This is a genomic window from Croceibacterium salegens (assembly GCF_009827435.1).
In the GTDB taxonomy this organism is placed as follows: Bacteria; Pseudomonadota; Alphaproteobacteria; order Sphingomonadales; family Sphingomonadaceae; genus Croceibacterium_B; species Croceibacterium_B salegens.
Genome location: NZ_WTYM01000048.1, coordinates 1 through 43,240, shown reverse-complemented (window position 1 = coordinate 43,240; position 43,240 = coordinate 1). Strand labels below are relative to the sequence as shown.

The window sequence follows — 43,240 nt, the reverse complement described above, 5'->3', positions numbered from 1 at the left end:
GGGGCGACGATCTTGCCGGTCTGGCCGACCTGGTAGTCGTTGGGGACATAGCCCGCATCGACCGCCGCGCGGCTCGCCCCGACCGCCGCGCCGAGCTTGTCGGCAAGCGGGATGATGACCTGCTGGAAGGTCTCGGCGTCCTTGAGCGCGCGGCCGCCTGAGACGATCACCTTGGCGCTGGTCAGCTCGGGCCGCTCGCTGGCGGCGACTTCGGCGCCGACGAAGCTGGAGAGACCGGCGTCGCCCGGGCCGGAGACGTTCTCGATACTTGCCGAGCCGCCTTCCGCGGCGGCCTTGTCGAAGGCGGTGCCGCGGACGGTGATGACCAGCTTGGCATCGCTCGATTCGACCGTGGCGATGGCGTTGCCGGCGTAGATCGGGCGCACGAAGGTCTTGTCGCCCTCGATGCCGATGATGTCGGAGACCTGCATCACGTCGAGCATGGCCGCGACGCGCGGGGCGATGTTCTTGCCGGTCGTGGTGGCGGGGGAGAGGAAGGCGTCATGGCCGTCCATCAAGCCGGCGACGAGCGGCGCGACGTTCTCGGCCAGCTGGTGCTCGTAGGCGGCATCGTCGGCGAGCAGGACCTTGCCGACACCGGCGATCTTGCTCGCGGCATCGGCCACGGCCTTGCAGCCGCTGCCCGCGACCAGCAGATCGACATCGCCGAGCTTGGCCGCGGCGGTGACGGTCGCGAGCGTCGCGTCCTTGAGGTGCTGGTTGTCGTGTTCGACGTAAACGAGGGTCTTCATCAGGCGACTCCCAGGGCTTTGAGCTTGGCGACCAGTTCGTCGACGTTGGCGACCTTCACGCCGGCCTGGCGCACGGGCGGTTCGGAGACCTTGGTCACCTTGAGGCGCGGGGTGGTGTCGACGCCGTAGTCGGCCGGGCTCTTGGTCGCGAGCGGCTTGGACTTGGCCTTCATGATGTTGGGCAGCGAGGCGTAGCGCGGCTCGTTGAGGCGCAGGTCGGTGGTCACCACCGCCGGCAGCTTCAGGCTCTCGGTTTCGAGCCCGCCATCGACCTCGCGGGTCACGGTGACGCTGTCGCCCGAGACCTCGACCTTGCTGGCGAAGGTGCCCTGCGGCCGCCCCATCAGCGCGGCGAGCATCTGGCCGGTCTGGTTGGAATCGTCGTCGATCGCCTGCTTGCCGAGCATGACGATGCCCGGCGCTTCCTCGTCGGCGATGGCCTTGAGGATCTTGGCCACGGCGAGCGGCTCGACTTGGTCATCGGTCTGCACCAGGATCGCCCGGTCGGCGCCCATGGCGAGCGCGGTGCGCAGCGTTTCCTGCGCCTTGGCCGGGCCGATCGAAACCGCGATGATTTCCTCGGCCGCGCCCTTTTCCTTGAGGCGGATGGCTTCCTCGACCGCGATCTCGTCGAACGGGTTCATGCTCATCTTGACGTTGGCGAGATCGACCCCGCTGCCGTCCGCCTTCACGCGGGGCCGCACGTTGTAATCGATCACCCGTTTCACGGGCACGAGGATCTTCATGGCTGCTCCTTCTCAGGCTCTCATTCGAGTTCGAGGATGACCTGGTCGACCGCCAGGCTGTCCCCTTCCGACGCGCGAAGGGCGGATACCGTTCCGGCCTTCTCCGCGCGCAGGATGTTTTCCATCTTCATCGCCTCGACCGTCGCCAGCGGCTGGCCTGGCTCCACGCCGTCGCCCTCTGCCACATGCAGCGAAACGAGCAAGCCCGGCATTGGGCAGATGAGGAATTTCGACAGGTCGGGCGGGACTTTTTCGAGCATGTGCGCGGCGAGCGGGGCAATCGACGCGGGCAGCACCAGCGCCTTGTGCGTCGCGCCGTGGGTGGTGATGGTCCAGCGCTGGCCCTCGCGCCCGACGATCAGCCCGAGCTTTGCGTTGCCGCCGGTGGCCGTCGCGGTCGTGTCGCCCGGATGCCAGTCGCAGTGACCTTCGATGCGGTGGCCGTCGACCATCGCATGACCGTCGCCGAGCGTGACGGCGAAGTCGGCGCCTCCCATCTTCACGACCCAGTCGATCGGAGGCGGCGGTGCGCCGTCGATCTTGCCGCTGGTCTTTGCGGCGCGGGCGCGGGTGGAGAATTCGATCCCGGCCGCGACGGCGGCCAGCACGCGCATGGTCTCCTCGCTCGCCGGGGCGCCGTGGAAGCCCTCGGGATACTCCTCGGCGATGAACCCGGTGGTCAACTCGCCCTTGAGGAAGCGCGGGTGCTGCATGATCGCGCTGAGGAAATCGACGTTGTGGCCCAGCCCCTCGATGCGGAAGTGGTCGAGCGCCTCGACCTGCAATGCGGCAGCCTCTTCGCGGGTCGGAGCCCAGGTCACCAGCTTGGCGATCATCGGATCGTAGAACATCGACACCTCGCCGCCCTCGGCAACGCCGTCGTCGACGCGGATGTAGGCGCTGCCGTCGGTTTCGCCGGGGGACTGGTGGAATTTCGCAGCTGGCGGATCGTACCGCACCAGCCGCCCAGTGCTGGGCAGGAAGCCGCGATAGGGGTCCTCGGCATAGACGCGGTTCTCGATCGCCCAGCCGTTTATGCCGATGTCCTTTTGCGCGAAGCCGAGTTTCTCTCCGGCGGCGACGCGAATCATCTGCTCGACGAGGTCGATGCCGGTGATCGCCTCGGTCACCGGGTGCTCGACCTGCAGCCGGGTGTTCATTTCGAGGAAGTAGAAGCTCTCTCCCGTAGGATCTGCACCGCTTACGATCAGTTCGACCGTGCCCGCCGAGTGGTAGCCGACGGCCTCGGCCAGCGCGACGCACTGCTCGCCCATCGCCTTGCGCATTTTTGGCGTGACGAACGGGGAGGGCGCTTCCTCGACCACCTTCTGGTGGCGGCGCTGGATGCTGCATTCGCGCTCGTTGAGGTAGAGCACGGTGCCGTGCTTGTCGCCGAGCACCTGGATCTCGATGTGGCGCGGGTCCTCGATGAACTTCTCGATGAACACGCGGTCGTCGCCGAAGGAGTTGAGCCCCTCGCGCTTGACGCTCTCGAACCCCTCGCGGACGTCCTTTTCGGAGTACGCCAGCCGCATGCCCTTGCCGCCACCGCCGGCGCTGGCCTTCATCATCACCGGATAACCGATTTGGTTCGATATCTCGACTGCATGGTCCGTATCGGCAATCTCGCCGACATGGCCCGGGACCACGTTGACCCCGGCGGCCTTGGCCAGCTTCTTGGATTCGATCTTGTCGCCCATTGCCGCGATGGCGCTCGCCGGCGGACCGATGAAGGCGATGCCCTCGGCCTCCAGCGCCTCGACGAAGCTCGCCCGCTCGGACAGGAAGCCGTAGCCCGGATGCACCGCCTCGGCCCCGGTTGCCTTGCACGCGGCGATGATCTTCTCCGGCACGAGATAGCTCTCCGCCGCCGCCGCCGGGCCGATGTGCACCGCCTCGTCGGCCAGCTTCACGAACGGGCTGCGCGCATCGGCATCGGAATAGACCGCGACCGTAGCAATACCCATCCGCCGCGCGGTGCGGATGACGCGGCAGGCGATTTCCCCGCGGTTGGCGATGAGGATTTTGGCAAACATCAGGCGTTGGGCTCCAGTGTCTCGCGGAGTTCCGAAATCCGCCGCTCGGTCAGCTTCTTGAGGCAACTGTTCTGGAGGAGCGGCCAGATCGTCCCGGATTGCTCACGCGGGCCGTTCTCGTAGAGGCATTGCGCATCGCGGAAGGCGAGCCACTTGCGTTGCGAGTCTAGCAGGCGATTGAACTCGCCGCCCGGGAAGTTGTGATCCTTCGACCAATCGTCAGCTCTCTTCGCTTTGGCACTGACCTGATCCCAGGTCTGGTTGAGCGCCAAGTCTGCCGCCTCGTAGTCGCGATACGAACAGACGTTCATCACCATCTGCGTCGCTTGCTCGCCGCAATCGATTTCGGATCTTGCCGTGGCGGCGGCACTTTCTGCCGCCTCGACGGCTTGCCTGGCAGCCTCATCCGCAGATGTCGAAGCAGTCGCCTGAGCAAGGACGAGCAATATCGCTGTGTTCCAGATCATCCGGCGATCCCTTCGGAAAGAATGATGCGGGAGGTCGCGGAGCGGTGGCGGATTGCCGCGACGGGTCGGTATTCGTCGGATTCGAGGAAGGCGCGCGCCGCGGCGGCATCGGGGAATTCGAGCAGGATCACGCGGCCCTTCGGATCGCAACCCTCGATCGCATCGGCAGCGCCGCCACGGACGAGATAGCGCCCGCCGAATTTCGCGATCAGCGGAGCGGCAGCGGCCTTGTAGCCTTCGTAATCGGCCGCATCGTGCACGTCGATTTCGGCGATGAGGTAGGCCTTGGGGGATTCGCTCACGTTCAAGGCTCCACAGTCCCAATGGAGTCATGCCGGACTTGTTCCGGCATAGTGCTTCCTTCCAGCGCTGCGCTCAAAACAAAGCCCTGCCCCGGAACAAGTCCGGGGTGACGACGTGGGGTGGGGGTCACTCCGCCGCCTCCCGCTCGCCACCCGCCGGAGGCATATTGTGCCCCAGCAGCCGCAGCAGGTCCGCCGCACACTCGACCACGTTCGAACCCGGTCCATAAATCCCCTGCACCCCGGCGCGCTTGAGGAAGTCGTAGTCCTGCGGCGGGATCACGCCGCCGGCGACGACCTTGATATCGGCGCGGCCGGCATCGCGCAGGTGCTGGATCAGCTCGGGGATCAGCGTCTTGTGCCCGGCGGCGAGCGAGCTGGCGCCGACCGCGTCGACGTTCTCGGCCAGCGCCATCCGCGCGGTTTCCGCGGGGGTCTGGAACAGCGGGCCGGGGATCACGTCGAAGCCCATGTCGGCGAAGGCGCTGGCGATGACGTTGGCGCCGCGGTCGTGCCCGTCCTGGCCCATCTTGGCGACCATGACCCGGGGCGCGCGCCCCAGCCGGTTGCCGACCGCCGCAACGCCCTCGACCACCGCGGCATAGCGCGGATCGCCGGCATAGGCCTCGCCATAGACGCCTTTCACCGGCGTGGGCACGGTGTCGTAGCGGCCGAAGGCGCCTTCCATCGCCGCGGTAATCTCGCCGAGCGTCGCGTTCTGGCGCGCACATTCGACCGCCAGCGCCAGCAGGTTGGTCTCGGGCGGCTTGTTCTTGAGCTCCGCAAGCGCTGCGAGCGCAGAGGGCGGTAGCGGCACACCGCGATCGTCGCGTCCCGCGGCCGCCGGGTCCTTCGCGGCGGAAGGTTCGGGCGGGTTGGCGGCGAGGTCGGCGAGCGCCGCAAGCGCCGCCTGGCACGCCTCCTCGTCGCGGCTGGCGCGCGCCTTTCGGATGCGCGCGATCTGGCCGTCGCGGACCGCGTGGTTGTCGATGTCGAGCGTGTCGATCGGCGCGTGCTCGCTCGCCGGGTACCTGTTGACGCCGATGATCACGTCCTCGCCGCGGTCGACGCGCGCCTGCCGCGCCGTCGCGGCTTCCTCGATGCGCTGCTTGGGCATGCCGCTGGCGACCGCCGCGGTCATACCGCCCAGCTTGTCGACCTCAGCGATGAGCAGCCTCGCCTCCTCGACCAGCTTCGCGGTCAGCGCCTCGACGTAGTACGAGCCGCCGAGCGGATCGACGACGTTGGTGATCCCGGTCTCGGCCTGCAGCACCAGCTGGGTGTTGCGGGCGATGCGGGCGGAAAAGTCGGTCGGCAGCGCCAGCGCCTCGTCGAGCGCGTTGGTGTGCAGCGACTGCGTGCCGCCGAGCACCGCCGCCAGCGCCTCCACCGTGGTGCGGATGACGTTGTTGTAGGGGTCCTGCTCCTGCAGGCTCACACCGCTCGTCTGGCAGTGGGTGCGCAGCATCTTGGAGCGTTCCTTCTTCGCCCCGAGCCCTTCCATCACTTCCCACCACAGCGTGCGCGCGGCGCGCAGCTTGGCGACTTCCATGAAGAAGTTCATGCCGATGCCGAAGAAGAACGACAGCCGCCCGGCGAAGGCATCGATGTCGAGCCCGCGCGCCATCGCCTGCTGCACATATTCCTTGCCGTCGGCGATGGTGTAGGCGAGCTCCTGCACCGCCGTCGCCCCGGCCTCGTGCATGTGATAGCCGCTGATCGAGATCGAGTTGAACTTCGGCATCCTGGCCGAGGTGTAGGCAATGATGTCCGAGACGATCCGCATGCTCGGCGCGGGGGGATAGATGTAGGTGTTGCGGACCATGAACTCCTTTAGGATGTCGTTCTGGATGGTCCCCGACAGCGCCTCCTGCGCCACGCCCTGCTTTTCCGCGGCGACGATGTAGAACGCCATCACCGGGATCACCGCGCCGTTCATCGTCATGCTGACGCTCATCCGGTCGAGCGGGATCTGGTCGAACAGGATCTGCATGTCCTCGACCGTGTCGATCGCCACGCCCGCCTTGCCGACGTCGCCGACCACGCGCGGATGGTCGCTGTCGTAGCCGCGGTGGGTGGCGAGGTCGAAGGCGACCGACAGGCCCTTTTGCCCGGCGGCGAGGTTGCGGCGGTAGAAGGCGTTCGATTCCTCGGCGGTGGAGAACCCGGCGTACTGGCGGATCGTCCACGGGCGCCCGGCGTACATGCTCGCCTTCACGCCGCGGGTGAACGGGGCGAAGCCGGGGAGGCCGGGACCGGCGATCGGCGCATCGTTGGCGGTATAGAGCGGCTCGATGGCAAAGCCCTCGGGCACGTGCCAGCTCAGGTCGCGGCCCTTGACCTCGTGCTCGGCCAGCTCGCGCCAGTTTTCCTTGGTGTACTTGTCAGCCATGCGCCTTGGGGGTTTCCATGATCTCGGTGAGGATGCCGTTCATGTCTTTCGGATGCACGAAGAAGATCGGGGTTCCGTGCGCGCCGATCCGCGTCGGGCCGAGGATGCGCTTGTCCATCGCTTCGAATTCGCTGCGCGCCGTATCGATATCGGGCACCTCGAAGCACAGGTGGTGCTGGCCGCCGAGCGGGTTCTTGGCGAGAAAACCGGCGACCGGGCTTTCCTCCGAGAGGGGCGAGAGGAGTTCGACCTGCGTGCCCCACGAACCATCAAGGCCCGGAGTGTCGACGAAGCACACCTTCACGCCCTGCTCGGGCATGTCGAACGGCTCGGTGATGACCTCGGCGCCCATGGTGTCGCGATAAAACGAAATCGCCGCGTCCATGTCGGGCACCGCCACGCCGACGTGATTGAGGCGGCCGAGTTTCATGTCCTCGCTGGTCCTTCCCAAGTGGTTTCGCGCGCAACTAGTCGAACGGCGCTTTCAGGACAAGTCAGACACCCTTCCGCTGCGCGCTTCAAGCCTTGCGCGGGCTCACGGCCATGTTGTCGATCAGCCGCGTGCCCCCGATCCGGGCGGCGACGAGCAGGCGGGCGGGACGTTCGCCGAGTTCGGAGAGCAGCGCGAGGCTGTCGGCATCGGCCAGTTCGGCATAGTCGACGCTGGCGAAACCGGCCTGCAGCAGGTGTGCTTCGAGTGCGGCTAGGGTGGGAGCAACGGCGCTCCCGGCCTCGATGGCGGCGATCGCCTCGCGCATCGCCTGCGGCAGGGCGGCAGCGCGGGCGCGGTCCTCGGCCGAGAGGTATCGATTGCGGCTGGAGAGGGCGAGGCCGTCCGCCTCGCGCACCGTCGCCAGCCCGTAAATCGCTTCGGCACGCGGCAGAGTCAGGTCGAGGTCACGCGCCATGCGGCGGATAACGGCGAGCTGCTGCCAGTCCTTCTCGCCGAACACAGCGAGGTCGGGCCGGACCTGGTTGAACAGCTTGGCGACCACGGTCGCGACGCCCTCGAAGTGGCCAGGGCGCGAGGCGCCGCACAGGCCTTCGCTGACGCCCGCAACCGACACAGTGGTGGCAAAGCCGTCGGGGTACACCTCGGAAACCGGCGGTGCCCACATCAGGTCGACGCTCTCGACCTCGAGCAGGCGCGAATCCTCGGCGAGCTGGCGCGGATAGGCGTCGAGATCCTCGCCCACACCGAACTGGGTCGGGTTGACGAAGATCGACACGACCACCGATGCGGCCCGCGATTTCGCCTCGCGGACCAGCGCGAGGTGGCCTTCGTGCAGCGCGCCCATCGTCGGGACCAGCGCGACCGGCCCGCGCTCGCGCAGCCTGTCCACAGCTTCCCTGAGCGAATTCAGCGCTACGACGGTTTCCACGCGCGTATTCCTTGGATTATGACTATGATTCGACCAGCGGTCCTAGCGGCCGCGCCGAACATGAGGAAGCCCGCCTAACCGTGTCCACAGTGCCTCCCTACCGGATAGTCTTCGCCAACGAGAAGGGCGGCACGGGTAAATCGACCACCGCGGTGCACGTGGCGATCGCGCTGGCCTATCAAGGCGCGCGGGTGGCGACGATCGACCTCGACTTCCGCCAGCGCACCATGGCGCGCTATTTCGAGAACCGTGCCGAGACCGAGCACCGCCGCGGCATCGACCTGCCGGGCGCGCTCTACACCACCTATTCGATGCCCGGCATCCAGGGGCTCGAGGCGCTGTGCACCCGGATCGGCGAGGGTGCGGATTTCCTGATCTTCGACACCCCGGGCCGCGACGATCCGCTGGCCCGCCACGTCGCGGCGAGCGCCAACACGCTGGTCACGCCGATGAACGACAGCTTCGTCGACTTCGACCTCATCGGGCAGGTCGATCCCGAGACTTTCAAGGTTCGTCGCCTGTCGTTCTATGCCGAGCTGATTTTCGAGGCGCGCAAGGCGCGGGCGATGAAGGAACGGCGCTCGATGGACTGGGTCGTGGTGCGCAACCGCGTCCACCACGTCGAGGCGCGCAACCAGCAGCGCATCGACATCGCGCTGGCCGAACTGAGCAAGCGGGTCGGCTTTCGTGTCGCGCGGGGGCTGAGCGAACGCGTGATCTACCGCGAGTTGTTCCCCTCGGGCCTGACGCTGCTCGACAAGGGCCATCTCGGCGAACTCGGCACCAGCCACCTGATCGCCCGGCAGGAACTGCGCGAACTCCTCGCCAACCTGCACCTGCCCGGCATAGCGCCCGACGCCGAGGCGGCCTGAGCAATGACCCGGCTCGTCGTCTTCGCGGTCCTCGCCGTGGTGGTGTGGAAGATGGCGACCGGTCGCTGGCCCTGGCAACCCAACGTCTCGACCCGGGCACAGGCGCTGTTCCGGGCGCGCAAGCTTCTCGGCGTGCGAGCCGACGCTCACAGAGGTGACATAATCGAAGCGCACAAGCGCCTGATCGCCATAGTCCACCCCGATCGTGGCGGCACCAACGACCAGGTTCACGAGGCCAACGCGGCGCGCGACCTGCTCCTCGACGAACTGCCCGATCCAGTTACGGAGACCAGATGAGCTACAAGTTTCACCCAACCGTGCTCAGGGAATACGATATCCGCGGAATCATCGGCGAAACTCTAGGGCCCGACGATGCGCGAGCCATAGGGCGCAGCTTCGCCACCCTGCTGCGTGAGGCCGGCGGCAAGACCGTGGCGGTGGGCTATGACGGGCGCGTCAGCTCGCCGATGCTCGAACATGCGCTGATCGAAGGCCTCACCGCGAGCGGCTGCGATGTCGTGCGGGTCGGCATGGGCGCCACGCCGATGCTCTACTTCGCCGAAGCCTCACTGAAGCAGGTGGATGGCGGCATTCAGATAACTGGCAGCCACAATCCCGCCAATTACAATGGCTTCAAGATGGTATTTCAGGGGCGGCCGTTCTTCGGGCAGGACATCCAGAAGATCGGGTTGCTCGCCGCGGAAGGTGCCTGGCTCGACGGCACGGGCGAGGTCAGCTCGCACGAGATCCTCGAGGACTATATCGATAGCCTGCTGGCCGGCCTCGACGGAATCGATCCCGCCAAGCTGGCCGCGATCCGCGTCGGCTGGGACGCCGGCAACGGCGCTGCCGGTCCCGCGCTCGAGGCGCTCGTCGCGCGCCTGCCGGGGGAACACTTCTGCCTCTACACCGAGGTCGACGGCAATTTTCCCAATCATCATCCCGATCCCACTGTCGAGGCCAACCTGGAGGACCTGCGTTCACTCGTCGCCGAGAAGAACCTCGACTTCGGAATTGCTTTCGACGGCGACGGTGACCGCATCGGCGCGATCGACGGCGAAGGCCGCATTATCTGGGGCGATCAGCTGCTGATGATCTATGCGGAAGACCTCCTAGGTAGACTTCCGGGGTCAACCGTAATCGCCGACGTGAAGGCCAGCCGCGCGCTGTTCGACCGCGTCGCCGAGCTCGGCGGAAAGCCGCTGATGTGGAACACCGGCCACAGCCTGATTAAGTCCAAAATGAAGGAAACTCATGCGCCGTTGGCCGGCGAAATGAGCGGCCACGTGTTCTTCGCCGACACTTACTACGGCTTCGACGATGCGCTCTACGCCGCGATTCGACTGATCGCTGCCTCGGCCCGGCTGGGCAAGTCGGTGACCGAGCTGCGCGGCGCGATGCCCAACCTCCTCAACACCCCGGAAATGCGTTTCCAGGTCGACGAGAGCCGCAAATTCGCCGCCGTCGAAGAGGTCAAGGCAAGGCTCACCGGTTCGGACGCACCCGCAGGCATCGAGGTCAACGCCACCGATGGCGTCCGCGTGACCAACAGCGACGGCTGGTGGCTGCTGCGCGCCTCGAACACCCAGGACGTCCTCGTCGCCCGCGCCGAAAGCGAGAGCGAGGCCGGGCTCGAACGCCTGATGCACCAGATCGACGAACAGCTCGCGGCCTCGGGCCTGCAGCGCGGGCCGCAGGCCGGCCACTGAGGAATCCGCGCTGAAAGGGCGTTCGAAAGACTGGCCCTGGTCCGAGCTCGGCATCCGCGAGACAGCGGATCGGGATGAGATCCAGGTCGCCTATGCCGCGCGGCTGGCGAAAATCGACCTGTCGACCCCGATTTCGGTTTTCACGCAGCTCAGCGAGGCACGTGAGAAGGCCCTGTTTCTCGCCGCCCAGAAGCAGCGCGAACGCGGGGCCGGGTTGCAAAGCACCGCCGCGTTACCTGCCGCTCCCAGCCCCGTGCCGGAAAGCCGGACGCAGCCACCTCAAAGTCCCGAACCGGCTTTCGAACCGTCCAATGCGACGGAGCCCGATTTCGAGGTTCCAGACGAACCGGACTTCACCGCGACATGGCCGGACGAACCGGCGGAACAGGCCAGCGGATACGAACCGGTTCCTTCGGCTGATCAATTCGAGTCCTGGACCGGTGCAATCAAGAACTTCCGCCTCGCGATCGGGATCGCATTTTTCGCCATCTATCTCGTAATCTCGGTGTTCAGGTTCCTCTCCGGTACGGAATCCGGCCGCAATGGTCCGGATGGAGAAGTCCACCAGGTCGTACGTCTCGAACCCTCCGGGTACCAGAGTCCGGCAACGCTTCCGGCGTCGGAGGAAATCGACCCGATAGTCAGCGCCCTGTTCGGGGATGGTTACGACTTCGACTGGCTGCTTTCCAAGGACCGCAATTTCGCCCGGGCACTGGTGCGGGAAGCGTTTTACGACAGGGAACCTGGTCACGCCGTGACCAATGCACGCGCGTACCTGCGCATTTCGATCGTGCGGACGCGAAGCCGCCTCGATCCCAAACTCTCGCTCGATGCGGCCCGGCTCTACCGCACCTGGCTGCAGGTCGCGCAGAATGAGGGAAACAGCGCCTGCCGTGACGTGACCGGGGTCAGCTTCTTCGACGGCATTCCCCACCTCGATGAAGCCCAGCTCGCGCGCGAACAGGCCTTCGCGCGCCGCTGGGTGGAAGCGACCGGACAATTGCCCCAGCATTGGTTGCCGGGCGACGCGCCCAGGCCCGCCTTGCCGCGCGAGACGATGGAACAGGCAGAGGCGGCCACCGGCTTCAACCGGGAGGAGATGATCGCGGCGCTCGGCAGCGAAACCGATGCGCGGCGCTGCCCGGCGACCATTGCCTTGCTCGATGCCCTGCTTGAGCGGCCAGAGGATGCGACGCCGGCTGTACTCGCTTCGCTCTGAGCCCGGAGAACACGCCTAACGTGGAGTGAGCTGAGGTCGAGACCTCGCGCCGGCAGGTCAGCCGAATTCGATCATCCGCGCCAGTGAGGCAGGTCGAAGCACCTCGATGTCTCGATAGCCGCGCCTGATGTGGCCTGCCGCTTCGAGGTTGGCGAGCGTCTCGCTTAGGCGCGAGCGCGAGAGGTTGGAGTTTTCCGCCAGCTCGTTGTGCGTCACCGGGATGGTGCGCGGCTGTGCGTCGATGTGCTCGAACGGCCGATAGCCGCCGAGCCGCAGGAGTACCGCGATGCAGCGCACTTCGGGATCGCGCAGAAGCAGGTCCACCGCGCTGCAGGTCGCCACGTCGAACCAGTAGCTCGTCAGGTTGGAAAGCGGTTTCCACCATTCGGGGTTCTTTGCGACGAGGACGTGCAGGTCCTGCAAGCGAAACTCCACGACTTGCGAATCCAGTCGCGCCTTGGTCGACACCGCGTAACCGACCCCGGTGGTGAACGGTCGCGTTCCTAGGAAGTACCCGGGATACGCAAAATGCAGCGCGCTCAGTGGAGAGCAGGCGAAGGCGATATCGATCTCGATGCAGCCTTGCAGGATACCGAAAATGCCGCCGGTTTCCTCGGACATGTAAAGGGGCGTTCCAGCCGACAGGTCCTTCGTCACACCGATCTCGTGCAGCGCTGCAGCGAAGGCATCGGGCTGGTCGGAGAGCCAACTTTGCGGATGCAACAGCGACGGTGTCGTCATGATGACGGCATGCGTATCAGGTCGTTCGAGGGGGTCCCATCGGGTATTTGCCCGATTGTCCGCCACCGAACAAACTTCCGTGACCGTACGTGTTACACTCCGTGTGCGTACAGACCTTGGCCCAACGCCGGGTACTGACATCAAGTTCGAAGGGCCCCAACCCCTTCGGGTCGCGCCTGCGGGGGTAAAAAATGGGACGCCCCCGCAGGCAATTCCCTTCCAGACAATTTCCGTAGCACTTGCCAGCGGTTGGTACTTGATCGCGCGGCGCGAGGGCGGCACTGCTGGTGCCCCCTTGGCGGCTCGCCCGGTCAGGACTCCGCGTGCTGGAAACCTCGATCCCTCCCGAAATAGCGAAGTGGTTCGCCGACCGCGGCTGGCGCGTGCGACGGCACCAGGCGGAGATGCTCGCGGCAAGCGATGCCGCCAAGCATGCCATGCTCGTCGCCGATACGGGCGCCGGCAAGACGCTCGCCGGATTCCTGCCGACCCTGGCCGATTTCTGCCCATCGCGTGGGCCTCCACCGGACGACGGCCTGCACACGCTCTACGTCTCGCCGCTGAAGGCGCTGGCGCACGACGTGCAGCGCAACCTCGTCGCGCCAGTTGAGGAAATGGGCCTGCCGATCCGCATCGAGACGCGCAGCGGCGATACGCCATCGGACCGCAAGAAGCGCCAGCGCGCGCGCCCGCCGCATATCCTGCTGACGACACCGGAAAGCCTGTCGCTGCTGCTCAGCTATCCCGACAGCTTCGAACTGTTCCGGGGCCTGAGGCGCGTGGTGATTGACGAGGTCCACGCCTTCGCCACCGGCAAGCGCGGCGACCTGCTGGCGCTGGCGCTGAGCCGGTTGCAGGCGATCGCGCCCGGCATGCTGCGCGCCGCGCTCTCGGCCACGGTCGCCAGCCCTGAAGCGTTTCGCGAGTGGCTCGCGCCATGGGGCGACATCGACAGCGTGGCGCTGGTCGAAGGCGAACCCGGCGCGCCCGCCGAAGTCGAGATCCTGCTGCCGTTCGAACAGCGCGTGCCGTGGGGCGGCCATGCGGCAACCTGGGCGATCCCCCAACTTTACGAGGAAATCCGCCGCAACCGCACGACGCTTATCTTCACCAACACCCGCTTCCTCGCCGAATACATCTTCCAGTGCCTGGGGGACGCCAACGACGACACGCTCCCGATCGGCATCCATCACGGCTCGCTGTCGAAAGAGGCGCGACGCAAGGTCGAGGGCGCGATGGCGCGCGGCGAGCTGCGCGCGCTGGTCGCCACCGCCAGCCTCGACCTGGGGGTCGACTGGGGCGACATCGACTGCGTGGTGCAGATGGGCGCGCCGAAGGGCTCCAGCCGCCTGCTGCAACGCATTGGCCGCGCCAATCACCGGCTCGACTGCCCAAGCCGGGCAATCCTCGTTCCCGGCAACCGCTTCGAGTTCCTCGAGGCGACGGCGGCCAAGGACGCGGTCGACCAGGGGCAGCGCGACGGCGAGGACTTCCGGCCCGGCGGGCTCGATGTCCTTGCCCAGCACGTCATGGCCTGCGCATGCGCCGCGCCGTTCGGCGAGGCGGCGCTTCTCGCCGAAGTCCGTTCGAGCCTCGCCTATGCATGGATCGACGAGGAGGTATGGCGACGGGTGCTGCACTTCGTCGCCACTGGCGGCTACGCGCTCGAGGCCTACGACAAGTTCCGGCGCATCGTCCGCGATCCCGATGGGACCTGGCGGCTGGCGCATCCCGAATTCGCCCAGCGCCACCGCATGAACGCCGGGATCATCGTCGATTCCGAAATGGTCGATGTGCGGTTCCGCAACGGCCGTTCGCTCGGCAAGGTCGAGGAGGGCTTCGCCGCCACCCTGAGCAACGGGGACACTTTCCGCTTTGCCGGGTTGGATCTGCAGGTCGAGGGATTGAAGGATCTCGACCTGATCGTGCGTGCGGCCAAGTCTTCGGGGTCGATACCCAGCTACACCGGTCTCCGCTTGCCGCTGTCGACGCACCTTGCCGACCGCGTGCGGGGCATGATGGTCGACAGGGCGGGCTGGGCACGCTTCCCCGACGATGTGCGCGAGTGGCTCGAAGTGCAGGATTGGCGCTCGCAATTGCCGGGGCCGGACAACCTGCTGGTCGAGAGCTTTCCCCACGCGAAGCGCGAGTACACCGTCTACTACACTTTCACCGGGTGGAACGCGAACCAGTCGCTCGGCATGCTCATCACCAAGCGGATGGAGGAACGTGGGCTGATGCCCGGTGGTTTCGTCGCCAACGACTATTCGCTGGCCGTCTGGGGACTAAGGCCGGTCGAGGACCCGGCGCCGCTGCTCTCGCCCGATATCCTTGCCCACGAGTTCGTCGACTGGGTGCAGGATTCGCACCTCTTGCGCCGCGCCTTTCGCGAGGTCGCGGTGATTTCCGGGCTGGTCGAGCGCCAGCATCCGGGCAAGCGCAAGAGCGGGAAGCAGGTCACCTTTTCGACCGACTTGATCTACGACGTCTTGCGCAAGTACGAGCCCGACCATGTCCTGATCCAGGCCGCATGGGCCGACGCCCGGATGAAGATGACCGACATCGGACGGTTGGGGGACCTGCTCGACAGTGCAATCGAGCGCTTGATTCACGTAAAGTTGGACCGGGTCAGCCCCCTCGCGGTGCCGGTCCTGGTGATGATCGGCCGAGAGAGCCTGCCGCAAGGATCTGTCGACGAGGAACTGCTGTTCGAGGCCGAGACGCTGGCCGGAGTGGCGATGCGGGTCGAGGACCCCCCCGACTACTTGTCCGACGACGAGATCGAGGGCTGAAGCCAGCAGGCCATGCCGATCGACTTCGGCGCCACCGGGCGGAAGCCGTAGTGGGAGTAGAGGTGCCGGGCATCGCCGTCGGCGACCAGGCTGACGTAGGCGGGCGCCGCGATTTGCGCCGCGAGGGCTTCGAGCAACGCGTGCATGATCGCCTTGCCCAGTCCCCGGCCCTGGTGCGCAGGCAGCACGGCGATGTCGACAACCTGGAAAATAGCCCACCGTCGCCGATCACCCGGCCCATTCCGATTGCGTCGCCATCATGCCGGATCACGACGCCCAGGAAGGTTCCGGGCAATCCTGCTTCTGTCGCCGCGAGGGTGAACGGGCTCAGCCCGGCTTCGCTTCGCAAGCGCATGTGATCAGGCGCCGAAAGCACCGCGAATGTCAGCGAATATCCGGGTGGCATGTCGATCACGTGGCGGTGCTAACCGCCCGCGTTCGCCTCGCCAATCCCGTTCAGTCGTGGCGGCCGAACGTGCGGTATTGTTCGTTGCCGACAAATCCGACGTTGGTGACGCCGCTGGCCTTCACAACGTTGAGCACGTCTGCGGAGAGGCTGTAGCTTGCTTCGGGTTCGGGGGCGAACTCGAGTTGGGGCTCGGGCGCTTGCCAGCTCGCCTCGCGCAGCGTGGCCACCAATTCGCCGCCGGTTACCTTATCGCCGTTCCACGACACGCTGTCATCGGCGCCGATCGTCAGCAGGTTTCGCACCGGTTTCACTTCTTTCGGCACGGCGCCCGGCCGGGGCAGCGGATATTCGAGCGTGTTTGTCTTGGGTGGCAGCGTGATGGCAAGGACCACGAGAAGAACGAGCATCACGTCGATCAACGGTGTCGTGTTGATGTCGCCGAGGGGCTGGTCTCTGTGGAGCTGGGCAAAGGCCATGGCTTCTCTCCATGATGTAATATCATATTATAACACGAAGAATGCCCCTGAACAATGGACAAAAAAAGGAGGGGCGGATCGCTCCGCCCCTCCTTCTTGCTTGGGTGTGGAAGGAATTATTCCTTGCCGAAAGCGCGGTACTTCTCGTTCCCGACGAAGCCGAACTTCGTAACGCCCGAACCCTTGATGATGTTCAGCACCTGGGCCGAAAGATCGTAGCTCGCCTCGGCCTCCGGCTCAAACTGCAGTTCCGGTTCGACCGGCATCTGCATCGAGGTCTGCAGGTTCGACGCAAGACCGCCCGCCGAGATCGGCGCGCCGTTCCAGAGGATCTCGTTGGCCGGCGTCAGCACCAGCTTGTTGACCACGGGATCGACCGGCGGAGGCGTCTCGTTCGGTGAGGGTGAGGGCAGGTCGATATTGACCGAGTTGGTCACCGGGGGAAGCGTGAAGATCAGCATGATGAGGAGAACGAGCATGACGTCGATCAGCGGCGTCGTGTTCATTTCCATCATCGGCTGGCCGTCGTCCCTGCCGCCTGACATTGCCATTGCGTTATACTCCTGATTGGGTCGCGGTCCGGCTCAGCCGACCGGACGCGGGTTGGAGATAAATCCAACCGTCGGGTAGCCAGCAGCCTGGACGTTGAAGATCGTGCCGGCAATGCAGCGCCACGGCGTGTTGACGTCAGCCCGGATGACCACCTGCGGGATCTTTTCCGGATCCGCCATGATCGCCTCGACGCCGCCTTCGCGCTGGACGATACCGTCAAGCCGCTCGAAAGCCTTGTCGTAGAGCTCGGTCGAATCGACCGGCGTGACGTTGTTGAAGAACACGCGGCACTGACCACTCCGGGACGCACCGGAAAACTCCGACTGCGACAGCGTCGGCGTGCGGCCTTCGGCGTCGGTCGTGCTGACGGTGATGAGGAGGTTCTCCGCCTTGTCCTTCGTTTCGGCCGCCTCGAAGACCGGAATCTTCAGCTTCTCGATCGTCTGCAAGGCCACCGGGACGGTGATCAGGAAGATGATCAGAAGCACCAGCATCACGTCCACCAGCGGCGTCGTGTTGATGTCGGACATCGGCCGTTCTTCGCCGCCTCCGCCAACTGCTATCGCCATTTTCTCGTCCTATCTCAAAACATCTTGAAGCGGTTTCGCGGGGCGGGAGGCGGCGAGCCGAACCCGCCCCGGCGAAATTGCTTAGGCCTTGGCAGCCGGAGCCGCAGGCTTCGCCGCCGTCGAGGTCTTCGTGACGACCGCCGGCTTCACCGCACCACGCGAGGTGAGGTTGGCGAGGATGTCGGTCGAGAAGCCCGAGAGCAGCTCCGAGATGCGCTTGTTGCGCGCCTGCAGCCAGTTGTAGGCAAGCACGGCCGGAACGGCGACGAGCAGGCCGATGGCGGTCATGATCAGCGCTTCACCGACCGGACCGGCGACTTTGTCGATCGAGCCCGAACCGGAGATCGCGATACCGATCATGGCGCGGTAAATACCGATAACCGTACCGAGCAGGCCGACGAACGGCGCAGTCGCACCGACGGTGGCGAGGAACGGCAGGCCGCCGGCGAGGCGGGAATTGATCGAGGCTTCCGAACGCGCGAGCGAGCCGTGCATCCAGTCGTGGGCTTCGAGCGAATCGGTCATCTTGCTGTGCTGAGCTTCGGCAGCCAGCGCATCATCGACAACCTGGCGCCATGCGCTGTTCTTCTCGAGCTTGCTGGCGCCTTCGCTCAGCGTGTTGGCACGCCAGAAGTTGGCGCGGACGTTCTTGTACTGGCGCATGATCTTGCTCTGCTCAAGCAGCTTGGTGATCATGATGTAGAACGAACCGACCGACATGATGACGAGCACGGCGAGAATCGAATAGGCAATTGCACCGCCCTGTTCCAGGGCTTCCTTGAAACCAAAGGCGGCTGCCGGCGCTTCCGTCGAGGCAGCAGCAAGGAGATCAATAAGCATCGGGTAGTCCTCTCTTAGAGAAAATTCGGAAATTGAATTAGTTGGTCAACCGGTAGGTAATTCGCGTGTTATAGCGTCCAGTGGTCGGATTGCCGGCATCGTCCAGCGCAGGGTCGAAGCGCGCATAACGCTCCATACCGGTGCACGCGGCTTCATCGAGAATGCTCGAACCGCTCGATCCCGTGACGCTGCACGATGAAACGCGTCCGTTGGCATCGACTACGACCGCAACACCGACCGTACCTTCGGTACCTTCGCGCTGGGCGCGCGACGGATAGTTTTCCTGGATTCGGCGAGCCCAACCGCTCTGGCCCTTCGGGCTGGCGCCACGCGCCTGCGAAGGTGCGGGCGGCGGAGCCGGCGGCGGCACGACGCGGGCGACCGGTGCGGGCGGCGGAATGACCGTCTGCACCTGGATCGGCGGTGGGGCCACCGCGATGTTGATCGGTGGCGGCGGAGCAACCGGGGGCGGCGGCTTCACCTGATCCGGCGGCGGCGGCGGGGGCTCTTCCTCCGGCGGCGGCGGTTCAGTCACGTCCACCGTCGTCACGCGCTCGACCAGTTTCTTCGCAGCCGAGTATGCGAGGCCGGTCACAAGAGCATAACCGACTGCGAGGTGGATCAGGGCAACTATCACAATCGCAATCATGCGACTGCTGCTCATTTGTTGGTCAGCGTAAGCCATCCAGTCCCTTCACTCCGTATACAATTACCGGGTCAACGCCCGGCAAGCCCGCCGTATCCTGTCGGACTTTCATCCTCACAGGCACGTCGAGCCTATGTCAAACTTAGAGGCCGTCGTGCGATCCGCCGTTACGGTTCACTAACGATATCGGCCCGGGCACCGCGGGTTATTGCTTTTCTAGCGGTCCCCATCCGGCGGATGCCTTAGCGGCGAAGAAACGCGTGGGCAATCGGTTTATCGGTTAACCGCGGATTCACTCGGCAACCCTCCCAAGATGGGACTTCGGGAGCAAGACACCCGGCGCTACGTTGTCGGCCCATGGAGACCTTTAGGATGCTAAGTGATTCGCTACCCCGCCGGACCGGAATCGTTGCGGGGCCCCTGGCGCTGCTCGCCGCCGGTCTTTCCGGGAGCCTCCCGGCCGCCGCGGCGCAGGAGTCCGTTGCCGCGCCGGCGCAGCAACTGACTTATGCCGACCTGGCCAGCCTGGTCGACGCCTCCGCGGTTGTCGCCCGGGTCAGGGTGGCGGACCAGGTGGCCGTCGAGCCCGAGCGCTCTCCCGGCCTCGCCCCCGGCAAGGTGCGGCTATACCTCGAAACCGGCACCGAGGCCCTGCTCAAGGCGCCCGAAGCGCAGGGCGAGTCGCTCAAGTACCTCGTCGATGTGCCGCTTGGCGCCAAGGGCAAGGTTCCCAAGCTCAAGAAACTCTCGTTCATCGTCTTTGCGCAGGCCGTCCCGAGCCGGCCGGGCGAATTGCAACTGGTCGCGCCCGACGCGCAGCTTCCGGCCGATCCCACGACCGAAGCCCGCGTGCGCGCGGTCATCGCCGAACTCAGCGCGCCCGACGCCCCGCCGCGAATCACCGGGGTGCGCGACGCGATGTCGGTGGCAGGAAACCTCGCCGGCGAATCGGAGACCCAGCTGTTCCTCGACACGGCCAACGGCACTCCGGTGTCGCTGACGGTAGTGCGTCGGCCGGGCATGGCCCCGGCCTGGGGCGTGTCGTGGACCGAGATCGTCGACCAGGCAGCGCGCCCGCCGGAGCGCGGCACCGCCGCGTGGTACCGGCTCGCCTGCTTCCTGCCGCGTGAGCTGCCCGACAAGGCCTACCTGCAGCGCGACAACGCCTCGCGCGCGCAGGCGCGAGCTGACTATACACTGGTAATCGACCAGCTCGGGCAGTGCTCCCGCACGCGGTAACGGACAGGCGGTAGGCCGGGATTGTTGTAGCAGTCGCAACGGTGCCCTAGCCAAGCGCGCGGCTTGGCCTTAACGCGCGCCCGGAATTTCAAATGGGGACCGCCATGGCCGCACCGCTTCGCATCGCTCTCGCCGGACTCGGCACCGTCGGCGCCGGTCTCGTCCGGCTGATCGAATCGAACGGCGCGCTGATTGCCAGCCGCGCCGGGCGCCCGGTCGAGATCGTCGCGGTCTCTGCGCGCGACCGTTCGAAGAATCGCGGCGTCGACATCTCGGGCTACGCCTGGGAGGACGACATGACCGCGCTCGCCGCGCGCAGCGATGTCGATGTCGTGGTCGAGCTGGTTGGCGGGTCCGACGGTCCAGCGCTGGCGACCGCGCGCCATGCGCTGAAGGGCGGCAAGGCGCTGGTCACTGCTAACAAGGCGATGATCGCCCACCACGGCCTCGAACTGGCCGAGCTGGCCGAGGCGAACGGCGTGGCGCTGCGCTTCGAGGCGGCGGTGGCGGGCGGCATCCCGGTCATCAAGGGGCTGCGCGAGGGCGCGGCGGCCAACCGCATCGAGCGCATCTACGGCATCCTCAACGGCACCTGCAACTACATCCTCTCGACGATGGAGCAGACCGGGCGCGACTTCGGCGAGGTGCTGAAGGAAGCGCAGGAACTCGGCTATGCCGAGGCCGACCCGACCTTCGACGTCGAAGGCGTCGATGCGGCGCACAAGCTAGCCATCCTCGCCGCGCTGGCGTTCGGCGCGAAGATCGACTTCGCCGCGGTCGACGTCGGCGGGATCGGCCGGGTCCGCGCTGCCGACATCGCCCAGGCTGAGGCGCTCGGCTACCGCATCCGCCTGATCGGCATGGCCGACGTCGATGATCAGGGGAACCTGTTCCAGCGCGTCCAGCCCTGCCTCGTGCCGCACAACAACCCGCTCGCCGCGGTCGACGGGCCGACCAACGCGGTGGTGGCCGAGGGCAACTTCTCCGGCCGCCTGCTGTTCCAGGGCGCCGGTGCCGGCGACGGACCGACCGCCAGCGCGGTCGCCGCCGACCTTGTCGACATCGCGCGCGGCGATACCGGTGCGCCGTTCTCGGTCCCGGCTGCCGAGTTGGCGGCCTTCGCCCCGGCCGACGCGGGGCACCGCACCGGACGCACCTACCTGCGCTTCGTGGTTGCCGACCGCCCCGGCGTGCTGGCGGAAATTGCCGCGGCGATGCGCGATGGCGGGGTCTCGATCGAGAGCCTGATCCAGCAGGGCCGGCCCGAAGAGGGCGGCGAAGTGCTGGTGGCGATGGTCACGCACGAGGGCCCCGAAGCCAACGTCGCCAAGGCGCTGGCGCTGCTCGAAGGCTCGGCCAGCCTCGCCGAGGCACCTCTGGTCATGCGCCTGCTCGGATAAGGATCAGCGCTCGGCCTTGAGGCCGCGCGCGACGAGGTCGGCGTCCGATCCTTCGGGCGCTTCGGGAATCTCTTCGAGATCGATGATCAGCGGATTGCGCGGCGTGGCGCCGACTTTCATGCAGACGGTTTCCTCATCGCACTTCGGCAGTGTCGAGACGTCCGGCGCGCGCGGAATTTCGTCCTTCACCACGCCGCGGTCGGTGTCCGACGGCACGCGGTACTTGTCGGGATCGACGACCTCGCGGCACACGACGATCTCGTTTCCCTGCGCTTCGGGGCAGGCTTCGCGCTCCGGCTTCTCGACTTCGTAGGTCTTCCTGGCCCGTTCGATCAGGCTTTCGGCGGATGGCGGGAGAGTGAAGGTCGAAACGGCGGCGGCTACCCAGAGCATGCTCGACATCCAATTGCCTCTTGCCTAAGCGCGGGGCCATCCTTCCGCGGAAGACAGGACTAGCCATGAAAACTGCCGCCGTCTCCCCCAGTCACGTGCTCGACCGGGTCCTGGTCTTGGAAATGGTCCGGGTGACCGAAGCGGCGGCCGTCGCGGCCAGCCGGCTGATCGGGCGGGGCGACGAGAAGGCGGCCGACGCCGCCGCGGTCGAAGCCATGCGCAAGGCTTTCGACGAGCTCTACATCGACGGCACCGTGGTGATCGGCGAGGGCGAGCGCGACGAGGCGCCGATGCTGTTCATCGGCGAAAAGGTCGGCGGCGCGCCAGGCAAGGGCCCGAAGATCGACATCGCGCTCGACCCGCTCGAAGGCACCACGATCTGCGCCAAGGCCGGACCGAACTCGCTCGCCGTGCTGGCGGCGGCCGAAGAAGGCTGCCTGCTCAACGCGCCCGACGTCTACATGGAAAAGCTCGCCGTGGGCCCCGGCTATCCCAAGGGTGTGATCGACCTCGCCAAGACGCCGACCGAAAACGTCGCCGCCGTCGCCGCGGCCAAGGGCGTCAAGCCCAGCGAGATCATCGTCTGCGTGCTCGACCGCCCGCGCCATGCCGACCTGATCGCCGAACTGCGCAAGATCGGCTGCGGCATCGTGCTGATCGGCGACGGCGACGTCGCCGGGGTGATTGCCACAACCGACCCCGACACCACGGTCGACATGTACATGGGCAGCGGCGGCGCGCCCGAAGGCGTCCTGGCGGCAGCCGCGCTGCGCTGCGTCGGCGGACAGTTCAACGGCAAGCTGCTGTTCCGCAACGACGACGAACGAGCCCGCGCTCACAAGTGGGGCATCGAGGACCTCGACCGCATCTACCAGCTCGAAGACCTCGCCAAGGGCGACTGCATCTTCGCCGCCACCGGGGTGACCGACGGCTCGCTGCTCGAAGGCGTCAAGCACCGCCGCGGCGGGTTGATGACCACCGAAAGCGTCGTCATGCGCGCCAGCAGCGGCACCGTCCGCTGGATCAAGGGCGAACACCGCGAGCACTGACGGGCAAAACCCGGTCCCATCGGTTGCAATAACATGACGGTCGGCTTAGCGGGCGGCAGGCGATTCTGCGCATGTTGAGAGGAGCGCGCCCCCGATGAAACTCATGGCCGGCAATTCCAACCTCCCGCTCGCCCGGGCGATCGCCGGTTACCTCGAGGTTCCGCTGACCGATGCCAGCGTGCGGCGCTTTGCCGACGAGGAAATCTTCGTCGAGATCCACGAGAACGTGCGCGGCGAGGACCTCTTCATCCTGCAGTCGACCAGCTATCCGGCGAACGACAACCTGATGGAGCTGCTGATCGCGATCGACGCGTGCAAGCGCGCCTCGGCCAAGCGCATCACCGCGGTGATTCCCTACTTCGGTTACGCCCGGCAGGACCGGAAGCCCGGTCCGCGCACGCCGATCTCGGCCAAGCTCGTCGCCAACCTGATCACCGAAGCCGGGGCCGACCGCGTCCTCTCGGTCGACCTGCACGCCGGGCAGATCCAGGGCTTCTTCGATATCCCGACCGACAACCTCTACGCCGCGCCGACGATGGCTGCCGACATCCAGGCCCGTTACGACGGCGACCTGATGGTCGTGTCGCCCGACGTCGGCGGCGTGGTCCGCGCCCGCGCGCTGGCCAAGCGACTCGACAACGCCCCGCTGGCCATCGTCGACAAGCGCCGCGAACGCCCGGGCGAGAGCGAGGTGATGAACATCATCGGCGACGTTTCGGGCCGCAACTGCATCCTCATCGACGACATCGTCGATTCGGGCGGCACGCTGTGCAACGCGGCGCAGGCACTGCTCGATGCCGGGGCCAAGTCGGTCGCCGCCTACATCACCCACGGCGTGCTCTCGGGCGGCGCGGTGGCGCGGGTCGACAAGTCGGCGCTCAAGGAACTGGTCATCACCGATTCGATCCTGCCGACCGACGCGGCGAAGGATTCGACCCGCATCCGCATCCTGCCGATCGCCCCGCTGATCGGGGAGGCCGTGCGCCGCATCGCCGACGAGAGTTCGGTCTCGAGCCTGTTCGACTGATGGCCGGGTCTTCGCTTCGTCATTGCGAGGAGCGAAGCGACGAAGCAATCCAGGGCCGTATCGCGCGACGCTCTGGATTGCCGCGGCGACTGCGTCGCCTCGCAATGACGATGGTCTTGCCAGTCATCGCCTCCGCCTGCGCCACGACGCCGACAGCAATTCCCGTCTACGCCTCGCCGCAGGGTATCAACCAGGTGCTCGAGGGGCCGATTGAATCCGCTCCCGGCCATTCGCTGGTCGTCGGCGATCTCAACATGCCCGCAGGGGCTGAGATTCCGCGGCACTACCATTACGGCGAGGAATTCATCTACGTCCTAGGCGGCTCGGCCACCCTGTCGCGCGCCGGGATGCCCGACGTCGAGCTGCACCCGGGCGACAGCCTGCGCATCGCGCCCGGCGTGGTCCACTGGGGCAAGGCCGGGCCGGAGGGCGTGCGGGCCTTGTCGAGCTGGGTCAAGGACGACGCCAAGCCGCTGCGCGAGCCGGTCAGGGAATAGGCCCTCCACCAGTGAAGATCCTGCTGGTCGGCGCGAGCGGCTTCATCGGCAGCGCCATCGCGCACGCGCTGCTCGCCGACGGCCACGACATACGCGCAGTGGGGCGCGACCTTGCCTATGGGCGACGCATTCTCCCCGCGGCGCATTGGCTCTCCTGCGACCTCCGAAGCATGACCCAAGCCGCAGACTGGATGCCGCTCCTCGAAGGCATCGAGGTGGCGATCAACGCCAGCGGGGCGCTGCAGGGCGGGCTGCGGGATGACCTCGTGGCAGCGCAGGACCGCGCGATCCGCGCGCTGGCGGAAGCCTGCGTGGCTGCTGGAACGGCGCACCTGGTCCAGATCTCCGCCGCAAGTGCCGACGAGCAGGACAGCGAGTTCATGCAGACCAAGGCCCGGGCCGATGCGGCGGTCGCCGCGGCTGGCGTGCCCTGCACGGTGCTGCGTCCCGGGTTGGTCATCGGGCGCAACTGCTTCGGTGGCAGCGAGCTCCTGCGCTCGGCTGCCGCCATGCCGCTGGCGCGAATCGAATTGCCGGCTGCGGGACAGGTCCAGTGCGTCGCGCTGGCCGATGTGATCGAGGCCGTGCGCCGGGTCATCGCCGATCCTCAGGGCGCGCTCGGGCGGTTCGACCTGGTCGAGCGGGAGGGGCGGTCGCTGGGCGAGGTGATCGCTTGTCATCGCCGCTGGCTGGGGTTCGGCCCGGCGCGCCTTACGCTGAACCTCCCGCTCGCGCTGCTCAGGCCGGCGACGCTGGCCGCCGACGCACTGGGCTGGCTCGGCTGGCGCTCGCCATTGCGCAGCAATTCGATTGCCGCGCTGGTTTTCGGCGTGCGCGGCGATGCCTCGCAGGCGGCTGCCCTGCTTGGCCGTGAGCCGCTTTCGCTGCCTGCCGCGCTCGACGCGCTCGGCGGGGCGGGCAAGGCGGACCGCTGGCATGCCCGCTTGGCCTTGCTCTATCCGCTCGCGCTGGCGGCGCTCTTCGTCCTCTGGCTGGCCGGGGGAGCAACAGGGCTCGCGCGGACCGATGCGGCGGCGAGCTTGCTCGTCGCAGGTGGCTTTTCGGAGAGACTGGCTCGCGCGTTCGTGCTGCTCGGATCGTTCGCCGACCTGGCGATCGCGGCGGCCCTGCTATTCAGGCCCACGCTCCGCATCGGGCTTGGCACGGGTGCTGCCCTGGCGCTTGCTTATGGGCTCGGTGCGGCCTTGGTGCGGCCCGACCTGTGGCTCGATCCACTGGGAGCTTTCGTAAAGATTCTGCCGATAGTGGTGCTTTCGCTGATGTGTCTCGCAATGGGTGAGGAACGCTGATGAATTGGTATGACCTTGCGCGTTGGCTGCACGTGATCGGGGCCTGCGTGCTGTTCGGCACGGGCGTCGGTATCGCCTTCTTCATGGTCATGGCGCACCGCACCGGCCGGGCGCGGCAGGTGGCTCACGTGGCCTCGACCGTGGTCACGGCGGACTTCGTGTTCACTGTCACCGCTGTCGTTGCCCAGCCGCTCACGGGCCTTTGGCTCGCCTCGCTCACCGGCCTGCCGCTCGACACGCCATGGCTGGTCGCGGCGATCCTGCTCTATCTGCTGACCGGCGCGTTCTGGCTTCCCGTCATCTGGATACAGATCAAAATGAGGAACCTCGCCCGCAAGGCGGCGAACGACGATGCCATGTTGCCGGGGGCCTATCACAGCCTCTACTCGATCTGGTTCGCCTGCGGCATTCCCGCATTTCTCTCGGTCCTGGCGATTTTCTGGCTTATGCTTGCCAAGCCGGCGCTCTGGTAATTGCCGACGATTCCACTAACTCGTCGGGCCATGAACCTCTCCTCCGAAATCGCCCTTGCCCGCCGCCTTGCCGATGCCGCTGGGGACGCCATCCGGCCGCTGTTTCGGGGCGAGTGGTCGCACGAGCAGAAGGCCGACCGTTCGTTCGTGACCCAGGCCGACCAGGCCGCCGAGGCGGCGATGCGCAAGCTCATCGAGGAAGCCTTTCCGGGCGACGGGATCATCGGCGAGGAATACGGCAACCGCAATCCGGGCGCGGGACGGCAGTGGGTGCTCGACCCGATCGACGGGACCACGAGCTTCATCGCCGGACGTCCGATCTTCGGCACGCTGATCGCGCTGCTGCAGGACGGCTGGCCGGTGCTCGGTGTGATCGACCAGCCGATTCTCAAGGAGCGTTGGCTCGGCGTCACAGGGGAGGGCACCACGCTCAACGGCGCGCCGGTGCGTGCGGCGCTCTGTCCGGAGCTGTCGACCGCCGTGCTGGCGACGACCACGCCGCACCAGTTCTCGGGCGAGCAGGTCGAACCGTTCATGCAGCTTTCCGGCGCGGTAGCCGAGCGCAAGATCATCTGGGGCGGGGACTGCTACAACTATGCTCTGCTCGCTTCGGGCCATGTCGATGTGGTCTGCGAGGCCGGGCTCAAGCTCCACGACTTTGCCGCGCTGGTCCCGGTGGTCGAAGGGGCCGGGGGAACGATGTGCGACTGGCACGGCGAGCCGCTCAACGCCGAATCCGAAGGCCTGGTGCTGGCGCTCGGCGACCCGGCGCGGCTCGAGGACGTGCTCGAGGCGATGGCCGGGCACGGGCACGATCACGCGCACTGAGGCTTGCATTCCACGGCGCATCGCTCTAGTGGCGCGCGCTTCACCGACACGTGATTCACAGCCTGCCTGGCCAAAAGGGCTGCCAGGGCCGGTTCGGACGTGTCTCTGACAAGGAGATGAAAATGCCCAAGCTGAAGACCAAGAGCGGTGTGAAGAAGCGCTTCAAGATCACCGCCAACGGCAAGGTCAAGCATGGTGTCGCCGGCAAGCGCCACCGCCTGATCAGCCACAATGCGAAGTACATCCGCCAGAACCGCGGGACCACCGTGATCGCCGACGCCGATGCGAAGACGATCAAGAAGTGGGCCCCCTACGGCCTCGACTGAGCCGGTTTAGAGACAGGAGTATTTCGACATGTCACGCATCAAGCGGGGTGTAACCACCCACAAGAAGCACAAGCGGATCCTGGACGCGGCCAAGGGCTATCGCGGCCGCCGCAAGAACACCATCCGCGTCGCCCGCCAGGCGGTCGAGAAGGCCGGGCAGTACGCCTACCGCGACCGCAAGGTCAAAAAGCGCAACTTCCGCGCGCTGTGGATCCAGCGGATCAACGCCGCGGTCCGCGCCGAAGGCCTGAGCTACTCGCAGTTCATGCACGGCGTGAAGCTTGCCGGCATCGAGCTCGACCGCAAGGTCATGGCCGACCTGGCGATGAACGAAGGCGCCGCCTTTGGCACCATCGTCAAGCAGGCGAAGGCAGCGCTCCCGGCCTAACTGTTTCTTGCCGGTCCCGGAACGTTCCGGGCCTGGCCGTGGTTTTGAGAGGGCGCGGTCGGCGAGAGCCGACCGCGCCCTTTCTCTTGCCCGGCTTGCGTGCAAGTCTTGTGTCAACGTTGTCTCAATGGCGGAGCCATGTCCGACAGATAGTCGCAGAAAATAGCGAGGGTGAATGAAAGAATAACGACGTTGGCGGAAAGACTTGCCTTCGCTGGACATTTGCTGTTGCTTGTCATCGATTTGCGGGATTGACCGGCATAATCTTGGGTAGTGTGTTCGGTGACGGAAGATTGCAGGGTAGAAGTGCGATTTTATCAGCCGCCACCGGCGCTGCGTCGCTTCTTTACAACCTTCTACTACATTGATCTTGTCGTTGCCGGAGGCGGGCTCGTACAGGATTACCTGCATCCCGAGTGGGCCAACCTGCGGTTCCATTCCGGGGGTCTTCCCACAGCGAAATCGCTCAACGGCACCTCGGTTTCGGGCTCCAATTTCACCGCCTCGGGTCCGAGTGCGCATGCCGTGCATTTCCGGATAACCAGCTCGCGGATGTGGGGCATCGGGCTGTTGCCGCTCGGCTGGGCGAAATATGTCGGCGTGCCGGCGCACGAACTCGCCAATGTCGTAGCTGACGGACATGAGCATCCCGCATTCGAGCCGTTTGCCTCGCTGGCCCAGACCGTGTTCGGCCCCGAGCCCGACGAGCAGGGTGAGCTCGAGCGGATCACGCAGTGGTTTCTCGATCAGCCCTCCGATCCGGTCCCGGGCGAGGATTTCATCCTGGCCATCCACAAGGCGCTGATCGATCCCGATATAGCGACTGTCGCCGCGCTGGTCGAAAGCCTGGACGTCGGCCAGCGCACGCTCGAACGCATGTGCCTGCGCGTGTTCGGCTTCGCGCCGAAGATACTCCTGCGCCGCCAGCGGTTCATGCGCAGCCTTTCGCAGTACATGCTCGATCCATCGCTGAAATGGATCGGTGCGATGGACTCGGCCTATCACGACCAGGCCCAATTCGTGCGCGAATTCAATGATTTCATGGGAATGGGGCCCGGTGTCTACGCGGCCATGGAGCACCCGATAATCAGCGCCATCATGCGCCAGCGGGTCTTCCTTGACCGGCCCGCCGCGCAGACGCTCGACCCGCCCGGCGCGTTGCTGCCCTAGCTCCCACGTTGCGCTTCCGGCCCGCTCCCCCTAAGGAGCCGCGCTCGGCATTGGAAGAGGCGGAAGCGTATCCCCGTGGACACGGCGGCAATCGGCAGCGAAGCGCGTTCGAGCATCGGCGCGGCACAGTCTCTCGACGAGATCGAGAAGCTGCGCGTGGCCTATCTGGGCAAGCAGGGATCGATCTCCGCGCTGCTCAAGACGCTGGGCGGCATGACGCCCGACGAACGCAAGGAAGAGGGCCCGAAGATCCACGCCCTGCGCGAAGAGGTCACTGCTGCGCTCGGGGCACGCAAGGCGGAGCTGGAGCAGGCCGAACTGGAGCAGCGGCTGGCGGCCGAAACGCTCGATCTTTCGCTGCCCGCGCCCGAGACGCCGAAGGGCTCGATCCACCCGGTCAGCCAGGTGATGGACGAGCTGGCGGAGATCTTCGCCGACATGGGTTTCGCCGTCGCCACCGGCCCCGAGATCGAGGACGACTGGCACAACTTCGCCGCGCTCAACATGCCCGAGAGCCACCCGGCGCGGGCCATGCACGACACCTTCTATTTCCCGCAGGCAGCAGGTGAAACAGGTGCGAATGAAGCGCTTGATCGAGCGGGAAGCAGCGCTCGAATGCTTCTGAGAACACATACGAGCCCGGTACAGGTCCGCACGATGAAGGCGCAGGGCGCGCCGATCCGCATCATCGCGCCGGGCCGCGTCTATCGTTCGGACTCGGACGCCACCCACACGCCGATGTTCCACCAGGTCGAAGGGCTGGTGATCGACAAGGGCATCCACCTCGGCCACCTCAAGTGGACGCTGGAGACCTTCCTCAAGGCCTTCTTCGAGCGCGAGGACATCGTGCTGCGGCTGCGCCCGAGCTACTTCCCCTTCACCGAACCGAGCGTCGAGGCCGACGTGGGCTTCGCGATCGAGAATGGTCGCCGGGTCCTTGGCGGGTCGGGCGACGAGCCGGGCCACGGCTGGATGGAGCTGCTCGGGTCGGGAATGGTCAATCGGCGGGTGATCGAAATGTCGGGGCTCGATCCCGACGAGTGGCAGGGCTTCGCCTTTGGCGTCGGCGTCGACCGCCTCGCCATGCTCAAGTACGGGATGGACGACCTGCGCGCCTTCTTCGACGGCGATGTGCGTTGGCTCAGGCATTACGGCTTCAGTCCGTTCGACCAGCCGACGCTCAGCGCCGGGGTGGGGGCGCGGGCATGAAGTTCTCGCTCGAATGGCTCAAGTACTTCCTCGAGACGGAAGCCTCGGTTGCAGAGGTTTCCGCCGCGCTCAATCGCGTCGGGCTCGAGGTCGAGGGCATCGAGGATCCAGCCGACCGGCTCGCCGGGTTCACGGTCGCCGAAGTGCTCACCGCCAGGCCGCACCCCGATGCCGACAAGCTGCAGGTCCTGACGGTCAGCACCGGCAATGGCGATGCGCTGCAGGTCGTCTGCGGCGCGCCCAACGCGCGCGCGGGAATGAAGGGCGTGCTTGGCCTGCCAGGCGCAAAGGTTCCGGCCAATGGCTTGGAGCTGCGCAAGTCGGCCATCCGCGGCGTCGAGAGCAACGGCATGATGTGCTCTACCCGCGAACTCGAACTGGGCGACGATCACGCCGGCATCATCGAGCTTCCGGACGATGCGCCTGTCGGTGCGAGCTTCGCCGAATACCACGGCTCCTCGCCGGTCTTCGACGTCGCGATCACGCCCAACCGGCCCGACTGCATGGGCGTCGAGGGCATCGCCCGAGACCTCGCCGCGGCGGGGCTCGGCACATTCAAGCCGTTCGCGGCCGAAGCCGTGGCCGGCACCTTCGCGTGCCCGATCGAAATCCGCACCGACGACCCGGAAGGCTGCCCGGCCTTCTACGGCCGCGTCGTGCGCGGCGTGACCAACGGCAGCTCGCCCGAGTGGATGCAGCAGCGGCTGATCGCGGCGGGCCAGCGGCCGATCTCGGCGCTGGTCGACATCACCAACTACATGATGCTCGCCTTCGGGCGCCCGGCGCATGCCTACGACCTCGCCAAGCTCAATGGCGCGGTGGTTGCCCGCCGCGCGAAGGACGGTGAGCAGGTCCTCGCGCTCAACGAGAAGACCTACACGCTCGATTCCGAAATGACGGTGATCGCCGACGACAGCGGCGTGCACGACATCGCCGGGATCATGGGCGGCGAGCACTCGGGCGTTTACGAGAAGACGACCGACGTCCTGCTCGAAATCGCCTACTTCGATCCCGAGCGTATCGGCCAGACCGGTCGCAAGCTCGGCCTCGCTAGCGATGCCCGCACCCGCTTCGAGCGCGGCGTCGATCCGGCGTTCCTCGACGACGGGCTCGAAATCCTTACCGCGCTGATCCTCAGGATCTGCGGCGGCGAGGCGAGCGAGGTCGTCCGCGCCGGTTCGCCGCCGAGCGAGCCGACCGTGGTGGCCTACGATCCCGCGCTGGCCGAGAAGCTCGGCGGCGTGGCGATCTCGGAAGACGAACAGCGCGCGACGCTGGCCGCGCTCGATTTCGAGGTCACTGCGGACTGGCAGGTCACCGCTCCGCTGCGCCGTCACGACATCGAAGGACCCGCCGACATCGTCGAGGAAGTGGTCCGCATCCACGGGCTCGACAATATCGAGAGCGTCGCCCTGCCGCGCACCGACGGTGTGGCCCGCCCGACCGCGACGAGCGAACAGGTCATGGAGCGCCGCGTGCGCCGCGCCGCGGCCGCCGCCGGGCTCAACGAAGCGGTCACCTGGTCGTTCATTTCCGAAAAGGAAGCGGCGGCCGTCGCCCCTCGGGACCACTGGCCCTGGGTGCTCGAAAACCCGATCAGCGAAGACCTCAAGGTCATGCGACCCTCGCTCCTGCCGGGCCTGCTCTCGGCGGTGCAGCGCAACCTCGATCGCGGCGCGCAGAGCGTGCGGCTGTTCGAGATCGGCCGCCGCTACCTCGCCGACGGCGAGCACCCGACGCTGGTCTGCGTGCTCGCGGGCGAACGCGCGGCCCGCTCCTGGCAAGGCGGCAAGGCGCAGGACTTCGACGCCTACGACGCCAAGGCGATCTGCCTCGAACTGCTCGAAGCCGCCGGAGCGCCGGTCGGCAACCTGATGGTCATGGGGGAGGCGGGCGACGTCTATCACCCCGGCCAGTCGGCAACGCTGCGTCTCGGGCCGAAGAAACAGATTGCGAGCTTCGGGATGATCCATCCGGCGACTCTCAAGGCTTTCGACATCGATGTGCCGGTGGCCGCCGTCGGCATCCATCTCGACGCGATCCCGGCGAAGAAGGGCGGGGGTGCCTTTGCTCGTACCGCTTACGCTCCTCCGGCACTGCAGTCGGTGGTGCGCGATTTCGCCTTCCTGCTCGATGCCGGCGTTCCGGCGGGCGACCTGCTGCGCGCGGTGAACGGCGCCGACAAGACGAACATCGTCGATGCCCGCGTGTTCGACGATTTCCGCGGAACGGGCGTGCCCGAGGGCAAGAAGTCGCTGGCGATCGAGGTCACGCTCCAGCCGCGCGAGGAAAGCTACAAGGAGGCCGACCTCAAGGCGATCTCCGACGCCATCGTCGCATCGGCGGCCAAGGTGGGTGCGGAGTTGCGCGGCTGATTGCGCTCTCGCAGTCACCCCGGGCTCGTTCCGGGGCGGTGCTTACTTCCAGTGCAACGCCCGAAGGATGAAGCCCTGGCCCGGAACAGGTCCGGGCTGACAATCAGGAACCAGAAACAACTTTCCTACACGCCCCTGACTCGTCAAAGAACGTATCGAGAACATCGATTCGCCCTTTGACATTGCCGATTGATTTCAACCGTCCGCTTCGGCCAGCGCCGCGGACACGAGGCTGTCGATCACCCAGCGCCGCACGTCGCGCGCTTCGTCGCGGTCGAGCCCGACCACGTCGTTGAGCGCCAGGAAGCCTTCGGTGCCGACGACCAGCGCCAGCGCTTCTGCGAGGCGCCTGGTCCCGGCTTTGCCCAGCCGCGCCTCAAGCGGCGCGAGCGCGGCAACGAGCATCGGGACGCGCCGGTTCTGTCGCAGCGGTTCGTCGCCGTTACGGCCGATCGAGGTTTCAAGCACCTTTGCTAGCATGAGGCGCAGCGGCACCTCCTGCTCGCGGCAGGCCTTGTCGAAGGTCTCGTCGACCAGCGCGAGGCGCTCGAAGGCGTCGCCCGGAGCGGATGGACCGAGCAGATCGTCGACATCGGGCAGCATCAGGTCGACCGCTGCTTCGCTCAGCAAGGCATCGAGTCCGGGAAAGTAGCGATAGGCGGTGGCGCGCGAGACCTGCGCCAGCTCGGCGATTTCTTCCAGCGTCGGCTTCTGCCCCTGCCGCAGCAGGGCGCCCGTGGCGCGAACGATCGCCTGCCGGGTGCGCGCCTTCTGGTTGGTCCTCACGAAAGCTGCTGGGCGATGGCGGCGCTGTCGAGCCAGACCTGCTCGCCTTCGATCCGTCCGTCCTCGGCGAAGCGGAGCACGTGGAGCAGGCGGAATTCGAGCGGGCGGCCGCGGCCTTCGAACCCGAAGGGACGGCCCACCGCCTTGCCGCTCCAGATCGATTCGTCGACCATAAAGCCCTCGCCATAGAGGCGGCGCACGGTCTTCACCTTCCCGTCGGCGAGGTCGGCGAACAGGCTCTCGTAGAAAGCGCGGGCCTCGGCCGGGCCGTGGCTCGGGCCGAGCGGCCAGCCGACGATATCGTGCACGACGTCGTCGGTTAGCGTGGCGAGCACGCCTTCGACATCATCGCGGGCTTCGTAACCGAAATGCTCGTCGAGCTTGCGGTCCATCATTTCACGGGTGAGCATGCGAATCGACTTTCGATGATTGAGACATGATTCGCATAATGAGACTCGTGTCTCATGTAAAGACGGTTTACGCGGGCAGGGCCGAAGGCTAACCGCGCGCCTCCATGTCCAATCGCCGCACCTTTGCCATCATCTCGCACCCCGACGCGGGCAAGACCACGCTGACGGAGAAGCTCCTGCTGCAGGGCGGGGCGATCCACCTTGCCGGCGAGGTCAAGGCGCGCGGGCAGGCGCGGCGCGCGCGGTCGGACTGGATGAAGATCGAGCAGCAGCGCGGCATTTCCGTGACCAGCTCGGTGATGACCTTCGAAAAGGACGGCATCACCTTCAACCTGCTCGACACCCCGGGGCACGAGGACTTCTCCGAAGACACCTACCGCACGCTGACCGCGGTCGATTCGGCGATCATGGTGCTCGACGCCGCGGCGGGTATCGAACCGCAGACGCTGAAGCTGTTCGAGGTCTGCCGCCTGCGCTCGGTGCCGATCATCACGCTGATCAACAAGATCGACCGCGAAGGGCGCGAGCCGTTCGAACTGCTCGACGAGATCGCCGACAAGCTGGCGCTCGACGTTTCGCCGATGAGCTGGCCGGTCGGCATGGGCGGGTTGTTCGAAGGCGTGTTCGACTTCGAGACCGGCAAGCTCCACCTGCCGCAGGGTGACGGCAAGGAATTCCTCGGCAAGACCGTGGAGACCAGCGGCGCGGATGATCCCGTGCTGGCCGAATACCTTTCCGCCGACGGCGTCGCGCGGGTTGCCGAAGAGGGGCTGCTGGGCCGTGAAGGCTATGCGCCGTTCGATATCGAGGCCTATCGCCACGGCGACCTGACGCCGGTCTACTTCGGCTCGGCGCTGAAGAACTTCGGCGTCAACGAGATCGTCGAGGCGATCGCCAGATTCGCGCCCGAGCCGCGGCCCCAGCCGAGCGAGCAGGGCGAAATCAGTCCGGAGCGCGACGAGGTCACCGGCTTCATCTTCAAGGTGCAGGCCAACATGGACCCGCAGCACCGCGACCGCATCGCCTTCATGCGCATGGTCTCGGGCACCTTCAAACGCGGCATGAAGCTGACGCCCTCGGGCCTCGGCAAGCCGATCGCGGTGCACTCGCCGATCCTGTTCTTTGCGCAGGACCGCGAAATCGCCGACACCGCCGAGGCTGGCGACATTATCGGCATACCCAATCACGGCACCTTGCGGGTGGGCGATACGCTGTCCGAGAAGAACGACGTGCGCTTCACCGGGCTGCCCAACTTCGCGCCGGAAATCCTCCGCCGCGTGCAGCTGCGCGATCCGACCAAGACCAAGCAGCTCAGGAAGGCGCTCGACGACCTGTCCGAAGAGGGCGTGATCCAGGTGTTCTATCCGGAGATCGGCGCGCAGTGGATCGTCGGGGTGGTCGGCCAGCTGCAGCTCGAGGTGCTCGTCTCGCGGCTCGAGGCGGAATACAAGGTCGAGGCCGGGCTCGAAGCCTCGCCTTTCGCCACCGCACGCTGGCTCAAGGGCTCGCCCGAAGCGCTGCGCAAGTTCGAGGAGTTCAACCGCGCGAACCTCGCCAAGGACCGCGACGGAGACATGGTGTTCATGGCCAGGAGCCCGTGGGACGTCGGCTACCAGCAGGAAAAGAACCCCGACCTGACGTTCAGCGCCACCAAGGAACGGTGACATCGCGCCGCGCCGTGCCTAGGAACAGGGCATGGCCGAATTCTTCGAGCAACTGAACGAGGCGCACCGGGCGATGATCTCGGCGCAGCCGGTGTTCTTCGTCGCCAGCGCCGCCGAGGGCGCGCGGATCAATCTCAGCCCCAAGGGCTACGACGCCTTCCGCATCCTCTCGCCGACGCGGGTCGCCTATCTCGACCTCGGCGGATCGGGCAACGAGACCAACGCCCACCTGCTCGCGGATGATAATGGTAATGGCGGGCGCATCACCGTGATGTTCTGCAATTTCCAGCAGCCTGCCCAGATCCTGCGCATCTATGGCCGCGGCCGGCCGGTGGTGCCGTGGGACCGCGAGTGGGAGGAGCTGGCCGGGCACTTCACCATGCTTCCCGGCACGCGGCAGATTTTCGATATCGCCGTCGAGACCGTCCAGACGAGTTGCGGATACGGCGTGCCGCTGATGCAGCTGGACCGCGAACGCCCGACGCTGCTCAAGCACCATGCCAAGGCCGATCCGGTCGAATGGGCGGGCAAGTACCGGACCCGCCGGACCAGCATCGACGGCCTGCCGGCCAAGCCGACCGACCGTTATATAGCCGGTGCTCCCGGCACAGTTCCGGACTGAGCAGGGCACGCCGAAGCGATGGAGCTGACCTTCGCCAGCTACAACATCCACAAGGCCGTCGGTGTCGACGGCCGCTTCGATCCCGACCGCATCATCCGCGTCCTGCGCGAACTGCGCGCCGACATCATCGCCCTGCAGGAATGCGACCGCCGTTTCGGCGAGCGCGAGAGCGTGCTGCCCAAGGCCATGCTCGACGACACGCCGTGGCACGCGGCGGACGTCGCCCGCCGCCCGCGCAGCCTCGGCTGGCACGGCAACGCCTTGCTGGTCCGCCGCGACATCAAGGTCGGCGAGACCGAAGCACTGCACCTGCCGACCCTCGAACCGCGCGGGGCGATCAGGGCCGACCTCGAATGCGAGGGCAAGCGTATCCGCGTGCTCGGCATGCACCTCGACCTTTCCGGCCTGCGCCGCCGCGAACAGGTCCAGGCGGTTCTCGACCACTGCAATGGCCACGGTGACGGTTGCCCGACAGTGTTGATGGGAGACTTCAACCAGTGGGGCGAAGGGCGCCGCGCGCTGCGCGAACTGCGCGGGGCATGGCAAGTGCTCGAGACCGGCCGCAGCTTCCCGAGCCGCCGCCCGCTCGCCTCGCTCGACCGCATCGTCGCCTCGCCCGACTGGACCTGCCACGATGCCCGTGTCCACCACAGCCCGACCGCCGCCGCCGCCTCCGACCACCTGCCGGTCGTCGCCCGCCTGGCGATCGCCTAGTCGGCAAATCGACTGCCCAACAATTGGGCACCTGCCCGGGACACGGGCAGTTGGTCGGACATGGAGGGCGTTCCGCCCGGCTTAACAAGCCGTAAACGCGCCCTTCGCGTAATTTGGCACGATGATTGCAGGGTGCTCCTCGGCCGGAACCGAACCGGTAAGCAAGAGGGGTTCGTGATGAAGTTCATCATCGCCATCATCAAGCCGTTCAAGCTCGACGAAGTCCGTGAGGCGCTCGGCGCCATCGGGGTTGCGGGCATGACGGTATCCGAAGTCAAGGGCTTCGGTCGCCAGAAAGGGCAGACCGAAATCTACCGTGGTGCGGAATACTCGACGAATATGCTGCCCAAGGTGAAACTCGAAATCGCCGCAACCGACGCGCTCGCGCCGCAGGTCGTCGAAACGATCCAGGCGGCAGCCAGCACCGATTCCATCGGCGACGGGAAGATCTTCGTGCTCGACCTCGCGTCGACCACGCGCATCCGCACCGGCGAAACCGGCGACACGGCGCTCTAAGAGACATGAGGGGTAACAACATGATCCGCAAACTTCTCTGCGGCGCCGGTGTCCTCGGCGCCTCTATGCTTACGGCGACGGCCGCCTGGGCGACGGCAGCCGCCGACGCCGTCACGGAAACCGTGACCGAAGCGGTCGCCGCGGCTCCGGCCGAGGTGGTCGAAGAGGCCGCTGTCGCGGTGGCCAATCCGGGCAACAACGCCTGGATGATGACCGCAACCGTCCTGGTTCTCCTGATGATCCTGCCGGGCCTCGCGCTGTTTTACGGCGGCCTGACCCGCTCCAAGAACATGCTCTCCACGATGACGCAGATCGGCGCCACAGCGGCACTGGCCATGCTCATCTGGGTGATGTGGGGCTACTCGATGGCTTTCGGGCCCGAGACGTCCGAAGGGATGATCGGCAACTTCATTTCCGGCGGCAGCTTGTTCCTGTCGTCGGTCACGTCGGACTCGACCGCCGCGACTTTCAGCGATGAAGTGATCAGCGAATACGTGTTCGTCTGCTTCCAGATGACGTTCGCAGCGATCACCGCTGCCCTTATCCTCGGCTCGACCGCGGAACGGATGAAGTTCAGCTCGACCATGCTCTTCATGACGATCTGGCTCACCATCGTCTATTTCCCGATCGCGCACATGGTCTGGGCCGGCGGGGGCTACCTGTTCAAGCTCGGTGCACTCGACTTTGCCGGTGGTACCGTGGTCCACATCAACGCCGGTGTTTCGGGTCTCGTGCTCGCCTACCTGCTGGGCAAGCGCAAGGGTTACCCGAGCGAGCCGATGCCGCCGCACAGCCTGACCATGACGATGATCGGCACCGGTCTGCTGTGGGTCGGCTGGTTCGGCTTCAACGCGGGTTCGGAACTCGAAGCCGACGGCACGGCCGGTCTCGCGATGATCAACACCTTCGTCGCCACTGCCGCTGCGGGCCTCGGCTGGATGCTCATGGAGAAGCTGTCGGGCCACAAGGGTTCGGCGCTGGGCTTCTGCTCGGGCATCATCGCCGGTCTCGTCGCCGTCACTCCGGCGGCCGGCAACTCCGGTCCGTTCGGCGCGATCATCCTCGGCTTCGTCGCTTCGATCATCTGCTACTTTGCGGTGTCGAAGCTGAAGAACGCCATGGGCTATGACGACTCGCTGGACGCCTTCGGTATCCACGGCATCGGCGGCATGGTCGGCGCCATCGGCACCGGCATCGTCTACCAGCCGATGTTCGGTGGTCCGGGTGACGGTTCCACCGCGATGGGCGCCCAGGTCATGATCCAGCTCACCGCGGTCGTCGTGGCGATAGTGTGGGCTGCTGCCGGCACCCTGATCGCCGGCGTTGTGACCAAGGCTCTCACCGGGCTGCGGGTCTCCGAAGAGGTCGAAGTCGAAGGTCTCGACATCGCCGAGCACGGGGAGCGCGCCTACAACTAAATGCAAGTTTGGCGAGGCCGGGACTCTCCTCCTCTCCCCCCGGTCTCGCCTACCCTCGTTCCTCCTGCGAACGACAACTCAATGGGCCGGAGCCAGCCGCTCCGGCCCTCTTTTCTTTCCGATCCTCCGGGAGTCGCCGGTTGCGGCGAAGTTCGTTGAACTGTAAGGGCATGCCAAACAGCGTGGCATTATCGCAACACTCTGTCGCGATCTTGTTCGCATCGAACAAAAATCTCGCAGATTTCCGCGAATTGGGGAACGAAACCACTGGCATTGAATAGTCTGAGTCGAACTGAAGGCTTTGTCCTTGGGGAGGGAACCTGTAGGATGTCCCTCGGGTTCGACGAATTGGAGATTTGGCAAGTTGTAGCCAATTAAGCGCACGGCTTTTTGAAGGAGGTCCCATGCGAAAGATTGCCCTAGGTATGGCTGTTGCGGCCGCTGCCCTGGCCAGCCCGGCCCTGGCCCGTGACGGCCACGCCTATTTCGGCGCCGACATCGGCTTTGCCGATCCGGAAGACCACAACGTGATCAATAATGGCTGGAAGGACGGAACCAGAGTCTACGAAGACGATGGCTTCGATCTCGGTGCCTTCATCGGGTACGACTGGGGTGCGATCCGCACCGAAGCCGAAGTCGGTTACTACGAGTATGCCCCGAAGGGTATCGACGTGGGCTTGGTCGGCGCGCCGCTGGTCAACTCAAGTGCTCCGTTCGAAAGTGTGACCGGTGCGCAGCTCGCCGGCGAATCGCGCGTTACCACGATCATGGCGAATGCGTTGTTCGACCTTGGCGGCAACAACGGCATCGGCTTTTCAATCGGTGGCGGTGTTGGCCGTGCGATCCTGCACAGCGAGTTCCAGGCGACCCCGTACCACACCTACCTCGACGACACCGACGCGGCTTGGGCCTATCAGGCGATCGCGGCAGTGCGCCTGCCGGTGACCGACGAAGCTGAGCTCGGGCTGAAGTACAAGTACCTCAACACCAATGAGTTCAGCATGCTTGATTCTGCTTTGCGCAGCTATCAAACGCAGCTGGCTATCCATTCGTTCTCGTTCTCGCTGATCGCGAACCTTGGTCGTGACGAGCCGCCGCCTCCGCCGCCGCCGCCGGTGTGCAACAAGGGGCCGTACATCGTGTTCTTCGACTGGGATAAGTCGGACATCACGCCTGAGGCCGCGACCATCCTCGACAGCGCGATCACTGCATACGGCAACTGCCGCAACGTGCCGATAATGCTGGCCGGTCACGCTGACCGTTCGGGTTCGGCCACTTACAACGTCGGCCTGTCCGAGCGTCGTAACGCTTCGGTGCAGTCGTACCTCACCGGCCACGGGATCCCCGCCGGGGCGATCACCAGCCAGGGGTTCGGCGAATCGATGCCACGCGTGCCCACCGCCGACGGTGTGCGCGAGCTGCAGAACCGCCGGGTGGAAATCACTTACGGTCCGGGTTCGGGCAACTAAGCGGTTTCACGCCGACAACGAAATGGGGCCGGAGGAGCGATCCTCCGGCCCCTTTTTCATGCCCCTTCGCTTGGCCCTCTCCTGATCGCCGGTCAGCGAGATGCGCCGTGCGGCCTTCCTTCTCGGGTCACCTAGTCGCCGATGCCATTGCGGCGGCGAATCTGGTCTGAGGTCTCGCGGCTGCCATCATGGCTCCAGCCGGGTTCGCGCCAGAGGTAGTCGAACTTGTGGCGCCAGGGCGCTGAAAGGACGTCGCGTCCGATCGCAATCCATTCGTGGAACACCGCATGCAGCAGATTGAAGCTGCCGAGCTGCCGCACCAGGCCGTAGCGGATCGTTTCGCCGTCGCTTTCCGGCTCGAAGGTGCCGAACAGCTTGTCCCACACGATGAACGTACCGGCGTAGTTGCGGTCGAGATAGCGTGCGTTGGTCGCGTGATGGACACGGTGGTGCGAAGGGGTGTTCATCACGGCCTCGAACCATCGCGGCAGGTGACCGATCGCCTCGGTGTGGATCCAGAACTGGTAGACCAGGTTGAACCCTGCGCAGGTCAGGATCATCCCCGGTTCGAACCCGACGGCTGCAAGCGGAAGCCTGAAAACGAACGACAGCGCAACGAACCCCGTCCAGGTCTGCCGCAGGGCCGTCGAGAGGTTGTAGTGCTGGCTGGAGTGATGGTTGACGTGTGACGCCCAGAACCAGCGCACGCGGTGCGCCGAACGATGGAAGCAGTAGTAGGCCAGGTCGTCGAGAACGAAACAGAGCGGCCAGGCCCACCAGGCCCAGCCGATCTCCAATGGAGCCAGGCGATGGACCCAGACCAGCATGGCGCCGAGGACGCCTGCGGCCAACGCCCCGGCCACGGTGCTGCCCAGCCCGAGCGCCAATGAGATTGCTGTGTCGCGGCCCTCATAGGCCCGGGGCCTGCCGCTGCGAATCGACCAGGCGAGTTCGATCGCGATCAGCAGGACAAATACGGGGATCGCATAGGGGAGCGGATCGAAGTGCGGCATGGCCGGCTATCTCAGGCGTGCAAACGCCCGCTCCCAATCTCCCCCGGTGGCGCCGATATCAAACTCGCCTGCGAGCTTGCCGTCCAAAACCTTGAGCTTGTCCGCTTGCCGTTGGAATCTCGACTTGGGCGAAAGCAGGCGCGAGACGAAATGCGCCCCGCAAGGGGCGACAAGGGCGAGGCGGTCGGCGCCATCGCGAAGCAGTGCCGCCGTACGGGTTACCGAAAGCAGGGTCGCGACAGGATGGAAGCCGCCGGAAATTTCATTGGCAAGGCGTACAGCCTCGCTCTCGTCCTGCAATTCCGGCCGCCCTGCAAACCCGTAACGAAAGGCGAGCCAACTCAGCGTCGCGACGGCAGCGATCGACCCAGCGAATTGCCAGAGCGCCGAAGCCACGACTCAACCACCGCGACCGTCAGCGAGCTGTTGCAGCAGGCCGGCTATCGGCGAGACGTCGTACCCGGCCGCAGCGGCCGCAGCCATAATCGAACCCGGTTCAGCGCCATCGCTGGCATGGGCGAGCGACCATAGGAAGGTCGATCGCGTGCCCGACCGACAATAGGCCAGCACTTTCCCCTCGGCCTTGCTTAGCGCTTCATGCATCGCTTCGACCTGCGCCGGCGAAAAGCCCGAATGGTCGATAGGGATCGCAACGTATTGCATCCCGGCCGCAAGCGCCGCTGCTTCGATTTCAGGACCGGGCGTCTGGTCTGGTGACTCGCCCTCCGGCCGGTTGTTGATGACCAGGGTAACGCCCCGCTCTTTCGCCGCCTTGAGGTCGGAAAGTGTGATTTGCGGACTGGCCAGCATCGTATCGGAGAGAGTTCGGAAATCGTTCATCGGTCGGACTATCCTGACTTGTGCTGCGTGCGGCGATTGCGTCGGCGCATGTTAAGCACCTCGACCATCACCGAAAAGCCCATGGCTACGTAGATGTAGCCCTTGGGGACATGGAAGCCGAAGCCATCGGCAATCAGGACCAGTCCGATCATCACCAGGAACGCGAGCGCCAGCATGACGATCGTCGGGTTGTTTTCGATGAAACGGGCCAGCGGATCGGCAGCGAACAACATGATGGTGACAGTGATGACTACCGCTGCGACCATCAGCGGAATTTCGTCGGTCATGCCCACCGCGGTGAGAATCGAATCGATCGAAAACACGAGGTCGAGCGCGATGATCTGGATGATCGCCGCCGTGAATCCGATCCTGACGATCGAAGTGTCCTTGTCGAGCATTTCGCCCGAAGCCCCCTCGTCGTCCATCGCATGATGGATTTCTTTGGTCGCCTTCCAAAGCAGGAACAGGCCACCGGACAGAAGGATCAGGTCGCGGCCGGAGAATGCAGTCTCGAAGGTCGGCTCGCCATGCGCGCCGGGCGCTCCGGTAATGCCGAGATCGAACAGCGGGGTGCGCAGCGTCACGAGCCAGCCGATCAGCAGCAAGAGCGCGATACGCATGATCAGCGCGAGCGCGAGACCGATTCGCCTTGCTCTCGCCTGTTGATCCGCCGGAAGCTTGTTGGAAATGATGGCAATGAAGACGAGATTGTCGATGCCCAGGACAATTTCCAGGGCGACAAGCGTGAGCAGGGCCAGCCAGGCGGCAGGATCCGCAAGCAATGTAAGGATATCCATGAGCGGCTGTCTGCCCGCAGTCTGCGGCACTGGCAAGTTGCCAGACAACGACACATCGAGGGTCTCGAACGGCTCAGAATCTTAAATCGTTCGCACACCGGGGTTTTTGGGCTATAAGCGCGCTTCACGTTAGCGGAGGAGGGGCCTCCGCATGCACTCGGTGTCGCTTCGTCCGCGTCTCCGGGGTTAGACGAGGGCGAAGCGAAGGTACGTTCGTTAGATGGGTTACGACAGAGGTCGTCGCGGCAAGGGGCGCGACAAGCGGGATGGATTCGGCGAAGAAGGTTTCGATCCCTTCATGGACAATGGCCCGCCGTCTTATGGCGGTGGAGAGCGCTGGGGCGGTGGCAATGACCGTTTCGGTGGCGATCGCGATGACCGCGGCGGTGGCGGCTTCGGCGGCCC

Annotated in this window: 46 protein-coding genes; 24 read left to right on the top strand and 22 right to left on the bottom strand. The window is 65.9% G+C overall.

Annotated features, from left to right (window positions below):
- The 8 genes from GRI89_RS12475 to panC all read right to left on the bottom strand — a co-directional run.
- Positions 1 to 752: electron transfer flavoprotein subunit alpha/FixB family protein (locus GRI89_RS12475; RefSeq protein WP_159796045.1), on the bottom strand; the 752-nt coding region annotated here is incomplete at its 3' end.
- Entirely contained in the window at positions 752 to 1,498 is a 747-nt protein-coding gene (locus tag GRI89_RS12470) for an electron transfer flavoprotein subunit beta/FixA family protein (RefSeq protein WP_159796042.1), read from the bottom strand. The genes GRI89_RS12470 and GRI89_RS12475, both read right to left, overlap by 1 nt.
- 20 nt (positions 1,499 to 1,518) lie before the next feature.
- The gene (locus GRI89_RS12465; protein WP_159796039.1) at positions 1,519 to 3,534 is read right to left on the bottom strand and encodes an acetyl-CoA carboxylase biotin carboxylase subunit; all 2,016 of its coding nucleotides are present in this window, start codon (positions 3,532 to 3,534) and stop codon (positions 1,519 to 1,521) included.
- The gene (locus GRI89_RS12460) at positions 3,534 to 4,001 is read right to left on the bottom strand and encodes a lysozyme inhibitor LprI family protein (protein WP_159796036.1); all 468 of its coding nucleotides are present in this window, start codon (positions 3,999 to 4,001) and stop codon (positions 3,534 to 3,536) included. The genes GRI89_RS12465 and GRI89_RS12460 overlap by 1 nt, the downstream gene beginning before the upstream one ends.
- Positions 3,998 to 4,303: a DUF1330 domain-containing protein gene (locus GRI89_RS12455; protein ID WP_159796033.1), complete on the bottom strand. Its 306-nt coding sequence runs from the start codon at positions 4,301 to 4,303 to the stop codon at positions 3,998 to 4,000. The genes GRI89_RS12460 and GRI89_RS12455 overlap by 4 nt, the downstream gene beginning before the upstream one ends.
- A 127-nt stretch (positions 4,304 to 4,430) precedes the next feature.
- On the bottom strand, positions 4,431 to 6,695 hold the full coding sequence (gene scpA / locus GRI89_RS12450; protein ID WP_159796030.1) for a methylmalonyl-CoA mutase: 2,265 nt from the start codon (positions 6,693 to 6,695) through the stop codon (positions 4,431 to 4,433).
- Positions 6,688 to 7,125, bottom strand: a complete 438-nt coding sequence (mce, locus tag GRI89_RS12445) for a methylmalonyl-CoA epimerase (protein ID WP_159796027.1) — start codon at positions 7,123 to 7,125, stop codon at positions 6,688 to 6,690. The genes scpA and mce overlap by 8 nt, the downstream gene beginning before the upstream one ends.
- Positions 7,126 to 7,213: 88 nt before the next feature.
- Positions 7,214 to 8,077 (bottom strand): pantoate--beta-alanine ligase, encoded by an 864-nt coding sequence (gene panC, locus GRI89_RS12440; RefSeq protein ID WP_328598239.1) that lies wholly within the window; start codon positions 8,075 to 8,077, stop codon positions 7,214 to 7,216.
- Between the two features lie 89 nt (positions 8,078 to 8,166).
- On the opposite strand from panC, the gene GRI89_RS12435 reads away from it, so the two are divergent.
- The 4 genes from GRI89_RS12435 to GRI89_RS12420 all read left to right on the top strand — a co-directional run bounded on the left by GRI89_RS12435 (position 8,167) and on the right by GRI89_RS12420 (position 11,877).
- Positions 8,167 to 8,949 (top strand): division plane positioning ATPase MipZ, encoded by a 783-nt coding sequence (locus GRI89_RS12435; RefSeq protein ID WP_328598240.1) that lies wholly within the window; start codon positions 8,167 to 8,169, stop codon positions 8,947 to 8,949.
- Positions 8,950 to 8,952: 3 nt separating this feature from the next.
- Positions 8,953 to 9,246, top strand: coding sequence for a J domain-containing protein (locus tag GRI89_RS12430; RefSeq protein WP_159796021.1), 294 nt, complete (start codon positions 8,953 to 8,955; stop codon positions 9,244 to 9,246).
- Positions 9,243 to 10,658, top strand: a complete 1,416-nt coding sequence (gene pgmG, locus GRI89_RS12425; RefSeq protein WP_159796018.1) for a phosphoglucomutase/phosphomannomutase PgmG — start codon at positions 9,243 to 9,245, stop codon at positions 10,656 to 10,658. Before GRI89_RS12430 ends, pgmG begins: the two co-directional genes overlap by 4 nt.
- A gap of 214 nt (positions 10,659 to 10,872) precedes the next feature.
- Positions 10,873 to 11,877, top strand: a complete 1,005-nt coding sequence (locus GRI89_RS12420) for a hypothetical protein (RefSeq protein WP_159796015.1) — start codon at positions 10,873 to 10,875, stop codon at positions 11,875 to 11,877.
- 57 nt (positions 11,878 to 11,934) lie between these two features.
- On the opposite strand, the gene GRI89_RS12415 is transcribed toward GRI89_RS12420, so the two are convergent.
- A complete protein-coding gene (locus GRI89_RS12415) occupies positions 11,935 to 12,618 on the bottom strand; it encodes a Crp/Fnr family transcriptional regulator (RefSeq protein ID WP_159796012.1) in 684 nt (227 codons plus the stop codon).
- A 323-nt stretch (positions 12,619 to 12,941) separates the two neighbouring features.
- Between GRI89_RS12415 and GRI89_RS12410 the strand changes: the two genes are divergently transcribed.
- Entirely contained in the window at positions 12,942 to 15,410 is a 2,469-nt protein-coding gene (locus GRI89_RS12410; protein WP_328598238.1) for a ligase-associated DNA damage response DEXH box helicase, read from the top strand.
- Here GRI89_RS12410 and GRI89_RS18050 read toward each other — a convergent pair.
- The 6 genes from GRI89_RS18050 to GRI89_RS12380 all read right to left on the bottom strand — a co-directional run bounded on the left by GRI89_RS18050 (position 15,380) and on the right by GRI89_RS12380 (position 18,941).
- Positions 15,380 to 15,598: a GNAT family N-acetyltransferase gene (locus tag GRI89_RS18050; protein WP_328598237.1), complete on the bottom strand. Its 219-nt coding sequence runs from the start codon at positions 15,596 to 15,598 to the stop codon at positions 15,380 to 15,382. The genes GRI89_RS12410 and GRI89_RS18050 overlap by 31 nt on opposite strands.
- A gap of 268 nt (positions 15,599 to 15,866) precedes the next feature.
- Positions 15,867 to 16,295, bottom strand: a complete 429-nt coding sequence (locus tag GRI89_RS12400; RefSeq protein ID WP_159796009.1) for an ExbD/TolR family protein — start codon at positions 16,293 to 16,295, stop codon at positions 15,867 to 15,869.
- A gap of 116 nt (positions 16,296 to 16,411) precedes the next feature.
- Complete coding sequence (locus tag GRI89_RS12395) at positions 16,412 to 16,846, bottom strand: ExbD/TolR family protein (protein ID WP_159796007.1); 435 nt, start codon at positions 16,844 to 16,846, stop codon at positions 16,412 to 16,414.
- Between the two features lie 33 nt (positions 16,847 to 16,879).
- Positions 16,880 to 17,416: an ExbD/TolR family protein gene (locus GRI89_RS12390; RefSeq protein ID WP_159796004.1), complete on the bottom strand. Its 537-nt coding sequence runs from the start codon at positions 17,414 to 17,416 to the stop codon at positions 16,880 to 16,882.
- Between the two features lie 81 nt (positions 17,417 to 17,497).
- Positions 17,498 to 18,256, bottom strand: coding sequence for a MotA/TolQ/ExbB proton channel family protein (locus GRI89_RS12385; protein ID WP_159796001.1), 759 nt, complete (start codon positions 18,254 to 18,256; stop codon positions 17,498 to 17,500).
- Positions 18,257 to 18,293: 37 nt separating this feature from the next.
- The gene (locus GRI89_RS12380) at positions 18,294 to 18,941 is read right to left on the bottom strand and encodes an energy transducer TonB (RefSeq protein WP_159795998.1); all 648 of its coding nucleotides are present in this window, start codon (positions 18,939 to 18,941) and stop codon (positions 18,294 to 18,296) included.
- A 333-nt stretch (positions 18,942 to 19,274) separates the two neighbouring features.
- Here GRI89_RS12380 and GRI89_RS12375 point away from each other — a divergent pair, with 333 nt between their 5' ends.
- Positions 19,275 to 20,141: a hypothetical protein gene (locus tag GRI89_RS12375; RefSeq protein WP_201290926.1), complete on the top strand. Its 867-nt coding sequence runs from the start codon at positions 19,275 to 19,277 to the stop codon at positions 20,139 to 20,141.
- Between the two features lie 104 nt (positions 20,142 to 20,245).
- Positions 20,246 to 21,541: a homoserine dehydrogenase gene (locus tag GRI89_RS12370; RefSeq protein WP_159795995.1), complete on the top strand. Its 1,296-nt coding sequence runs from the start codon at positions 20,246 to 20,248 to the stop codon at positions 21,539 to 21,541.
- Between the two features lie 3 nt (positions 21,542 to 21,544).
- Here the strand turns inward: GRI89_RS12370 and GRI89_RS12365 are convergent, their stop codons facing one another.
- On the bottom strand, positions 21,545 to 21,934 hold the full coding sequence (locus tag GRI89_RS12365; protein ID WP_159795992.1) for a hypothetical protein: 390 nt from the start codon (positions 21,932 to 21,934) through the stop codon (positions 21,545 to 21,547).
- Positions 21,935 to 21,999: 65 nt separating this feature from the next.
- On the opposite strand from GRI89_RS12365, the gene glpX reads away from it, so the two are divergent.
- The 11 genes from glpX to pheT all read left to right on the top strand — a co-directional run bounded on the left by glpX (position 22,000) and on the right by pheT (position 32,586).
- Entirely contained in the window at positions 22,000 to 22,983 is a 984-nt protein-coding gene (gene glpX / locus GRI89_RS12360; protein WP_159795989.1) for a class II fructose-bisphosphatase, read from the top strand.
- A gap of 94 nt (positions 22,984 to 23,077) precedes the next feature.
- Positions 23,078 to 24,010 carry a ribose-phosphate pyrophosphokinase gene (locus tag GRI89_RS12355; protein ID WP_159795986.1) on the top strand — a complete coding sequence of 311 codons (933 nt, stop codon included), beginning with the start codon at positions 23,078 to 23,080 and terminating at the stop codon, positions 24,008 to 24,010.
- 110 nt (positions 24,011 to 24,120) lie between these two features.
- Complete coding sequence (locus tag GRI89_RS12350) at positions 24,121 to 24,507, top strand: cupin domain-containing protein (protein ID WP_159795983.1); 387 nt, start codon at positions 24,121 to 24,123, stop codon at positions 24,505 to 24,507.
- Positions 24,508 to 24,518: 11 nt separating this feature from the next.
- Positions 24,519 to 25,817 (top strand): SDR family oxidoreductase, encoded by a 1,299-nt coding sequence (locus GRI89_RS12345; protein ID WP_159795980.1) that lies wholly within the window; start codon positions 24,519 to 24,521, stop codon positions 25,815 to 25,817.
- Complete coding sequence (locus tag GRI89_RS12340) at positions 25,817 to 26,290, top strand: DUF2269 family protein (protein WP_201290925.1); 474 nt, start codon at positions 25,817 to 25,819, stop codon at positions 26,288 to 26,290. The genes GRI89_RS12345 and GRI89_RS12340 overlap by 1 nt, the downstream gene beginning before the upstream one ends.
- A gap of 30 nt (positions 26,291 to 26,320) precedes the next feature.
- Positions 26,321 to 27,118, top strand: a complete 798-nt coding sequence (gene hisN / locus GRI89_RS12335) for a histidinol-phosphatase (RefSeq protein WP_159795977.1) — start codon at positions 26,321 to 26,323, stop codon at positions 27,116 to 27,118.
- A gap of 122 nt (positions 27,119 to 27,240) precedes the next feature.
- Positions 27,241 to 27,444, top strand: coding sequence for a 50S ribosomal protein L35 (rpmI, locus tag GRI89_RS12330; RefSeq protein WP_159795973.1), 204 nt, complete (start codon positions 27,241 to 27,243; stop codon positions 27,442 to 27,444).
- 28 nt (positions 27,445 to 27,472) lie between these two features.
- Positions 27,473 to 27,832 (top strand): 50S ribosomal protein L20, encoded by a 360-nt coding sequence (gene rplT, locus GRI89_RS12325; RefSeq protein ID WP_159795971.1) that lies wholly within the window; start codon positions 27,473 to 27,475, stop codon positions 27,830 to 27,832.
- 306 nt (positions 27,833 to 28,138) lie between these two features.
- Positions 28,139 to 29,002, top strand: a complete 864-nt coding sequence (locus tag GRI89_RS18185) for an AraC family transcriptional regulator (protein WP_159795969.1) — start codon at positions 28,139 to 28,141, stop codon at positions 29,000 to 29,002.
- Between the two features lie 75 nt (positions 29,003 to 29,077).
- The gene (pheS, locus tag GRI89_RS12315; protein ID WP_328598236.1) at positions 29,078 to 30,211 is read left to right on the top strand and encodes a phenylalanine--tRNA ligase subunit alpha; all 1,134 of its coding nucleotides are present in this window, start codon (positions 29,078 to 29,080) and stop codon (positions 30,209 to 30,211) included.
- The gene (gene pheT, locus GRI89_RS12310) at positions 30,208 to 32,586 is read left to right on the top strand and encodes a phenylalanine--tRNA ligase subunit beta (RefSeq protein WP_159795967.1); all 2,379 of its coding nucleotides are present in this window, start codon (positions 30,208 to 30,210) and stop codon (positions 32,584 to 32,586) included. Before pheS ends, pheT begins: the two co-directional genes overlap by 4 nt.
- Before the next feature lie 195 nt (positions 32,587 to 32,781).
- On the opposite strand, the gene GRI89_RS12305 is transcribed toward pheT, so the two are convergent.
- Both GRI89_RS12305 and GRI89_RS12300 read right to left on the bottom strand, forming a co-directional pair.
- Entirely contained in the window at positions 32,782 to 33,372 is a 591-nt protein-coding gene (locus GRI89_RS12305; RefSeq protein WP_201290924.1) for a TetR/AcrR family transcriptional regulator, read from the bottom strand.
- On the bottom strand, positions 33,369 to 33,782 hold the full coding sequence (locus GRI89_RS12300) for an ester cyclase (RefSeq protein ID WP_159795965.1): 414 nt from the start codon (positions 33,780 to 33,782) through the stop codon (positions 33,369 to 33,371). Before GRI89_RS12300 ends, GRI89_RS12305 begins: the two co-directional genes overlap by 4 nt.
- Positions 33,783 to 33,886: 104 nt before the next feature.
- Here GRI89_RS12300 and GRI89_RS12295 point away from each other — a divergent pair, with 104 nt between their 5' ends.
- The 6 genes from GRI89_RS12295 to GRI89_RS12270 all read left to right on the top strand — a co-directional run bounded on the left by GRI89_RS12295 (position 33,887) and on the right by GRI89_RS12270 (position 40,185).
- The gene (locus tag GRI89_RS12295; RefSeq protein WP_159795963.1) at positions 33,887 to 35,446 is read left to right on the top strand and encodes a peptide chain release factor 3; all 1,560 of its coding nucleotides are present in this window, start codon (positions 33,887 to 33,889) and stop codon (positions 35,444 to 35,446) included.
- A 31-nt stretch (positions 35,447 to 35,477) separates the two neighbouring features.
- Positions 35,478 to 36,068: a pyridoxamine 5'-phosphate oxidase family protein gene (locus GRI89_RS12290; protein ID WP_159795961.1), complete on the top strand. Its 591-nt coding sequence runs from the start codon at positions 35,478 to 35,480 to the stop codon at positions 36,066 to 36,068.
- 18 nt (positions 36,069 to 36,086) lie between these two features.
- The gene (locus GRI89_RS12285; protein WP_159795959.1) at positions 36,087 to 36,782 is read left to right on the top strand and encodes an endonuclease/exonuclease/phosphatase family protein; all 696 of its coding nucleotides are present in this window, start codon (positions 36,087 to 36,089) and stop codon (positions 36,780 to 36,782) included.
- A gap of 177 nt (positions 36,783 to 36,959) precedes the next feature.
- A complete protein-coding gene (locus GRI89_RS12280; RefSeq protein ID WP_159795957.1) occupies positions 36,960 to 37,298 on the top strand; it encodes a P-II family nitrogen regulator in 339 nt (112 codons plus the stop codon).
- 20 nt (positions 37,299 to 37,318) lie between these two features.
- Positions 37,319 to 38,716, top strand: coding sequence for an ammonium transporter (locus tag GRI89_RS12275; RefSeq protein WP_159795954.1), 1,398 nt, complete (start codon positions 37,319 to 37,321; stop codon positions 38,714 to 38,716).
- Between the two features lie 404 nt (positions 38,717 to 39,120).
- On the top strand, positions 39,121 to 40,185 hold the full coding sequence (locus GRI89_RS12270) for an OmpA family protein (RefSeq protein ID WP_159795951.1): 1,065 nt from the start codon (positions 39,121 to 39,123) through the stop codon (positions 40,183 to 40,185).
- 131 nt (positions 40,186 to 40,316) lie between these two features.
- Here the strand turns inward: GRI89_RS12270 and GRI89_RS12265 are convergent, their stop codons facing one another.
- The 4 genes from GRI89_RS12265 to GRI89_RS12250 form a co-directional block, all read right to left on the bottom strand.
- Positions 40,317 to 41,198, bottom strand: a complete 882-nt coding sequence (locus tag GRI89_RS12265; protein ID WP_159795948.1) for a sterol desaturase family protein — start codon at positions 41,196 to 41,198, stop codon at positions 40,317 to 40,319.
- Between the two features lie 6 nt (positions 41,199 to 41,204).
- Entirely contained in the window at positions 41,205 to 41,498 is a 294-nt protein-coding gene (locus GRI89_RS12260; protein ID WP_159795945.1) for a hypothetical protein, read from the bottom strand.
- Positions 41,499 to 41,597: 99 nt separating this feature from the next.
- Complete coding sequence (locus GRI89_RS12255; protein ID WP_159795942.1) at positions 41,598 to 42,038, bottom strand: TIGR01244 family sulfur transferase; 441 nt, start codon at positions 42,036 to 42,038, stop codon at positions 41,598 to 41,600.
- Positions 42,039 to 42,046: 8 nt separating this feature from the next.
- Positions 42,047 to 42,835, bottom strand: coding sequence for a TerC family protein (locus GRI89_RS12250; protein WP_159795940.1), 789 nt, complete (start codon positions 42,833 to 42,835; stop codon positions 42,047 to 42,049).
- Between the last annotated feature and the right edge of the window lie 405 nt (positions 42,836 to 43,240).

Coding starts and splice junctions, on each gene's coding strand:
- GRI89_RS12300 (WP_159795965.1), bottom strand. CDS start 33,782: ATGCTCACCCGTGAAATGATGGACCGCAAGCTCGACGAGCATTTCGGT.
- GRI89_RS12290 (WP_159795961.1), top strand. CDS start 35,478: ATGGCCGAATTCTTCGAGCAACTGAACGAGGCGCACCGGGCGATGATC.
- mce (WP_159796027.1), bottom strand. CDS start 7,125: ATGAAACTCGGCCGCCTCAATCACGTCGGCGTGGCGGTGCCCGACATG.
- GRI89_RS12375 (WP_201290926.1), top strand. CDS start 19,275: ATGCTAAGTGATTCGCTACCCCGCCGGACCGGAATCGTTGCGGGGCCC.
- GRI89_RS12355 (WP_159795986.1), top strand. CDS start 23,078: ATGAAACTCATGGCCGGCAATTCCAACCTCCCGCTCGCCCGGGCGATC.
- GRI89_RS12395 (WP_159796007.1), bottom strand. CDS start 16,846: ATGGCAATGTCAGGCGGCAGGGACGACGGCCAGCCGATGATGGAAATG.
- GRI89_RS12255 (WP_159795942.1), bottom strand. CDS start 42,038: ATGAACGATTTCCGAACTCTCTCCGATACGATGCTGGCCAGTCCGCAA.
- pgmG (WP_159796018.1), top strand. CDS start 9,243: ATGAGCTACAAGTTTCACCCAACCGTGCTCAGGGAATACGATATCCGC.
- GRI89_RS12380 (WP_159795998.1), bottom strand. CDS start 18,941: ATGGCTTACGCTGACCAACAAATGAGCAGCAGTCGCATGATTGCGATT.
- GRI89_RS12415 (WP_159796012.1), bottom strand. CDS start 12,618: ATGACGACACCGTCGCTGTTGCATCCGCAAAGTTGGCTCTCCGACCAG.
- GRI89_RS12430 (WP_159796021.1), top strand. CDS start 8,953: ATGACCCGGCTCGTCGTCTTCGCGGTCCTCGCCGTGGTGGTGTGGAAG.
- GRI89_RS12465 (WP_159796039.1), bottom strand. CDS start 3,534: ATGTTTGCCAAAATCCTCATCGCCAACCGCGGGGAAATCGCCTGCCGC.
- GRI89_RS12385 (WP_159796001.1), bottom strand. CDS start 18,256: ATGCTTATTGATCTCCTTGCTGCTGCCTCGACGGAAGCGCCGGCAGCC.
- rpmI (WP_159795973.1), top strand. CDS start 27,241: ATGCCCAAGCTGAAGACCAAGAGCGGTGTGAAGAAGCGCTTCAAGATC.
- GRI89_RS12280 (WP_159795957.1), top strand. CDS start 36,960: ATGAAGTTCATCATCGCCATCATCAAGCCGTTCAAGCTCGACGAAGTC.
- GRI89_RS12365 (WP_159795992.1), bottom strand. CDS start 21,934: ATGCTCTGGGTAGCCGCCGCCGTTTCGACCTTCACTCTCCCGCCATCC.
- GRI89_RS12400 (WP_159796009.1), bottom strand. CDS start 16,295: ATGGCCTTTGCCCAGCTCCACAGAGACCAGCCCCTCGGCGACATCAAC.
- GRI89_RS12270 (WP_159795951.1), top strand. CDS start 39,121: ATGCGAAAGATTGCCCTAGGTATGGCTGTTGCGGCCGCTGCCCTGGCC.
- rplT (WP_159795971.1), top strand. CDS start 27,473: ATGTCACGCATCAAGCGGGGTGTAACCACCCACAAGAAGCACAAGCGG.
- pheT (WP_159795967.1), top strand. CDS start 30,208: ATGAAGTTCTCGCTCGAATGGCTCAAGTACTTCCTCGAGACGGAAGCC.
- GRI89_RS12470 (WP_159796042.1), bottom strand. CDS start 1,498: ATGAAGATCCTCGTGCCCGTGAAACGGGTGATCGATTACAACGTGCGG.
- GRI89_RS12265 (WP_159795948.1), bottom strand. CDS start 41,198: ATGCCGCACTTCGATCCGCTCCCCTATGCGATCCCCGTATTTGTCCTG.
- GRI89_RS12275 (WP_159795954.1), top strand. CDS start 37,319: ATGATCCGCAAACTTCTCTGCGGCGCCGGTGTCCTCGGCGCCTCTATG.
- GRI89_RS12285 (WP_159795959.1), top strand. CDS start 36,087: ATGGAGCTGACCTTCGCCAGCTACAACATCCACAAGGCCGTCGGTGTC.
- GRI89_RS12295 (WP_159795963.1), top strand. CDS start 33,887: ATGTCCAATCGCCGCACCTTTGCCATCATCTCGCACCCCGACGCGGGC.
- GRI89_RS12350 (WP_159795983.1), top strand. CDS start 24,121: ATGGTCTTGCCAGTCATCGCCTCCGCCTGCGCCACGACGCCGACAGCA.
- GRI89_RS12370 (WP_159795995.1), top strand. CDS start 20,246: ATGGCCGCACCGCTTCGCATCGCTCTCGCCGGACTCGGCACCGTCGGC.
- hisN (WP_159795977.1), top strand. CDS start 26,321: ATGAACCTCTCCTCCGAAATCGCCCTTGCCCGCCGCCTTGCCGATGCC.
- GRI89_RS12340 (WP_201290925.1), top strand. CDS start 25,817: ATGAATTGGTATGACCTTGCGCGTTGGCTGCACGTGATCGGGGCCTGC.
- GRI89_RS12250 (WP_159795940.1), bottom strand. CDS start 42,835: ATGGATATCCTTACATTGCTTGCGGATCCTGCCGCCTGGCTGGCCCTG.
- glpX (WP_159795989.1), top strand. CDS start 22,000: ATGAAAACTGCCGCCGTCTCCCCCAGTCACGTGCTCGACCGGGTCCTG.
- scpA (WP_159796030.1), bottom strand. CDS start 6,695: ATGGCTGACAAGTACACCAAGGAAAACTGGCGCGAGCTGGCCGAGCAC.
- GRI89_RS12460 (WP_159796036.1), bottom strand. CDS start 4,001: ATGATCTGGAACACAGCGATATTGCTCGTCCTTGCTCAGGCGACTGCT.
- GRI89_RS12390 (WP_159796004.1), bottom strand. CDS start 17,416: ATGGCGATAGCAGTTGGCGGAGGCGGCGAAGAACGGCCGATGTCCGAC.